This is a genomic window from Segetibacter koreensis DSM 18137 (genome assembly GCF_000374045.1).
Classification (GTDB): Bacteria; Bacteroidota; Bacteroidia; order Chitinophagales; family Chitinophagaceae; genus Segetibacter; species Segetibacter koreensis.
The window spans coordinates 230,686-288,356 of record NZ_KB893326.1; the positions used below are offsets into that span (position 1 = coordinate 230,686).

41 protein-coding genes (2 of these 41 only partly in view) are annotated in these 57,671 nt (G+C 37.9%); 16 read left to right on the forward strand and 25 right to left on the reverse strand.

All coding sequences use genetic code 11. From position 1 onward, the window contains the following. Positions 1 to 531 carry the 5' portion of a diacylglycerol/lipid kinase family protein gene (locus B154_RS0112370; protein WP_018614568.1) on the reverse strand. 339 nt of this gene lie to the left of the window's left edge, so the window shows 531 of its 870 coding nt (coding positions 1-531); the start codon lies at positions 529 to 531; its stop codon lies off the left edge, out of view. Positions 532 to 569: 38 nt separating this feature from the next. Between B154_RS0112370 and B154_RS0112375 the strand changes: the two genes are divergently transcribed. Continuing rightward, positions 570 to 1,682, forward strand: coding sequence for an App1 family protein phosphatidate phosphatase (locus B154_RS0112375; protein ID WP_018614569.1), 1,113 nt, complete (start codon positions 570 to 572; stop codon positions 1,680 to 1,682). Between the two features lie 283 nt (positions 1,683 to 1,965). Here B154_RS0112375 and B154_RS0112380 read toward each other — a convergent pair whose 3' ends face one another. From B154_RS0112380 to B154_RS28430, 5 genes are all read right to left on the reverse strand, one after another. Further along, on the reverse strand, positions 1,966 to 2,154 hold the full coding sequence (locus tag B154_RS0112380) for a CsbD family protein (RefSeq protein WP_018614570.1): 189 nt from the start codon (positions 2,152 to 2,154) through the stop codon (positions 1,966 to 1,968). A gap of 137 nt (positions 2,155 to 2,291) precedes the next feature. Further along, positions 2,292 to 3,929: an OstA-like protein gene (locus B154_RS28420; protein WP_018614571.1), complete on the reverse strand. Its 1,638-nt coding sequence runs from the start codon at positions 3,927 to 3,929 to the stop codon at positions 2,292 to 2,294. After that, positions 3,926 to 4,942 carry an MlaD family protein gene (locus B154_RS0112390; protein WP_018614572.1) on the reverse strand — a complete coding sequence of 339 codons (1,017 nt, stop codon included), beginning with the start codon at positions 4,940 to 4,942 and terminating at the stop codon, positions 3,926 to 3,928. The genes B154_RS28420 and B154_RS0112390 overlap by 4 nt, the downstream gene beginning before the upstream one ends. Positions 4,943 to 5,051: 109 nt before the next feature. Continuing rightward, positions 5,052 to 5,981 (reverse strand): N-acetylmuramoyl-L-alanine amidase family protein, encoded by a 930-nt coding sequence (locus B154_RS28425; RefSeq protein ID WP_018614573.1) that lies wholly within the window; start codon positions 5,979 to 5,981, stop codon positions 5,052 to 5,054. Positions 5,982 to 6,050: 69 nt separating this feature from the next. Beyond that, the gene (locus B154_RS28430) at positions 6,051 to 7,061 is read right to left on the reverse strand and encodes an N-acetylmuramoyl-L-alanine amidase family protein (protein ID WP_018614574.1); all 1,011 of its coding nucleotides are present in this window, start codon (positions 7,059 to 7,061) and stop codon (positions 6,051 to 6,053) included. Between the two features lie 91 nt (positions 7,062 to 7,152). Between B154_RS28430 and B154_RS0112405 the strand changes: the two genes are divergently transcribed. Continuing rightward, positions 7,153 to 9,882 carry a putative LPS assembly protein LptD gene (locus tag B154_RS0112405; RefSeq protein ID WP_018614575.1) on the forward strand — a complete coding sequence of 910 codons (2,730 nt, stop codon included), beginning with the start codon at positions 7,153 to 7,155 and terminating at the stop codon, positions 9,880 to 9,882. A 123-nt stretch (positions 9,883 to 10,005) separates the two neighbouring features. On the opposite strand, the gene B154_RS0112410 is transcribed toward B154_RS0112405, so the two are convergent. The 8 genes from B154_RS0112410 to B154_RS0112450 all read right to left on the reverse strand — a co-directional run bounded on the left by B154_RS0112410 (position 10,006) and on the right by B154_RS0112450 (position 17,799). Continuing rightward, positions 10,006 to 10,260, reverse strand: coding sequence for an acyl carrier protein (locus tag B154_RS0112410; protein ID WP_018614576.1), 255 nt, complete (start codon positions 10,258 to 10,260; stop codon positions 10,006 to 10,008). Next, the gene (locus tag B154_RS0112415) at positions 10,257 to 11,405 is read right to left on the reverse strand and encodes a dihydrolipoamide acetyltransferase family protein (RefSeq protein WP_018614577.1); all 1,149 of its coding nucleotides are present in this window, start codon (positions 11,403 to 11,405) and stop codon (positions 10,257 to 10,259) included. The genes B154_RS0112410 and B154_RS0112415 overlap by 4 nt, the downstream gene beginning before the upstream one ends. Further along, the gene (locus B154_RS0112420) at positions 11,398 to 12,393 is read right to left on the reverse strand and encodes an alpha-ketoacid dehydrogenase subunit beta (RefSeq protein ID WP_018614578.1); all 996 of its coding nucleotides are present in this window, start codon (positions 12,391 to 12,393) and stop codon (positions 11,398 to 11,400) included. Before B154_RS0112420 ends, B154_RS0112415 begins: the two co-directional genes overlap by 8 nt. A 76-nt stretch (positions 12,394 to 12,469) precedes the next feature. Beyond that, complete coding sequence (locus B154_RS0112425; RefSeq protein ID WP_018614579.1) at positions 12,470 to 12,946, reverse strand: hemerythrin domain-containing protein; 477 nt, start codon at positions 12,944 to 12,946, stop codon at positions 12,470 to 12,472. Positions 12,947 to 13,035: 89 nt separating this feature from the next. Next, entirely contained in the window at positions 13,036 to 14,040 is a 1,005-nt protein-coding gene (gene pdhA, locus B154_RS0112430; protein WP_018614580.1) for a pyruvate dehydrogenase (acetyl-transferring) E1 component subunit alpha, read from the reverse strand. Between the two features lie 9 nt (positions 14,041 to 14,049). Next, the gene (gene acsA / locus B154_RS0112435; protein ID WP_211217489.1) at positions 14,050 to 15,795 is read right to left on the reverse strand and encodes an acetate--CoA ligase; all 1,746 of its coding nucleotides are present in this window, start codon (positions 15,793 to 15,795) and stop codon (positions 14,050 to 14,052) included. Positions 15,796 to 16,113: 318 nt separating this feature from the next. Beyond that, positions 16,114 to 16,788: a phosphoribosyltransferase gene (locus tag B154_RS0112445; RefSeq protein ID WP_018614582.1), complete on the reverse strand. Its 675-nt coding sequence runs from the start codon at positions 16,786 to 16,788 to the stop codon at positions 16,114 to 16,116. 42 nt (positions 16,789 to 16,830) lie between these two features. Continuing rightward, the gene (locus tag B154_RS0112450) at positions 16,831 to 17,799 is read right to left on the reverse strand and encodes a CapA family protein (RefSeq protein ID WP_018614583.1); all 969 of its coding nucleotides are present in this window, start codon (positions 17,797 to 17,799) and stop codon (positions 16,831 to 16,833) included. A gap of 459 nt (positions 17,800 to 18,258) precedes the next feature. On the opposite strand from B154_RS0112450, the gene polX reads away from it, so the two are divergent. Beyond that, positions 18,259 to 20,052, forward strand: coding sequence for a DNA polymerase/3'-5' exonuclease PolX (gene polX, locus B154_RS0112455; RefSeq protein ID WP_018614584.1), 1,794 nt, complete (start codon positions 18,259 to 18,261; stop codon positions 20,050 to 20,052). A gap of 283 nt (positions 20,053 to 20,335) precedes the next feature. On the opposite strand, the gene B154_RS0112460 is transcribed toward polX, so the two are convergent. The 9 genes from B154_RS0112460 to B154_RS0112505 all read right to left on the reverse strand — a co-directional run bounded on the left by B154_RS0112460 (position 20,336) and on the right by B154_RS0112505 (position 35,261). Next, a complete protein-coding gene (locus B154_RS0112460; RefSeq protein WP_018614585.1) occupies positions 20,336 to 20,521 on the reverse strand; it encodes a hypothetical protein in 186 nt (61 codons plus the stop codon). Between the two features lie 430 nt (positions 20,522 to 20,951). Further along, entirely contained in the window at positions 20,952 to 21,503 is a 552-nt protein-coding gene (locus B154_RS0112465) for a DUF6691 family protein (protein ID WP_018614586.1), read from the reverse strand. A 46-nt stretch (positions 21,504 to 21,549) separates the two neighbouring features. Then, positions 21,550 to 22,113: a YeeE/YedE family protein gene (locus B154_RS0112470; RefSeq protein WP_018614587.1), complete on the reverse strand. Its 564-nt coding sequence runs from the start codon at positions 22,111 to 22,113 to the stop codon at positions 21,550 to 21,552. Between the two features lie 90 nt (positions 22,114 to 22,203). Continuing rightward, on the reverse strand, positions 22,204 to 23,901 hold the full coding sequence (locus B154_RS0112475) for a bifunctional metallophosphatase/5'-nucleotidase (protein ID WP_018614588.1): 1,698 nt from the start codon (positions 23,899 to 23,901) through the stop codon (positions 22,204 to 22,206). 234 nt (positions 23,902 to 24,135) lie between these two features. Continuing rightward, entirely contained in the window at positions 24,136 to 25,152 is a 1,017-nt protein-coding gene (locus B154_RS0112480; protein WP_018614589.1) for a c-type cytochrome, read from the reverse strand. 598 nt (positions 25,153 to 25,750) lie between these two features. After that, complete coding sequence (locus tag B154_RS28435; protein WP_018614590.1) at positions 25,751 to 26,206, reverse strand: BLUF domain-containing protein; 456 nt, start codon at positions 26,204 to 26,206, stop codon at positions 25,751 to 25,753. A gap of 283 nt (positions 26,207 to 26,489) precedes the next feature. Next, on the reverse strand, positions 26,490 to 33,329 hold the full coding sequence (locus tag B154_RS33070; RefSeq protein ID WP_018614591.1) for a DUF4082 domain-containing protein: 6,840 nt from the start codon (positions 33,327 to 33,329) through the stop codon (positions 26,490 to 26,492). 364 nt (positions 33,330 to 33,693) lie between these two features. Beyond that, on the reverse strand, positions 33,694 to 34,194 hold the full coding sequence (locus tag B154_RS0112500) for a hypothetical protein (protein WP_018614592.1): 501 nt from the start codon (positions 34,192 to 34,194) through the stop codon (positions 33,694 to 33,696). A 176-nt stretch (positions 34,195 to 34,370) separates the two neighbouring features. After that, the gene (locus tag B154_RS0112505; protein WP_018614593.1) at positions 34,371 to 35,261 is read right to left on the reverse strand and encodes a class I SAM-dependent methyltransferase; all 891 of its coding nucleotides are present in this window, start codon (positions 35,259 to 35,261) and stop codon (positions 34,371 to 34,373) included. Between the two features lie 1,141 nt (positions 35,262 to 36,402). Between B154_RS0112505 and B154_RS0112515 the strand changes: the two genes are divergently transcribed. From B154_RS0112515 to B154_RS0112545, 6 genes are all read left to right on the forward strand, one after another. Next, complete coding sequence (locus B154_RS0112515) at positions 36,403 to 37,764, forward strand: MBL fold metallo-hydrolase (protein ID WP_018614595.1); 1,362 nt, start codon at positions 36,403 to 36,405, stop codon at positions 37,762 to 37,764. Positions 37,765 to 37,868: 104 nt separating this feature from the next. After that, positions 37,869 to 38,327, forward strand: a complete 459-nt coding sequence (locus tag B154_RS0112520) for a DsrE family protein (RefSeq protein ID WP_018614596.1) — start codon at positions 37,869 to 37,871, stop codon at positions 38,325 to 38,327. A 349-nt stretch (positions 38,328 to 38,676) separates the two neighbouring features. Next, positions 38,677 to 39,252 carry a hypothetical protein gene (locus tag B154_RS0112525; RefSeq protein ID WP_026260150.1) on the forward strand — a complete coding sequence of 192 codons (576 nt, stop codon included), beginning with the start codon at positions 38,677 to 38,679 and terminating at the stop codon, positions 39,250 to 39,252. Positions 39,253 to 39,283: 31 nt separating this feature from the next. Continuing rightward, entirely contained in the window at positions 39,284 to 41,455 is a 2,172-nt protein-coding gene (locus tag B154_RS0112530; protein ID WP_026260151.1) for a cation:proton antiporter, read from the forward strand. Between the two features lie 217 nt (positions 41,456 to 41,672). Beyond that, complete coding sequence (locus B154_RS0112535; protein WP_018614600.1) at positions 41,673 to 42,071, forward strand: YidH family protein; 399 nt, start codon at positions 41,673 to 41,675, stop codon at positions 42,069 to 42,071. Between the two features lie 199 nt (positions 42,072 to 42,270). Further along, the gene (locus tag B154_RS0112545; RefSeq protein ID WP_018614602.1) at positions 42,271 to 43,116 is read left to right on the forward strand and encodes a sugar phosphate isomerase/epimerase family protein; all 846 of its coding nucleotides are present in this window, start codon (positions 42,271 to 42,273) and stop codon (positions 43,114 to 43,116) included. A gap of 437 nt (positions 43,117 to 43,553) precedes the next feature. Here the strand turns inward: B154_RS0112545 and B154_RS0112555 are convergent, their stop codons facing one another. Further along, a complete protein-coding gene (locus B154_RS0112555) occupies positions 43,554 to 46,637 on the reverse strand; it encodes an Ig-like domain-containing protein (protein ID WP_018614604.1) in 3,084 nt (1,027 codons plus the stop codon). 381 nt (positions 46,638 to 47,018) lie between these two features. On the opposite strand from B154_RS0112555, the gene B154_RS0112560 reads away from it, so the two are divergent. The 7 genes from B154_RS0112560 (at position 47,019) to B154_RS0112590 (ending at position 56,115) form a co-directional block, all read left to right on the forward strand. Beyond that, positions 47,019 to 49,328: a DUF7133 domain-containing protein gene (locus tag B154_RS0112560; RefSeq protein ID WP_018614605.1), complete on the forward strand. Its 2,310-nt coding sequence runs from the start codon at positions 47,019 to 47,021 to the stop codon at positions 49,326 to 49,328. A 95-nt stretch (positions 49,329 to 49,423) separates the two neighbouring features. Beyond that, a complete protein-coding gene (locus tag B154_RS0112565; RefSeq protein WP_018614606.1) occupies positions 49,424 to 50,605 on the forward strand; it encodes a Gfo/Idh/MocA family protein in 1,182 nt (393 codons plus the stop codon). A gap of 77 nt (positions 50,606 to 50,682) precedes the next feature. Beyond that, a complete protein-coding gene (locus B154_RS0112570; RefSeq protein ID WP_018614607.1) occupies positions 50,683 to 52,038 on the forward strand; it encodes an MFS transporter in 1,356 nt (451 codons plus the stop codon). A gap of 162 nt (positions 52,039 to 52,200) precedes the next feature. After that, positions 52,201 to 53,133 carry an RraA family protein gene (locus B154_RS0112575; protein ID WP_018614608.1) on the forward strand — a complete coding sequence of 311 codons (933 nt, stop codon included), beginning with the start codon at positions 52,201 to 52,203 and terminating at the stop codon, positions 53,131 to 53,133. Between the two features lie 78 nt (positions 53,134 to 53,211). Further along, positions 53,212 to 54,144 (forward strand): RraA family protein, encoded by a 933-nt coding sequence (locus B154_RS0112580; RefSeq protein ID WP_018614609.1) that lies wholly within the window; start codon positions 53,212 to 53,214, stop codon positions 54,142 to 54,144. A gap of 190 nt (positions 54,145 to 54,334) precedes the next feature. Then, complete coding sequence (locus B154_RS0112585) at positions 54,335 to 55,492, forward strand: Gfo/Idh/MocA family protein (protein WP_026260153.1); 1,158 nt, start codon at positions 54,335 to 54,337, stop codon at positions 55,490 to 55,492. A gap of 275 nt (positions 55,493 to 55,767) precedes the next feature. Continuing rightward, complete coding sequence (locus B154_RS0112590; RefSeq protein WP_157580683.1) at positions 55,768 to 56,115, forward strand: heavy metal-binding domain-containing protein; 348 nt, start codon at positions 55,768 to 55,770, stop codon at positions 56,113 to 56,115. Positions 56,116 to 56,468: 353 nt separating this feature from the next. Here B154_RS0112590 and B154_RS0112595 read toward each other — a convergent pair whose 3' ends face one another. Further along, on the reverse strand, positions 56,469 to 57,671 hold the 3' portion of the coding sequence (locus tag B154_RS0112595) for a DUF4091 domain-containing protein (protein WP_018614612.1). It continues 636 nt past the right edge of the window; only the last 1,203 of its 1,839 coding nucleotides appear in the window; the start codon falls outside the window, past its right edge — the gene reads right to left on this strand; it ends in the stop codon at positions 56,469 to 56,471.

A 57,671-nucleotide genomic window follows, 5' to 3' on the forward strand; every position in this document is an offset into this window, starting at 1 on the left:
CTTTATAATAACCCGGATATTTTGCTTCCTTAAAAGCACTTTCAACGCAACTTTGGCATAGCCCCACTTTCCCCGCATATTTCCTTCTTCAAAATATTTTATCAGCCGGGCATTTAAACCAATATCACTCAAATGCAGGCAAATTTCATTATTTATACATATAGCATCTATCTTTTTTACTTTGCCCTTTTCTACCGTATCCAGAGCTTCTTCAATGTTAAGTGAAATATTTAATTCACGAGCCATCCCATTTGCAGAACCAGCCGGTAAAATTGCCAGTTGCATATCTGTTCCTAATATCTTTTTTGCAACCATACTTACCGTGCCATCTCCTCCTACAGCTACTACTTTATGCGGTTTTTCCTGCTCAATACACTTATCTAATTCCTCCGCATCATTTTTGCCATTGAGTAAAAAGTATTTTACCTTGTGAGGAAGTTTTTCGTAATATTTTTTTATAGCATCTTCATATTCTGTTTTCTGTCTACCTCCTGACACGGGATTTATTACAAATAAGAGAGTAGATGGCATTGTTGATATCTTTATAATTTGAAAATGAATGTGATATTATGCAAAATGAGGAATTTAAAATTGGTTTCGGTAAAAAAGTTTCTTTTTATAAGAAATTAAAAAGAAAAGCTTTTCTTCTTTTCAGGCTTTGCAATGAACCTGTCGTAAAAGTTTATCATGGATATGGAACGGCATCCCTGATGATCATTTTTGGACATGTTTTTAGTTTAAGCCCTTTGCCGCGCAAAAAATACCGGCAAAACTTCTGGACAAACACTTTTGCTCTTTTGCGCTCTTTTATGGTCGTTCGTATTCCAGGCGCAAGGGTAAGAATGCAGTGGGGCAACAAAATTTACGAAGCAACTACTGCAAGCGATGGCTTTTTTAGATTTGAATGGCAGCCCGAAACTCCTTTATCTCCCGGCCTACATAAAGTTCTGATTCAATATTATACTAATGAAAATGATTTTATAAATATTCTTGCAACAGGTGAAGGTTCAGTTTATGTTCCACACAATAATCAATATGCTTTTGTTTCAGATATAGATGACACTTTTTTAATTTCACATTCTTCTAATTTAAGGAAGCGATTATATGTTTTGTTTACTAAAAATGCTCATAGCCGTAAGCCTTTTGAAGGTGTGGTAAATCACTACAGGCTGCTGGCTAATGCACATACTAATAACGGTAATCTCAATCCCTTTTTTTATGTATCGAGCAGTGAATGGAACTTGTATGACTTTATAAAGGAATTTACAAGAAAGAATGAGTTGCCGGAAGGCGTTTATCTTTTAAGCCAGATAAAGCGACTGGCAGAAGTCTGGAAAACCGGTGGCACGAAGCATGCGACAAAGTTTATGCGTATTGCACGTATACTCGAGGCTTATCCTAATCAAAAGTTCGTTTTATTTGGCGACGATTCTCAGCAAGACCCTACCATTTATGCAGGTATAGTTAAACACTTCCAGGGAAGGATAATAAGTGTGTACCTGCGGCATGTTTATGATAAAAATATCAGTAATGTAAAGGAACTAATTAAAAATATTGAAGAAGCAGGCGTACCGGTTTGTCATTTTGAACACAGCAGAGCAGCAATAGAACATTCTTATAAAATAGGATTGATCGAAAGAAGCCAGGAAATGGAAATGAAATCTTTAGGAATCGAGGTGTGAGATTGACAGGGTGTTAGAATACGAAATCGTTCTTTGAATTGTCTCATCCCGTTTACTATTGTAACTTTTTTTGACAAGGTAATGGGCTAGGATGTAAAAAAAAGTACTCTTTTTTACATTTTCGCTTTGACAAGCATTCAAGCATTTATGTTTATTGCTGCGTGTTACGTATTATCAGACAATTCAAAAATGCCCAGCAAGGTTCATAAAATGAAACCTGCAGGGCATTTTCGGTAATAAAGGAGTTCAAAGAATTATCATTAATTACTTTATACTAATGTTACTACCCTAATGACCTTAACCATTCGATCAATTCATCTTTGGTTTTACCCAATTTTTGTTGTAAACGGCCTAATAACTTGTCATCCTGCCCTTCTTCGTATTCCAGGTCATCGTCTGTAAGATCAGCATGAGATTCTTTGACCTTGCCTTTTATTTCATTCCATTTTCCTTTTAGTTCTAACTTATCCATGGTGTTTTATTTTTCAAAATATCTTAAAAAACTATGCCACCTGACCGGTAAATAAGCTCACATGACTTAAATCATTCTGCTAGCAAAAGATCGTAGGTAATACAGTTCTGCTTCTAATTATTTTTATGTTTGAATGCTTATTTTATAGCAGAAACTGTTGTTTGTTTACCAATAATATCAAATTTGTTTTTAGGTCTTTTTCCATCGTACCACTTAAACCCTCTAACCTGTAACTCGCCAGGATTTACCTGTTTAATAGGAGAAAGGGTCCCTTGTAGATTATTTCTAAAAACTACTTTGTATGGTTTTTTATCCTTGAATGTTACATCGATAACGTCTGAAGTTGACCGATTTACACCAATAAATCCTCCCTGTTCATCTGCTGTATAATAGATATTTTCAGCGCTTCCTTTAGCCCTGAAAGAATCTATGTTTCCATTTTTAAAATATCCATTTATTGTATTTCCTTTTACTTGGTTATAGAGTTCCTTTTCTGCCCGGTTTATTGCCAGTGCATTTTCAAAAACATAAAATCTCTTTGGCTTTTTATTTTCGGTATATAAATAAATAGTATCACCGGTTATCTGGTTTTCCTGGGCCCATACGATAGGGTTTTTAAATAACCGGAATACTGAATCCCGGAAGCTATAAAACATGCTGTCGCCCACTGCCTGCATGCTGTCTGAATATATTTTTACATTAAAGTAAGCCTCAAAAAAACGGTTGCTATTACTATCCGTGTTGCTCTTGATAGAAGTGTGGTAAAGGGTGTCTGTTATATCAGGTACTTTTCTCGATTTTTCAAGTTCGGTCAGCTTTCCTGAAAATAAAGTATCAGCGCCAATATATATACTATCCTTGTCTTGCTTAATAATCATGGAAGGTTTTTGGGTAGCAAGTACAGAACCGGTTTTATTATTAGACTTTACGTTGTTCGCAAAAATTGTATATGCACTTGCCGTATCCTTGCTTCTGTAAACAACACTTCCCTGCGCCTCTGCAAAACCTGTAGAATCATCATAAGCCATGTCATCAGCAACGAGGGTATAGTCTTTATCGTCAACCAAGGGTCTTTTCCCAAAAACGGCTTTTTTGTTTTTCATGTCGTAATACCCTTCCGATGTATTTACTACCCGTTTGCCACTTACAATTTTTGTTGGCACCGTAAACCTTGCTAATTGGGTAAAAGTGTTATAAAGCAGCGTATCGGTTGTAACCTTGTACTGTGGATCGTTTAAGAAAACATTCTTTTTAAACACCATGTCTCTTGTTTCGCCGTAATAGAATCCTTCTGTGCTTGTGAGAACCGTTTGCCCATCTACCACTTTGCCACCTTTTACGTAAGTACCCATTTTAGTTGCAGTATTGTAAACCAAATCATCTGTAGTTAAAACAGCTTTACTATCAGTTAATTTTACATTTTTTTTGAGATATGCTGTTTTTTCTTTTCCTAAATATTTCAGGTATTGAGAATAGGTGTGAACACTGTCCGCATCATTTATATGAATGTTGCCAAATGCTTCAATAGTGCTTGCTGTCTGGTTAAGAACAGCGCTATCACAAGAGAAGTAAGTCTGATCCTGTTTTATTTTTACGTTACCAACAAGTGAAACAAAATCACCTGTACCAATTTTTTGAAAATTATACCGGTCAGCAACAATGATTTCCAGTCTTTTACCTTTAGAAGTGTCTGTTACTGCCTGCCCGGCAGCATCAGTTGAAACAGCAAAAAAAAAGGAAACCAGCAGGGTTGTTAAATAAAAACTTTTTATCATTTCATTGTTACTACTGTCGAATCAGGCGCAGGTAATGGTGAAGTTAAATATTGCTTTTTGGCTTTGCCACCAAAAATCGAAATGCTAACATACCTTTTGGGATTTACGCGAATATCGTCCATGAGAATATTGAGACTACGTGTAGTATTTGCAAGATTGTCATATAGTTGATTATCGTTAAGCAAACGGCCTAAGGAACCCTCTTTACTGTCTATTTTCGCTACGGTAGTGTTTAATCTTTCAACGGTAGCTCTGAGTTGATTCACTGTGCCATCAATATCGGCCTGCGACAAATTTCTGGTAGATGTTTCAAGATTAGTCATAGTGGCCGTTATCTTATCATTATTTGCTGCAAGATTTTTTGTAAATGAATTTAAATTAGTCATTGACTTTGACAAAGTTCCTGTTTGTTCATTCATTAATGCTTGCAACGATGCGGAGGAAACAACAAGATTGGCAGAAATACGATTAAAGTTTGTCAATACTCCCTGTATGTTATTTTTAGCAGTAGGGTCAAACATACTGTTTAGGTTTTTCATAAGAGAGTCAAGAGTTTGAGCAGTAATTTTTACCTGGTCAACTACAGGCGTAAGTTTGGCCGTTACTGACCCTAGGAGGCCTAGGCTATCTATAGACAATATCGTATCATGATTTTTGAGGTAACTTCTTTTATCGCCCAAACTAATATCTACACTCGGCGTGCCTAATGGATTTTCTCTTATTGACGCAATTGAATTAACAGGAATATTAACCTCTTTGCTCATTTTTATTGAAACAATAATGTTATCGAGATTTTTATCAGCTTCCTCTAATTCATATACACTTCCTACCTGCAAACCGTTTATTAATACAGGGTTAGAAATCATAAGGCCTTTTGTCTGTTTTACCTTGGTGTAAATAAAACTGCCGGTTTTGAAAAGACTTTTGCCCTTTAAAAAATTAAATCCCAAAATTAAAAGTGTTATTGCAAGGGCGGTAAGTGCACCTACCTTAGTTTCATTCGTAATCTTCATAGAAATACTTTAAATAACCTTTTAGAGGTTTAATTGCCTATAATTGCAAAATTCATGCTAAGGCAAATGTAATGATTTAAAAGGCTAAAGCATTATTATGCAATTACTATCAGTTATTGCTTGTAACTGATGAAGATTGATTTTGAAGGGAATACTTATACCTTTTGATTGCCTGCACCACGCAACGTACAATTTCGTTCTGCCCATTATCGCTGTTTAAATAATCTTCTTCGGTCGGATTGCTGATAAAGCCTGTTTCAACAAGAATACTGGGCATTGCAACCGCCTGCAGTACCCATATGCCTACCTGCCTTTGCTGAGCCTGGCGGCTTATGCGGCCCACTTTTTTAAATTCATCTTCAACAGTCAATGCAAGATTTGCGCTTCTGTTAAAGTATTGTTGTGTCTTCAATGAGTAAAGAATCATGCGATCGGGCGAGTTTGGATCGAAGTCTTTTACAAAGTTTGCGGTGGCACTATCAAGATATAACGCTTCATTTTCGCCCATGGCTTTTTCTTTCATATCTGTTTTGTGTGCACCCCAAATGTAGGTCTCAGTTCCCTGCGCTACGTTGGGTGTGGTCCAGTAGCGGTATTTGGCAACTTTCCTGGTATGTTTTTTCTTTTTCCTACCTTTTCCGGTATAGTACACCTGGGTAGTGTGCCCTGTTACTTCTGAGTGTCTTACAGGTGCTGCACTGTTGCAATGAATACTAATAAATAAATCACCCTTATTTAAATTGGCAATATTTGCTTTTGTTACCGGTGACTGATAAATGTCCTGGGTGCGGGTAAACACCACTTCTATATCTGGTATTTCGTCCTCAACAAGTTTTCCGAGCTTTAGAGCTACCGCCAGAGATATGTCTTTTTCCTTTGAATACCGGCCTTCTGCCCCGCCATCATGCCCTCCGTGCCCTGCATCGATTATAACCTTTCTTAATCTTGCTTTTTGATAAAATGTATTAAATCCTAAAAGAAATGTACATTGAAAGCATAGCAACAATATTCCTAAAAAAATTACCAGGTTTCGCTTCATATTTATTGCACTTTTGCTTTGCTATTTATAATTAATTTATCTTAATATAAATAAAACAAACGCTTTTCTCTAATTTTTATTTTCGGTGGTATCTGCAAAATTATTTTGGGTTGAGTCTCCCGGAATTAAGTCAGAACCTGTCTCGATTAAATGTTTATATCTTAGTACAGCCCTCATTACTGCATAACTGACTTCATTCTGACCTTTTTCACTGTTAAGATAGTCTTCTTCATCAGGAGTGCATATAAAACCTGTTTCTACAAGTATGCTTGGCATATTTGTAGCTTGCAACACCCATATACCTTTGTTATTTCTTTGTTTAACACCATAGCTGTTACGTCCCTCTTTTTTAAATTCCTGTTCAACAAAATTTGCAATAGTAAGACTTTGATCAAAATATTTTTTTGTGCGCAGTGAAGCTAAAATTTTAGCATCGGGAGATTCTAAAAAATTGCTTGTAGAGTCATGCTCGCCAAACTGGTCATCATCATCTCTAGAACCTACTGACTGTTGTTTCTGGTCATATTTGTTTACTGCCCAGATATAAGTTTCTGTACCCCTTCTGTCACAGGGCAGTTTGTAGGATTTATAAATAGGCACTGACCTTGTCTTTTCTACTTTTCTTTTTTTTCTGCCTTTACCTACATGTACTGTATACGTTTCTTTTCTGTATCCTTCTATTTTTCTTTGATACCTGTCTTCGGTTGAATTTACATGAATGGCAATGAAAAGATCCCCATGGTTTTCATTTGCCATTTGTGCCCGGTAACGGTTAGCAAGATCCTTATCTGTAATACCGGCAGGAAGTTCGGGTCCTGTTCTTGTGTAAATAATGTTTGTTTCCGGTAAAAGTTTTTTTAACCGATCACCGAGATTCATGGCAATAGCAAGGGCGATATCAGATTCATTGCTGTAATTTCCGTGCGCACCCGCATCGGGCAACCCATGTCCTGCATCAATCACAATCGTTTTAAGTATGTCCCTTCTTGGGGGAGTATGGTTTGAATATGTTTTAAAAGAGAATAATGTTGAAAAAAATACAAAATGAAAAATTAATACACAAGCTCTTTTAATCATCATACTGGATCTTCTTTAGGCGTTTTACTGTTTCAATAGGTTTAATCTTCACACATCATTAATGCTTTAAAGCATTAAATTTGCCCAACTACTTATGAGCAAGCAATGTAAAGTTAGGTCAAAAAAAATTTTAGCTTTAGCGTTAATTGCTATTGTTTTCTTAATAACAATACAGGCAAGTGCAAAACATAAGTGGAGTAAACATTATTTTCAACCGACTCACACAATCGTAGATACACCTCCACCATCACGTGCTCCAAAAGAAATTGATACAAGTTTAAAAAAAAATCTTACTACTTCCAGAGACTCATCTGCTATTGATACGACCAAAAAAGATAGTCTTGTGCAGGTTATCGATACTTTTAAAGTAAAAATTTCTAAAGACACTCTTTCTGCTCCGGTTACTTATGCTGCTGAGGATAGCGGCGTTCTTATTATACCCACCAAACAATTTATTTTGTATGGAAAAGCTAATGCAAAATACACAGATGTAGAGGTAACGGCAGCTACCATTCATCTTGACCAGGATAAGCAACTGCTTTCAGCGTACGGCTCAACTGATACAACGGGTAATCCTTTAAATAAACCAAAGCTTGTGCAAGGCGATATGCAGAGCACAAGCGACTCCATTTTTTATAATACAAGGTCTCAGAAAGGGTTGACTAAAAGTACATATTTGCAACAGGGAGAAATGTATGTGTATGCTAATACCATAAAAAAAATAAACGATAATACTATTTATGCCTGGAGAGGGAGGTTTACAACCTGTAATCTTGATACACCGCATTTTGCATTCCGGACACGTAAAATGAAGATGATCAGTAATAAGATAGGTGTATCTGGTCCGGCTTTTCCCGAGTTTGAAGGTGTGCCGGTACCGATAGGCATACCTTTTGGCATTTATCCGCTAAACCGTGGCAGACATTCAGGTTTTTTGCCTCCGCAGTTTGCTTCAAACGACCAGTATGGGCTGGGGTTGGAGGGTCTGGGATTTTATAAAGTGCTTAGCGATAATTTTGATGTAACAGCAAGAGGTAACATTTATAGCTACGGAGGCTGGAATTTAAATCTTTCTTCACGCTACCTGAAAAGATACAAGTACAACGGAAGCTTGAACCTGGCTATTCAAAATACAAAAATTTTAAATAGTGGGGGGTATTCGAAAGAGGAATTTACAAAGAGCAAAACTTTCATGATAAACTGGAGTCATACAAGGGATAGCAAGGCCAGGCCGGGATCCACTTTATCTGCTAATGTAAATGCAGGAAGCACTAAGTTTAACAGGTATGTTTCTAATAACGCGATTCAGAATTTTCAAAACAGTTTAAGTTCGTCCATTGCTTACAGCAGGGACTGGAATGGCAAATACAACCTTACTATAAGTGCAAATCATAGCCAGAATAATAATTTAGGATTAATTAATCTTAATCTTCCGACGGCCAGTTTTAATGTGGTAACTATTTATCCTTTCCAGAAAAAAGAAGCAGTTGGTACACCAAAATGGTACGAGAAACTTGGCCTTGGCTATACTGGAAATTTTCAAAACCAAATCTCTTTTTATGACTCAGCCTTTAGTATTCGGCGGGTTTTAGACACTGCACAATATGGTGCAACACATGTTATTCCCATTACGTTATCATTGCCTCAAATGGGCGCTATTCAACTTGCACCAAGCGTGTCATACGAAGAGCGCTGGTACGGGCAAAAGATATTGCGTTCGTGGGATACAGGAAGAAGAAAAGTAGATACAAGCATATCGAGAGGTTTATATGCTGCAAGGCAAATGCAGTTTGGTATTTCAGCCAGTACCCGCATCTTTGGTACCTACCAGTTTGGTAAAACAAGAAAAATTCAGGCCATACGGCATGAAATACGGCCAAATATAAGTCTTAACTACCGGCCTGATATGCAGCGGAAATATTTTTATAACGTACAAACGGATACTGCAGGAACAATACGACGTTTTTCCCAGTTTGAAGGAGGTGTAATAGGAGCTTTTGGGGAAGGAAGGTTTGGCGGTATAGGGTTTGGCCTTGACAATACATTAGAGATGAAAGTACGAGACCCGAAAGACACATCTGAAGGTGGCACAAAAAAAGTACGGCTGCTTGATGGTTTTGGGTTTAATGGCTCTTACAATCTTGTTCCCGGACCCTTAGACAGTTTTCCGTTATCTAATATTAGTATGTATGTTCGAAGCACGTTATTTGAAAAAATAAACATAACAGCTAATGCTAATCTCGATCCTTACCAGACAGATGCAAGGGGAGTGCGTCATCCAAAGCTTTATATGGCTGGTGATAAATTTAGACTTGGTAGAATAACCAACGGAAGCATTGCTATTTCCACCTCTCTGCAAAGCAAAAGTAAAGATGGTAAAACGGATAAAGAACGACTTCCTCAAGATGATTATATGACCCCTGATGAGCAGCAGCGGCAATTGGAATATGTAAGAAGTAATCCCGCCGAGTATACCGATTTCAATATACCGTGGACGTTGCAATTATCCTACTCCTTAAGCTTCTCAAACCAGTTATCATATGATTATTCGAAATTGCAGACAAGGGTTTATTCAAACGTAAGTGTTAATGGTGATTTTAGTTTAACTCCCAGGTGGAAGATCGGTGGAAATTCTTACTTTGATTTTACTACCAAAAAGATACAAACACTGACCATGTTTATAACGCGTGAAATGCATTGTTGGCAGATGGCCATAAACATAACACCAGTAGGATTGTATCGGTCTTTCAATATTACTATCAATCCAAAGTCAGGAATCTTACGTGACTTGAAAATCAACAGGTCAAGGTTTTTTTACCAATAATTTTTTACCAGCTAATAATGCGGGTATTCCTTATACTTACTTAAATCACATCAAGAGGTCGTCAGATAGACCGCATGAAAGCTAGCGTTATTCATACTTTGACGATCCAGGTCGAAATAATATTTACACCTTTTTTGTTTTTTTTGAAATAATGTAATTTGTCATGTTTTTGACTGTATCAATTTTTCCATAGTCTTCTTCCGGTATATCCAGTTCCAGTTGTTCATCAATCGCTACTATAAATTGCAGGTAATCAAAAGAATCTATCTCCAAAGTGTGCCGTATGTCATCATCTGGCTGTAACTTTTCAGGCTCTGTATCTGGAGCAATTTTTTTTAAAAGCTGAAAAATAAGTTGCCTGATTTCTTGCTCTGTCATATTGCTTCCGGGTTTTGAAGAATGTTATTCAATTCTGTAAGGAAACGACTTCCTATATGTCCATCTGTAGCCCGGTGATCGGCCGCCAGTGTTACAGAAAGTACGGGTCGCACATCCAGCATACCATTTTCTGCCCATGGTTGCTCTGAAATATTTCCAAATCCTACAATTGCAACCTGGGGTGGGTAAATGACTCCAAAAACAGTTTCTACACTGCCTTCTCCGAGGTTGGTAACAGTAATGGTAGAATCGCTTAGTTCTGAACTGCGTAATTTCATAACCCTTGCTCTTGGAATAATATCAGACAAAGTCGCCATGATTTCATCCACGCTTTTTTTGGCACCATCATGTATTGCCGGTATCATCAAACCTCCTCCACGTAAAGAGATCACAAAACCAATATTAATATCTGCTTTTCGCTGCAAACCATTTTCCCAATATGCATTCAAATCAGGCACAATGGTAAGTGCCTTGGCAGTAGCTTTTAACAGAAGTGCAACTGGAAGTAAACGATTTTTTAAAGAACGTTGCTTATTAGCTTCAGAAAGCCAGTTAAGTGAATTTCGCATATCGATCTTAGTCTGAAGATAGTAATGAGGAATTTCTTTATTCGATTTGCTCATGGCTGCAGCTATCGCCATACGAATAGTTTCAGAAGATGCAGCGCGTTTTACTTCCTGTGGTTTTTCCTTTGCTGCGATTGCTTTTTCTACATCTTCTTTTGTAATAACGCCTTCCTCCCCCGTTCCTTTAATGTTGGTTAAATCAATACCCTGATCACTTGCTATCTTTTTTGCTAAAGGAGAAGCTTTTATTCTTGCAGGAGGAACAACTGCCACTTTTTCTGTCGCTTTGGCCTCAATTATCGGACTAATTTCAGGCTTCTCTTCTTTTACATTTCCTTGTTCTTTATCAGATAAAATAAGCGCCAGCACTGAGCCTACGGGTACTTTTTCACCTTCTTTGGTTACCAGTTTCTGTATAACGCCTTCATCAAAAACTTCAATATCAATCAAACCTTTTTGAGTGTCTACCACAGCAATTATATCACCTCTTTTTACTTTATCACCTGCCTTAACCAGCCATTCAGAAAGCGTTCCAGCCTCCATATCAGCGCCAAGGCTAGGCATAGTAAATTCAATCATGGTGCAACATTTTTATAACCTTCTTTACAATATCTTCTTTTTGCGGAACACATGCATCTTCCAAATGTTTTGGATAAGGAATTGGAACTTCTACACCTCCTAAGCGTTGCACAGGCGAATCCAATTCGTAAAAAGATTTTTCCATAATAAGAGCTGATATCTCAGAAGAAATACTAATTGAACGCCACGCGTCTTCTACTAATAAAGCATGATGAGTTTTAGAAACGGAAGTGAAAATGGTTGTTTCATCCAATGGACGTAACATACGAATATCAACCACTTCGGCATCAATACCTTTCGCTGCTAAATCTAAGGCTGCCTCCAATGATTTATATACAGCAGCTCCGTAGGTAATGATAGAAATATCTTTTCCTTCCTTTCTTATTTTGGCATGTACAAGATCTACCGTTTCAGGGTTTGTTGAAATTTCCGATTCGAGGTTGAGCATGGAAGTGTATTCAAAAATGATAACAGGATCAGACTCTTCAAGTGCAGCAAGCAATACTTGCCGGGCGTCTTCGTGTGTACCAACTGATACTATTTTTAATCCTGGAATATGTGCAAACAGAGGTTCCCAACTGTGAGAATGTTGAGCCGCCAACTGACGACCTATCCCTGAACTCATTCTAAGCACTAACGGAACATTTACCTGCCCGCCTGACATGTGATATAATGTTGCTGCATTATTTACGATCTGGTCCATAGCAAGCAGACCAAAGTTTACGGTCATTACTTCTACAACAGGCCGCATCCCTGCAATGGCTGCGCCAATGCCTGCACCCACAAAACCCGATTCCGATAAAGGCGTATCCATAATGCGTTCCGGTCCAAACTCTTGTAATAATCCCTTGCTCACTGCAAAAGCACCTCCATACCGGCCAACATCTTCACCCATTAGAAAAACCCGTTCATCTTTTTGCAACGCCTGCCGTATGGATTGTTTGAGCGCTTCCCTGTAGGTAAGCTGTATCGTATTGTTGTTATTCATTAAATTTTTATGCTTATGGATTTAACGCCGACAGAAGTATAGAAAATAACTCAATTTTTTGCTTTCCATTTTTCAATTAAGGATAATACTCTTCTTCATTTACTTCTTCCTGCAGCTTTAGCTTTAGATATTCTCCTATTAAAATAGATGTTGGATAAAAGACTTCTTCTTCGGTTTTCGCATGTTGTTGCAGTCTTTCTGCAAAGTCAATTACTTCGGGGTATAACTCTTCCGTGGCGGCTTTTATTAATTCTTCCAAAGCAGCAATTATTTGCTTGTGTTCTGCGAGCATTTTCGGCAGTTCCTGCTTTAACTTATTCGATTCGTCAATAACACCCCTCATTTCACTGGAAATATTTCCTTCGGACAACGGTAGCAACAACGCAAGCGGAGGTAGTGCATATTGTTCTTCTTTCACAAAATGAGGATGCAGTAAACGAGCAACTTTTTTTGCCGCCTCACCTGTTTTGCCGGGTAGATGTGTGGCTGCTTCAAGTGTCTTGTGCAGTTCGTTGTGTTCTTCTTTTATAGAATCTGGGATATTAAGTTTCATGTGATAAAATGGATTTGATTATAATTCATACTGTATATATTAATAACATTTTTTAATCAATAATTCAGATTGTGAATATTCATGAATGACTATTTTGTTTTCAGTTCGCTATAAACAAATTTTGTCAATTGATCAACCGGTTCCCACGTTCCCTCTTCTGCAAAGTCAACGGATTGCTGCACCAATTCTTCTACTTTGTTTTCTATTTGTGAAACGTCATCCCCGGAAATTAGTCCCTCGCTTAGTAATAGCTGTTGAAGTCTTGGGATTGGGTCTTCCCTTTTCCATTGTTCTACTTCTGATTTATCACGATACAATTCTGCATCGAACATAGAATGGGCACGAAAACGGTAAGTATTGCATACGAGGAAAAATGGCTTTCCGGTAGTTCGTACTTTTTCTACAGCTTTATGTGCTGCCTGTTCCACGGCCAGAACGTCCATCCCATTTACAGCGGCAGATTCAACACCGTAAGCTGATCCTTTCCTTTCCAACTCCTGCATAGAATGTGTAAACCGTATAGCCGTCCCCATTGCATATAAGTTATTCTCGCAAACTAACAGCAATGGCACTTGCCATAATGCAGCCAAATTCATAACCTCATGAAATTCGCCTTCTGCAGCTGCCCCTTCGCCAAAAAAACAACAGGTTATATTACCCTTTTTCTGCTTCTTCGAGGCCAGAGCCATGCCTAACGAAAGAGGTAAATGGCCTGCAACGATAGCATTGCCACCAAAAAAGTTAGCAGTTACATCGAACAAATGCATAGAACCACCACGGCCACGACTGCATCCTTCCTGTTTGCCATACATTTCAGCCATAATTTTTTTCGGGTCAATTCCCCTAGCAATCGCATGCCCATGTTCACGATAAGTGGATAAAACATACTCTTCTCTCGTTAGTGCTTGCATTACACCTACTGCAACCGCCTCTTCGCCTACATATAAATGCAGGAAACCACGAATCTTTCCTTTTGAATAAGCCTCTGCAGACTTTTCTTCAAATCGCCTTATGAGAAGCATTTGCTGCAAAAGATAAAGACCGTGTGTTCGGTCAACTGTTGCGTGGGTCTCTTGCGGAAGTACTGTTTCCATAATTCGTTTCTATGGTTGTTCGAGTGTTGAAAGATCTCCTTCAGGCAGTCCAAGTTCCCTTGCCTTTAATAACCGTCTCAGGATTTTACCGCTTCTTGTTTTTGGTAGTTCATTTACAAATGCAAGCTCTTTTGGCGCTACGGCGGGGCCTAATTTCTTACGTGCAAAACCGATAATGTCCATTTGTAAATTTTCGTCGGAAGTAATGCCCGGCTTTAGTACGATGAACGCTTTAACTAACTCACCTATAATAGGATCAGGCTTTCCTATTACTGCAGCTTCAGCCACCGACACATGATCCATTAATATACTTTCCACTTCAAAGGGACCAACCATGTGACCTGAAGTTTTAATAATATCATCGGCTCTGCCAACAAACCAGAAATATCCATCTGAATCTTTTTTGGCCAAATCTCCGGTGATGTACCATTCGCCCCGGAAACATTTCTTATAACGCTCTTCATCATGCAGGTACGTTCTGAACATAGAAGGCCACCCTTTTTTTAAAACCAGGTTACCCTGCTTTCCAGGTTCTTGAATGATACGAAAATCTTTATCCGTTACATCTGCTATTGCAGCTTCAACGCCTGGCAAAGGTTTGCCCATCGAGCCTGGTTTTACATCCATGGAAGGAAAATTTGCGATCATGATTCCTCCCGTTTCCGTTTGCCACCAGTTGTCGAGAATCGGCTTACCAAACATTTTTTCACCCCATAACACTGCTTCTGCATGTAATGGTTCTCCTACGCTAAGGATCACACGAAGATGCTCCAGATTATATTTTTCCATTGGATAAATATCCATACGCATTAGCCGTCGAATAGCAGTGGGTGCTGTGTACCAGATATTCACTTTCTGATCTTCAAGGATAGAATACCAACGAACAGCATCAAAATCTTCTTCATCTATAATACTGGTAACTCCATTTACCAGGGGAGCAATAATGCCATAGGAAGTGCCCGTCACCCACCCGGGATCTGCTGTGCACCAGAAAATATCGCCAAAATGAAAATCAAGTACATATTTGCCGGTTACATAATGAGTAAGAACAGCTTTATGCACATGCAACGCGCCTTTAGGCATTCCGGTTGTTCCGCTGGTAAAATGAAGAAGAGCAGGGTCTTCAGGGTTGGTATCTGGAATTATAAAATGTTCTGAGGCCGGTTCCATTAATCGTGGCAGTGATAAAACCTGCTCATTTATATGCTGGCTTGCATCTGTAAGCAACACATATTTCAATGAAGGCAGACGGTCAAGTATCAATTTCACTTTTTTTTCAAAAAATGAGGTAGTGGTAACCAATACTTTTGCCTCGCCTCGTGAAAGACGCTGAAAGATTGGCTCGGGACCAAATACAGAAAACAACGGGCAGAACACCGCTACTTTTTTCAAAGCGCCAAGTGCAACTATATATAATTCTGGTATACGACCTGCAAGAGTAAATACAGCTTCGCCTTTTGAAATATTAAGCGTGTTTAAAACGTTGGCAAAGCGGGAAGTTAACTTTTGCAGATTGCCATAAGTAATGTTCTTTATTGTTCTGTCTTTACTTATAAAGCGTAAAGCAACTGTGTCTGTCAGTGGACTTTGGGCATGCCTTTCAACTGCTTCATATGCGATATTTACACCCCCTTGTAATAGCCCGTCCAGGTTTTCCCTTTCTCTTTCCCAACTGAAAGATGTGTATAATGATTGGTAATCTGTTAAGTTGGGAGGCAAAGAGAACTGCATATTGTACTGCTTCAATTCCATCATTTATAGAATTAACTTAAAGTTACCTATGACGCTGGCTATAAATTATGACAGTAATCACAGCTTATCCTGATCATAATCAAGGCTTATTTTTAGATGTAGGAGGAGCAGTCAAAAAAGTATTTTGAAAGTGATGAGGAAAATATTTAGGAAAGCAATGTTGTAAAAGTGATTGTAACCTTTCACTAACGCGCTACTAAGCAGTATTGGTTAGAGATGAGGTAGCCTATATATTTAGATTAGAAGCTGTGTTCAGTTCCCAAACGATCGAGTAAAATTATAATCGTATTGATGGATGCAGGTAGCAAATAATTAAATTAACTATTTGGTGTTATAGTCAGGATGTATTTCCTTTTGGCCGTTATGCCTTTCTTTTTTCCATTTTTCCATGAATTCGAGTGCTTGTGCATCAGTTAGGTTATAAAAAGTATTATATGCCTGTGATACGGCATGATAAAAAGAAGGAGTCTCTAAAATAACAACTTCATCCACTTCTTTAAGCAATTCTTTTTTCTTTTCTATTCCTGCAACGGGTGCAGCTACTACAATCTTTCCTGCCTCTTGTTTCTTACACATATGAATGGCCGCATATAAAGTAGCGCCTGTAGCTATTCCGTCATCAACCAGAATTACGGTTTTATCTTTTAGCACAGGAAGAGGTTCTCCTTTTCTTAAAATTTCAATTCTTCTTTCAATTTCCTTTTTTTGTTGCTCTGCCAGTTCATTAATAGTATCCTGTGATAATTCCAGTTTAGCATATTTATTTAAATAAACTGTTCCATCTTCAGCAACAGCTCCAATAGCATATTCCGGGTTGGCGGGATGTCCGAGTTTTCGGGAAACTAAAAGAGAGAAATCTGCATTTAAATGCATAGCAACATAAAAAGCAGTTTCGGCTCCACCTCGTGGTATTCCTAATACAATAGCATCTGTGTTTCTATATTTTTCCAATGCTTTGGCTAGTTGCAGCGCTGCATCTTTTCTGTCTTTAAACATAACTTTTGGTTTTGAGTTAAAACATAATTTTCATAGTGTTTTTCACGTAAGCCTTATTTCTCCCTCATCGCTTACGATAGTTGAAAACTTTGCTGATAGCTGTTGAATGTGTTTTATGCTCCATGTATAATCTTTATTTATTGCTTTGTTTACCTGGTAATTGCTAATAGTTACCGGAATAAGTTTCAGACTAATTATTTTACTCTTATTTAGTTCAACCAAAAAAAAGAATGAAAGGTCATTTCGCAAGAGGGGATTCAACGCATAATCATCCACAAAATCACCTGTGTCATATAAAATCAATTTGTTCCGGTAAACTTCAATGGCTTGAAAAATGTGGGCACTATGGCCATGAATGATATCGGCTCCTTCCTCTACCAGTTGATGAGCAAAATCAACAAACGGAGCAGAAGGCTCTTCCCGCATATTCGGCCCCCAATGCAGACTTACAACTAACACGTCCACGTCTTTTCGTAACTGCTTTACCGAACTCAGCGCACGCCTTTTATCGTTTGAATTAGAAATATCAATATAGTTAATACCACTGTAGTTCGGTCTCGCCGCCCAGCTGCGCTCATTATCTGTGAAGCTTAATAAGCCGAGGCGAAAGTTGTTTTTAACAATAATTGCCGGTTGTGCAGCTTCTTCTTCGTTTAACCCCGCACCTGCATATTTAATTCCCGCTGCCTGTAATGTATGCATTGTTTCCACCATCCCTTTTTCTGAAAAGTCAAGAATGTGATTGTTGGCAAGACTAACAGCTGTAATTCTGGCTTCTGCAAGGGTTTTTACTTTATCCGGACTAGCTTTAAAATTAAAAACTTTGGGAACTTCCTGGTTACTATTAGTCAGTGCTGTTTCCAGGTTGACAATGTTGATGTCTGTCCTCCTAAGTATTTCCAGTACATTTCCCAAGGGATATAGATACCCTTTGCGAGAAATAACTTCGTTGACTCCTCTGCCAATCATTACATCTCCGGCAAGACCCAAATAAATATTTTTGTTACTCATTACTGTCAGTTTCCTTCTGTAAAAGCTTTTTCTTATTTCTTCTATTAATTTAAAAAACAAGATTAATAATGATTACCATTTAAAACAATGATGAGTTAAAGGCAATGATATGATAGTTGTCAGTCTTTGAAGTTCCCAGTCTTTGCACTGGCCCAATAAGATTTATAGCTTTATGCCCGGGCTTTACAAGATTCTACTTCGTCAATAATTCTCTGTTCAATCCTACTTTCTTTTGTATAGATGCAACGTCATCAATGTTAGGAATAGTAATGGTTTAGAAACAGCATTATCGATAAATTATGAAACGTTCCCGGTGTTTTAAATTCCAGTGTTCCCTTCACTAATCAGTATAGAATAATTAGGGTACATGTTTGGGTATTGAAATTCTCTGATAACAATCACTATCTGGTTTGATGATCCTCATTCAAAACAAAGAAAAAATTGTGTTGCTTTAATCACATGAAACAAATGCTGGAAGACAGAAGGTATAATCATGAGCTTGCTGATATTTTTCACCGCATGTCAGCTTGCTATAAATATTTAGGCCCTCAACAACGTTTCCGGGCTATAGCCTATGAAACTGCTTCACGAATTATTGATGGGTTAAAGGATGATTTAAGTATGTACCCTTGCGATGTAAAGTCATTGGATAAGTTGAGCGGTATAGGCGAAAGCATTGCAGAAAAGATAGTAGAATATTTGAAAACCGGGAAAATTACTGCTTATGAACAATTAAAAAACAAAGTTCCGGAAGGTCTTTTAGAAATGATGGATATAGCCGGATTTGGCCCCGCAACCGTAAAAATAATTTATGACAAATTTGGTCTTACAAATAAAGAAGAAGTTATTGATGCCATAGAAGCAGGTAAATTAAAAGGCGTAAGAGGATTTGGTTTAAAGAAGATTGAAAATTTAATGAGAGGGTGGAAGCTGTATAAGCAAGGGCAAGAAAGAATGTTGTTGTCAGAAGCACTGGAGGTTGGAAATGAGTTATTATCTAAAATCAGGAAAATAGAAGGTATAGATAAAGCAGAACTAGCGGGTAGCTTGCGCCGGAGAAAAGAAACGATTGGCGATGTTGATATTGTTGCCTGCGCTAAAAGAAAAGATTGGAAGAAGATCAGTAATAAAATTTTAAAATTAACTCAAGTGGGAAGGGTCTTGGCAAGCGGAGAAACCAAAGCAAGTTTTTTACTTAAGGATAGCCGCACACAGGTTGATATAAGATTGGTAAATGAAGATGAATATGGATCTGCACTAATGTATTTTACCGGATCGAAAGAGCACAATGTAAAGCTTAGGACATGGTCAAAAAGTAAGGGCTGGAAGTTGAGTGAGTATGGTGTGTTTGACGCAAAAACAGATAAAAGGCTTGCAGGGCGAACTGAAGAAGAAATTTACAAATGGTTTCATATGCAATATATTCCTCCTGAACTAAGAGAAGAAAAGGGAGAGATTGAATTATCAAGAGAATATAAATTACCAAAGCTGGTTGAATTGGATGATATCAGAGGCGATCTACACATGCACAGCAAATGGAGTGACGGAGCAGAAGAAATTGAAACGATTGCACAATTTATTTTAAAAGAGTTTACGCGTTATGAATATATTATTATTACAGATCATTCGCCGACTGAAAGAGTAGCAGGTGGCTTGCAACCGGAGGATTTCAAAAAACAGTTTTTGGAAATAGACAGAATAAATAAAAAACTTGGGAAAAACTTTATAAAAAAAGGAGTTGAAGTAGATATTCTTTTAGATGGCAGTTTGGATTTGAATGATGATGTACTTAAGCAGTTTGACTGGGTAATAGCGTCTATACATACCGGTTTTAACCGGGATAATACAGAAAGGTTAGTAAAGGCTTGTCAACATCCTTCTGTTAATTGTATTGGACATCCAAGTGGACGGTTGATTGGTAAGCGTGAACCATATTCCATCGACTTTAAAATACTATTTAAAAAATTAGCAGAAACAGGAACTGCTATTGAGATTAACTCGCAACCGGACCGTCTCGATCTGAAAGATGATTTTGTGAAAGAAGCCGTTGAGCACGGAGTTACCATAACAATAAGTACAGATGCACATATGCTTAGCCAATTTGCATTTATGGAACTTGGCGTATCAGTAGCAAGACGGGGGTGGTGCACTCAAAAACATATTTTAAATACTCAATCATGGCACTCAATTGAAACATTTAAGGAATACAAAGCTGGCTTTGCAGCCAAAGAGTCCAGCACCATTAATCATTAATTTTTCCGAAAGGTATGCGTAGTCTTTAGAACTAAAATTACGGTTTCTTATACGAGTACTGAAGTATGTATTTATTGAAAGGATTTTAAACGGCATGATTTAGCTGCTTCCTAAGTACGTAACACCAGCTTTTTACTGCAAGACTACAGGACAATTAAAAATGTTTCCAAAACTGCAAAAGTAAAATAACCGAAAGGTTGTCAATAATGATGGTTGAAGTCACAATTGTTTAGATTATCTCCGTTAATATTTCACTTCAAAAGATAGAAAAGGTATTAAAAATTTATTCCCCTTCACCAGGGGGTGGAATTTCAGAAGGTGGTTTTTCGAAAGGCTCTTCCTCTGGAATCTCTTCCGGCTCTTCTTCCGGAAATGCTGGATTTTCGGGAATGTGTTCAGGATGTATTTCAGGCTCTTGATCTGGAGATGGAATTTCGGCTGGTTCTTTCGGTTGTTTTTTTGTTGCCATAACAGCTTTTTTAAATATTATCTGGGAAAGAATTAAAGAGAAGGGGAGTAGAGCTCCATTTTTTAAACCTGTTTTTCTTATTTATTCTTTATTAAATAATTGTAGATTTTTCTCATTTTATTCAACTCCTTCCTATAGTCTAAAATAATAAGCTTATCAGAATAAATTATAAACGATTTTATTTAAATTTATTTTAAGTAAAATTGTTCATTCTGTTTGTTCCCTGCTACTTCCCCCTTCCCATAACGGATGACGATAAGATGTAAAGCAACCGTTTGCTTAGCTTTTGGCAAATGATGGTTGTCAGCAAAAGATGTGTTTCAAATCAATTAAATTGAGCTTTTAGCATTATTTCTTCATAACAGCTTTGGGTTTATGTTCTCTCTGAACCTTTTTAAAACAGTTAATTAAATAGTTAATTAAATATTGTTTAATGTGGCAGCCTGTCTCTAAAATATCCATAAGTCCATGTTCCGGCAATTGCGCTTACAACAACTACGGCAACCACAAACGCGCCTGTGCCGATCTGTGCAAACAATGGTCCGGGACAAGCCCCAGTTAATGCCCATCCTAAACCAAATGTGATACCGCCAATGATTTGTCCTTTGTTGAATTTTTTTGGATGAAACTCTATGGGTTCTCCGTATATTGTTTTCACCTTAAATTTTTTAATTAACCAAACTGATATCATACCCACCACCACAGCAGTCCCTATTACTCCATACATATGAAAACTTTGAAGTCGAAACATTTCCTGTATACGAAACCAGGAGATAACTTCAGCTTTTACGAATACTATCCCGAATATAATTCCTACTAAGGAATATTTCAAATTATACCACCAGGGATGTTGCTTTTGAGATTCATTTACGCAAATTGTATCTAATGAACGTACTTCAAAATCTGTATTTACAACATCCCCTCCTGTTTTTTTAAGAGTGGTGGTATCTTGGGGGATCTGTTTATTTAAAATATTTTCCATCAATTTTGTTTTTATGTTTTCCAAATGTTTATAACCGAAACGTTAATTATAATCTGAGAATAAAAGGCAAGAGAAGGTTAGCCATAATAAAACCGCCTATCATAAAGCTAATGGTAGCTATCAGAGAAGGAACTTGTAAATCACTAAGGCCCATAATAGCATGACCACTTGTACAGCCACCAGCATAGCGTGAACCGAAACCTACTAAAAAACCACCCAAAACCAGCATGATAAAACCTCTTATAGTAAACAGCGATTCAAAAGAAAATAGCTGGCGTGGCACCATGCTGCTATAATCATTAATACCATATGTGGATAGTTCTGCCGCAAGTTTTGGATTTACTTGTATGGGAGCAGGATTATTTAACAGGGTAACGGCTAAGAATGCTCCTACCAGTATACCTCCAATAAAGAAGAAGTTCCAGATTTCCTTTTTCCAATCGTACTTGAAAAACTTGATATCAGCTGGAAAACATGCAGCACAGGCATGCCTAAGATTGGCAGATATACCAAAATGTTTATTACCTAATATAAGTAATGCAGGAACTATCAGTCCTATTATCGCTCCTGCAACATACCACGGCCAAGGTTCTTTTAACAACTCTAACATAATAGTGTCTTTAATTGAAGTGCAAATTTCTTTTAATGGTACAAGTTTGCGTGTGACAATTGTCACACTTAGTTTCTAATTGCAGTGTTTTTAAACAAAATTATAATCCACTCCGAATACCTGCGTCAACATGGTTGAAGGTGCATCTAATATAATGGCGTTGCCTTCTGGTGTAGGTGTAACAGGAGAATTGGCGATCAGATATTCCTTCATTACTTCGTGTAAAGTAAAGGGTGTATTGGCAGCTTCTTTTACATTCGGAATACGGCAGAGTATGTTTTCAGCATCGCCCTCACGCTCACATGCACTCAATAAATACATCTTTTCTTCATCCAGTTTTTCACCATTTACAGTTACTGCTTTTACCCGGCTTCCCATTTCTTCAAAAGCTTTAAATTCAACCTTCATCCCTTTAAATTTCACTACCCATCCGCCTAAACGTTTTGACGCATCTTTTGCAAAAACGTTATTCAATTCTTTTTCTAACCAGTCTTTTATTTGTTTGCCCGATGCTTTTGCAGTTCTTACAGTCGAATCAACAGGTAGCATATCGAATATATATCCTTCTGTTATTGGAATGTTGCCCGTTTCATCAGGAGTGATGTTAGGTGGACAAAAACGAAATCCGTTTGACAAAACAATATCAGGCTTTACCTTCCACATTAAAGCCTCAGTGATCAATGTATCAATCGTGTTTTCAACCACGAAGTATCGGTATAGCGGGATTGTGCTATAGCCTATTATATTAGTAATGTTTTCTTTAAAAGGTTGCTCTTGCCTGGCAATAATTGACTGAATATTGGCAGAAGGTTTATATCGCTTTGTATCAACTTCATCAAGATTATATTGCTCATTTATAATTTTGCCATTTTCAACCAGCAGGTCAAGGCGACCTACAAAAGAACCAAAAGCGCCGGGTTCAACCACTTTGCTATATTTACACTGTATTGGCTTGCGGACTCTTTCATGGGTGTCCCCACCAAAAATGTAATTGATCCCTTCGCATGCGGCATTGTTTGCCAAAGCTATCTGTTGTGATAATCCTAAATGTGATAACAGAATTACGAAGTCGCATTGCTCCTGTTCCCTCAAAATTTTTGTGTAGTAACGCAGGTTTTCTTCAGGTTGAGTATAAATAATTCCTTGGCTGTAAGCAGGTGATTGACGAATGGGAACTAAAGGGTCAGTGTAACTGACAAACCCAATTTTTACACCTGCCGCGCTCCACGTGTAATAAGGAGGAAAAATCAGCTCGCCTTTTTTACCTTCGCCCAAATCGTGATACATGTTAGAGCAGATTTTAGGAGCTTGCAAACCGCCCATTAGTTTTAGCATGTTTTCTTTATAATATACCACCTCCCAGTTGCCGGGAATGTAAAGGTTATAGCCAAGGGCATTTAAGATAGGTTGTAAAGATTTCCCGGTAGTTTTTACACTCAACTCACTTCCCTGAAACATATCGCCAGTATCGATGATAAAAGTATTTGAATTCTTTTTGCGGGCTTTGTCGAAATAAGTTGCAAGATTTGCATACCCGCCAGTCTTACGAAAGACAGATGTATTATTCTCCCAAAACAATTCATCGTGAGGGTGTAGCTGGCAATGTACATCTGTTGTTTGCAGCAAAGTAACGACTTGTTGTCCTGCTTTTATTTCTGCGTTTAGTTCTCCCGTATTTTTCTCTTCGTCTTTTGCAGAAGAAAATGCTGAAAGAGGATTAACTGTAATTCCTAATCCTGCAAGCGTTGAGAACTTTAAAAAACTTCTTCTTGTGTTTTCGTTTTGCATGGATTGTATTTTTTGGTTTTTCGTATTTTAATTTTTAATACTAGCATATATTGGATAGCACATTTTCATTTAGCCTGACATGAACGTATTGCAGAGTCTCAAAAACTGCATAAGGAAGAAAATAGAGCAATTTTCTTAACCTTTAATTTATTTGTTAAGTGCAATTTGTTGCTGTACAAGAGTGCGACGCAACGGAAGCATTATCTAAGACAAGAAGCATGATACATAACAAAACTATTTTGACTTCTGCTCGATTTTTTTCATTTCTGCACGCTTTGCGGCAATTGGTTTGAAAGGTCCGTACTTGTGTTGTTCTTCGGTAAAATCATCAGCAAAAGGTCCAAACGGATAGTCAATAGGTTTTCCGGAAATATTTGGCCAATCGTTTTTTAGGTTAGCTTTAGGACGAGGTTGTGAATTGACAAAAGCTGCTACATCCCACGCTTCTTCATCAGTTAATACAGTAGCCTGGTGCGAGGCCTGATTAAATGGCATATTATCTTTTACATATCCTGCAAATCTTGATATTCGATATAAGCCTGCTCCATTATTATAACTGTGTTCACCCCATAAAGGCGGAAAAACAAAGCCGGTATCACTTACATTCTTCAATCCTTCTCCTTTGCCTCCATGGCAACTCTGGCACTTTTGATTGTAAACAATTTGTCCTTTTGAAGGACTTGCTGCCCGTTCTAAATAAATGAGATCCGTAATGCCTGTTCCTTTAGGTTTTACTCCCTTTTTTACATCTTTTCCCAACCATTGCATATACGCAATAATAGATTTCATTTCATAACCTGTTGTGTCAATCGCCTTACCATTTAAACTTCGTTCGAAACAATCATTCACGCGTTTGGGAATATCTTCTATTGTACCACTGCGTTCTCTAAACTTTGGATAGGTCGAAGCGACTGCTCCATAATTGTTGGCCCATGGTCTTGTGCCTGCATCGAGGTGACAGTTCTGGCAATTCATTCCATTGCTAATTGCATTTATAGAACCATGAGGGCCAAAGTATTTTGAGGTATTTGCAATAAGTTGTCGTCCATAACTTACCATTTTACGTTGTTCTTCAGTTAAATTATTATCAGAATTTAAAACAGGGGCTACCCAATAACCAGGACTTGGTTTTTGGGTAATAATTTTATTTGAAGGCTTGTTGTTATTAGTTAGCATAGCTTTTCCAATAACAATAGCAACAACAAGAAAAACCAGGTAAATCGGCCACACTTTCTTCAAATTCTTTTTCATATCCAATGCTTCTTTTTAATCATTTAAATACTTTTTTGAAGTAGTATAAACATTAAATAAAATTCGCTTTAAGTTTTATCGTTCATGGTGACTATTGTCACATACGTATTTTCAGAATAATAAAATAAAAAATTTAACAAAAACAGTTGTCGCGTTATAACCTTCTATTCTTAATTTTTTTTTTCATTTGATCTCTGCGTAATTCTATTCTAAAACCTTTTGAAATATTAATCAAAAATGGAGGAATATTGAAATAATTATTTAATTATAATTAGGTTTCAAAGGCGAAAATCATTTTTGTACCTCAAATTTAATGATTACATGACTAAGGTAAGGTCTGCAATGTGTTATTTAAGAATTAGGCGCATGCATGTTATCGCCCATACCACAACCGATAGTAAGTATTGCAGAACAATTAGTACTTAAGCAAGCGGATTTCGGATGGCTACGATCAGCGAATGAAGGTTCAAACATTTACGGCGGTACTTTGCTTACAGAATATTAATAAGCTTGTTTGATTTGGGAATAGAGGAAAAGATAAAATTAAAACGACTTCTTTTTATATTAGTAAGAATTAATTCGCGCATTTAATTAGTTGTCATTGGTTTTTTAAATCATGTGCGACAATTTCGGATCTGAAATTAACGCTCATATAAGAATTTACCATGGTATTTATTTTCCGGTTACTGTCTTTTAAGTGGGAGAGGAGGAGGGAAGAGTCTAACTTAAAAAATCCGGCTAATTTTTTCCATTCCGCATCTGTAACTGTTTTAAATCCCATTGACCAATCCGGGAAATTTCGTTGATCAGTTAAACCTGTAACCATTTTAATAATATTATGATGACGGGTGTCGCGTTCTATTGTATCATAAAGAGTTTGCACAGTTTCTTTATTGCCTTCCAATATTTGAAGAATACTTCCCTCATGGTACAGTAGAAGGCCGGTTACATTTTTACTTGTATTATTTAACCTGCTTTTTAATAAAATATCAGAAAGATCAGATTTGGTGTATAATCGTTTAGCGGAACTTAAGTATATAAGGTAAGAAATCACGGTTCAAATTTTCTTAATAACGCTTTTTCAATAAACCTTATTGCAAGGTTTATTTGTACAATTTTAAGAGCCCGAAGATTATTTCAAAATCTTCTTTTATGTCAACAACTTTTTAAACTTATTAACTCTTATTTCAACCCATTTTCTTCTTGCAGTTTGTTTAACACCTGCAATGTTTTCAAAAACTTTCTAACTCTTTTAATCCGGGAGAATTTTTGTAGATAATGAAAAAGGCTGCCTTTTTGGGACAGCCTTTAAAGGTAAACCGAGATTTAGTATCGAATTAGGGAGATATTTTTTCGACTTTTACTGTTACTTTTTCATCGCCTTGTATTGCCTGAATATAGTAAGAACCTGGACGATATTTATGACCAATTGTCAATGAGTTACCAGCTTTTACTCCTCCTTTGGTTTCTACTACTTTTCCCACAGCATCAATGACCCTTACCTGAATTAAGCCTTTATATGCACCTGCAGTAAGTAGCGTAAAGTATGAAGCTGTTGGATTAGGCATCACTTTTACAGTTAGCTTTTGGTCTGCCTGTTGAGCAGCAATTGTAGATTTTGCCGCAGTTGTCGGCTTAAACAATACATCTACCCAGTAGTTTGTACTGTTATATGACGATGTAGGAAATCCTGTGGTACCGTATTTATAAACACCGTTAGCTCCACTCACTCCTGCCTGTAAAGCAGTGAGCGAGCCGTTGGTAACTCCCTTAGAGGTAAAGAAGCCTTCGGTTGAGGCATATCTTCCGGAACTGGAAAAATAAGATGCTACATAAGTAGTATTGGCAGAAATAGTTACAGGGGTTGTAAATCGCACCTCCTGCCAACCACTGGCTGTTTCATTAACAAATGTGGCGGAAGCCAGTTTAGTACCGGTAGAAGTCCAAAGATTGCCGGTATGAGTTCCTGTATTATTTATGCCTTTATAAAAACGAATGCCGGTAATGGTACCAGTTTGTGAAGCACGAAACTTGACTCCTACTTCAATTGTTCTTCCGTCATAGTCATTCGGACTTACAGGAGAACCGGTGTTTCCCCAAACACTTTGCTCTGTAGCAACAGGGCAACCTTCGTCTATAGTACCATTGCAGTTATCATCAATGCCATTGCCACAAATTTCTGCTGCTGCAGGATTAACGCTGGACAGGTTATCATTGCAATCTGTATTGTTCGACACATATCCTACCGGAGCTGTATTTGCGGTTATACTGATGCTAGGATTACCGTAACCGTCATTATCCGCATCTTTATAGAATAAAGTGCAACCTTCGTCTATTCTGCCATCACAGTTATCATCTATTCCGTTACCACAAACCTCAGTTGCGCCAGGATTAATATTCGCAATGTTGTCATTGCAATCTCCGCCGCGAGCTACATAACCCGCAGGAGGGGTACAAGCACTAATAGTAACGGCAGAATTACCATACCCGTCTGCATCATTATCCTGGTAAAAAGTTTGTGATGCGGATTGTAATTGGCTTTGAGTAACAGTAGCCGTACTGATACTGCCGGTATTATTACAACCATTGGCATCTGTAATACTGGTTAAGTTGAAAGTATAGGAAGAAGAAGGTGTAAATAGTACATCTACCCAATAATTGCCACTATTATAGGTTGAAGTAGGAAAGCCTCCGCCGTAAATAAACACACCATTAGGACCATCTACTCCTGCGGCCAAAGCTGTCAGCGAACCATTGGTGACACTAGTACCGAAGAAGTTGGCAGTTAAGGCATAACCACCAGAATTTGATAAATAGGAGGCTACATAAGTTGTATTGGCAGAAATAGCGACTGGGGTAGCAAAGTGTACTTCCTGCCATCCGCTGGCGCTCTCAGCAGTAAAGGTAGCCGAGGCAAGTTTGGTGCCGGTAGAAGTCCAAAGATTGCCTGTATGCGTACCTGTATTATTGGTGCCTTTGTAAAAACGAATACCTGTAATGTTACCACTTTGTGAAGCCCTGAATTTTACCCCTACTTCTATTGCCTGTCCGTCATTTAAATTTGCATTTTGGGGCGTGCCGCTGGTACCCCAAATGCTTTGCTCAGTTGATACAGTAGCAAAGTTTTGCCCTACAATCACGTTTGAATAGGTTTGATTGTTAACTACGACAATGTAAGGTGGTACACCGGTCGCATTAGTCAATTTCAATGCAATAGATTTTCCCTGGCAGTCAGCTGGTGCCGCATTTAAAATAGCGGTTGGTTTTGTGCAAGCAGTTCCATTATAATTTGCCACATAATTTGCTGTAGTTGCAGGGAAAAAAGCATATTGAATACCTTTGACAGTTTCGGTTCGATAGCTTACAGCCGCACCATTAGCTGTAATGGTTGTTAATCTTGAGGTTTTTATTTCCATAGGGAGCATGGCCTCAAGGTTATCAGTGCCGCTTGCAGCTGTTACGGAGAAACTCAGAGCATTGTTATTCCATGTAAGAGAACTAAATTTCGAAGCATTTCGTCCATCCAGCCATGTTAGCATTTGTTTAGCAGAAACTACAGGTATATTATGGTTGGCTGCAGAATTAATAATGGCATCCGAACCGGTGGAAGCAACATTGTCAGTATGCATGTTGGCGCAGAATACTCCATAATATCCCTCAGCTCCGGTAGCTTTATTCAGCAATGAATCAACAAATTCCGGATAGACCTGTTCAGATTCATCTGTCATTTGTGTAGTTAACTGATAGTTATCAATGATAGCACCATTAATATCAGCGAAACGCATTGGCATACCTGACCCTGTAAACATTCCTGACCTGTTTTGTAGCCATTCACCGGGCCAATAGTAATAAGTGGCATTCAGTCTTATTTTATTATTCAATTCCACCTTCGGTTCTGATGCCCAATCGCTCCAGACCAGGCAATGTACACGATGCGTGGTAGGTGCTGCAATACTGGGTAATTGATTGGTAAATTGTTGTAGTTGATTAGTATAGAAATTCGGTAATGAAGTTGCTGTCCAATCAGCACAATTGGTATTAAGGTGCAGGCTAATATCAAAGCTATCTGTCTGATAACTTTTTGCCTGTGCGTCAGTGATAGGTGTGCCCGGATATATATAAGAACTGCTTCTTATCGCTGTCCAGTTCTTTACCGCATCCGCAGTATTAGATATACTTAAAGCTTTATACTGATCAAACCTTCCTGCGGTGCCTCCATTTCCATGATCATCACCTGTCATCACAATAGTTGCTTTCAGACCTTTTGGTAAGAACCAAAAGCGTGGAAGTGGCTTTTTATCTTCATTTCCTTTTATAATGATATTAGTAAGGAGATGTTGTTGCTCATCGGCCTGCGGAATAGCAACTTTATTAAGATCCACCCAATCTGGCTGGGGATCAAAAGAAGCATTGCCAAAATAAAGATCGTTTGAACGTTTTACTATATCAACTCCTCCCAGTTGACCGTCCCGTTCCTGGCCTGCCCATGCCGGGTTTCCTTGTCGCGTATACACTATAGAGCGGGCAAGATCGTAAGCAAATGCGACGGCTTGTCCGCCATTGGTACCTACATCTCGTATTGTTACAGCTGGATTGGTGGTTGCGGCTGTTGCAGACGAATAAAGAGTAGCCAGAGATGTTGCCCCGTTTAACGTATAAAGATTAGCCGGGCCGTGAAATTGAATAGTTTGTGCAACAATACCCCTGCCTTGCTCAGTACTGGTATTTACCAGCAAATACTTATCAGTCAGCGTACCAGAAACAGGAGTTATTCCTAAAAGCGTTGCTAACTGAGCATCAGGGCGCATGGCAATCAGTGTTCCTCCTGCATTTACCCAATTGGTTAACATGGTGACATTTGCAGCAGACAACGCCATCTCACCAAGAATAACAACGTCATAATTGTTGAGATCGGTAGCTGTTACCTGCGAAATATCTTTAGCTATAAATTCATTTAGTCCTTGGGCCTTAAGAATTTCAGTGAAATACCGACTAAATGGATTAGATGAAGTACTGATAATCAGGACAGGGCCACCCGGGCCATCAGTAGAAACATTACAACCTTCATCTACTGCTCCGTTACAATTGTTATCCTTGCCATCACATACTTCGGCTGCACCAGGATAAATGGATGCATCATTATCATTGCAATCTGTATTGTTAGAGACATATCCAACAGGAGGTGTGGTACCGGTTGTTGTAACGCTGGCGTTACCATATAAATCGCCATCAGCGTCTCTATAGTAAGTTGTTGTAGTAGTGCAGCCTTCATCAATTCTGCCATCGCAGTTATCATCTATGTTATTACCACAAATTTCAGTTGCTCCGGGATGAATAGAGGCAACGCTGTCTTTGCAGTCTCCTCCCTGCGCTACATACCCGGCGGGAGCCGTACAGCCACTCACTGTAACAGCTGAGTTGCCGTAACCATCCTTATCATAATCCTCATAAAATGTAATTGAACCTGATTGTAACTGGCTTTGAGTAACTGTAGCACTGCTTATATTACCTGTATTGTTGCAACCATTTGCATCAGTAATACTGGTTAAATTAAATGTATAGGAGCCTCCCGGTTTAAACAATACATCTACCCAGTAGTTGGAGCTACTATAGGATTGAGATGGAAAACCACTTGTACCCAATTTGTATACTCCATTAGATCCATCCACTCCTGCCTGTAACGCAGTAAGTGAACCACTGGTTACACTACTGGTAGCAAAAAAGTTATCTGTTGAAGCATATACTCCTGATGTGGAAAAGTAAGAGGCTACATAAGTAGTATTAGCAGTTATGGTAACCGGAGTAGTGAAGCGTACCTCCTGCCACCCGCTGGCTGTTTCACTGCTGAAGGTTGCAGAGGCAAGCTTGGTGCCGGCAGAACTCCAAAGATTTCCTGTATGCGTACCTGTATTACCTGATCCTTTATAAAACCGTATCCCGGTAATTGTTCCGCTTTGTGATGCTCTGAATTTTACCCCTATTTCAATACTTTGTCCGTCATTATCGTTAGGATTTTGAGGAGTTCCGCTGGCACCCCATATGCTTTGCTCGGTAGAAACTGTGGCAAAGTTTTGTCCGATAGTTACATTAGAATAGTTTTGATTGTTAACCACAATGCTGTAAGGAGCTACACCCGTAGCTGCACTTAGTTTTAGGGCAATAGAATTTCCCTGGCAATTAGCAGGTGCTGCAGCTAAAGTAGCCGTAGGAGGCGTGCAGTTGCTTGCATTTGTACTTACCTGGATAGTATTGGAAGAAGTGGTGGTTTTCTCCAGGTTTCCCATATCATCCACTGCACGACTTTTAATCGTATACGTTCCATTTGCAGTAGGCGTCCATGAGTAGCTCCAGTTTGTTGTGCCATTTGCTGCAACCCAGGTTGTACCTCCATCTAAAGAAATTTCAACAGCTGCAACTACACCTGCAGTCTCTGTTGCTGTGCCTGATATTGTTACTGCAACATTTGGACTAATGGTAGCGCCATTTTTAGGAGAAGAGATGACAGTAACAGGCGCTTGCAAATCGCTTGTTGCAGTGGCGGCAACTAAACCAGTCTGCAACGACCCTGGCTGTGCCCCCATGTCAGCAAACAGATTAACGGTAGCCTGCTGCATACGTACATCTGGTGTAGAGGTGCCACGGTCATGAGTACCATCGAGGCCCCATGACCATTGCATCGTACCTGCTCCAAATACCAAAGCACCGCTATTGGCACGATATAGTGACAGTTTATGCGTGATTCCATTTATTGCTGTTTGTGACATCACAACCCTTCCTGCAGGATAGCTTCCATTGTTTTGCTCGTAATCAATTTCATAACCTAATGAACCATTTGCCAGAGTTGCGGTTTGACCGGCAGCTAATGTTGCAATAGAGGTATTTCGCCAGAATCTGTATCCTTTGTATGTAGCAGGAACGGTGATTGCCCCAGATATTTCATTCCAGCTTATTTGCCCGGTCAATGCATTTTCCGGTCTGCATCCATCGGCTGATGCAAAGCTGCATCCATCCCTCCATAAACCTGTCCATACATTAGACATTGGGTCACACTTCCCGCCACATACATTTTCTCCCAAAGTGCCCTCCTTATAACAAACAAGTGTTCTATAAGATGTATTTGATCCATCGGTACTTGGCTCCCAGCGTGTTTTCCAATAGACTTCATTACCATCAAAAAATGCAAGATGTATTCCAGCATCTCGAGCTGCTTCCACATAAGAACGCTGTTGCCCAGACCAATATTCATCGTGTCCAACTGCCAGAAATACTTTATGTTTTGTTATAAGATCCCCATGCCTGTCAGCATCTACATCTGTAGTATAGGTCATGTCATAACCATTTCGTTCCATCCAGCGCACCATCGGGTATTCCGCGTTAAACAACCAGTCTTCAGCGACGCCCCCGCCACCACCTCCATTGCGGGTATAAAACGGCCTGTTGTAGCTTACTTTCGCGGCATGACCATTTGGAAAAGTAGTGTTACCTACATACAAACTGTTTCCTCCATACGCATTATAAGCCTGCCACGTGGCATCAGCAGTTTTGAAATAAATATAAGATGTGCTCGCGTCATCACGAACTATAAAAACAATGTGACTGGCACCTCCATTATCAGTTCGGGTTAATTTTGCTATATAGATACCTGATACCACTGTTGTTGGTACGTCCCAATGCGCAGACTCCGCCCAATTGCCGCAATCTATTAACCCTGTCGTTGTATTTACTAAATCAGCTGGTTGAGTCTGTGGTAAAGCGGCGGTAATAATTCCTGTGCCCACCTTTCGTGCTCCGTTGCCCTGGTAATAACCTAAACGGTAAATATTGATTGTATATGCACTTGCATTTGTCTTTATTTTAAAACGAACAGTTTGGCCTTTATTTACACTGATGTCTGTTGCAAAACCTTGAATGCTTAGATCACCCGCTCCGCTTATATCCCATTCAGAGGCAGGATTTCCGGTAAGTTTATTTTCTGTTACAATTGCATTTTGTGCAGTGACAGAAATTGTACTTAATAGTAGCACCAGTAAAGGCAAAAATGACAGATACTTCAATGGCAGAGAAAACTGTAACTTTTTTTTTGACTTTACGAAGGATAAATAGCACAGTTTTCTTAGGTCAGTTCTACTGCAATTACCCACAAGCCGGCGGCTAGCCTTTTGTATAATTTGTTGCATTTTAATGGTTTTTAACTGGAATAATCTTGCTTATATAGAATAATGATAAAAAGGTATGTGAAGGTTACATTGAATAAGCGCTGGCACACTCTGAACTGTGCAGGTCTTTTACAGATTGATTAAACAGCCTCGGCAATGCAGATGAAAGTTGTTGCATATCCAAGCACACAAGACAAAAGGGGGGCTTTGTGAAGAATAATAAAAGTCTTTTATTAAAATAGGGGGATATATATTAACCTATAGCTAGATCTATACATATTGATACAAACAATTGCATATCGGGCAAAAGCATTTTGCAATTGTTGCAGTTACTGAAATAAATAAGTTGCTGGTTAGGTGGATAAAAGAGTAACTAGAATACTCATTATCTTCCAACCATTTTTGCAATCTTAGCAACAGGGATGGTATTGGCCAAAGCTATTAAATCATCTCTCGTATAACCAGTAGACCTTACTTTGAGAAGCGTAGCAGTCAAAGGTATTAATACCTCATAATTTATGCTACTATTTTCTCCGATTATAGTTTGAACAAGAGCTTTAAAACCATCTATTGCAATTACTTTATATTGATCTGGCTTATTAGGGGGATTGTCTAAAAAAGCATTAACACTAATTAATGAAGGGGAATTATTAATAGCTTCTACAACTACGTTTTGCTTATAGTCGCCGTAATCTCTATGAACAATAACTCCTAAAAAGCCTTTGACATCTTTTACTTTATCTTTCTCTTTCTTAGCATTTTTATCCTTCATTTTAGCCGGGAATAATTTTAATATTTCCTGGCCGGTCTTCTCATTAAATTTTTTCTGTGCGTGAAGAGTAGTAACTGCAAAAAAAATAACAGAAAAAATAAGTAATTTTTTCATAATTGTAGAAATTTAGGTAAACAGTAATGTTTGATATTGAATCATAGTTTATAACAAGTGATAGTAATAAAACCCTTCTCTGATAAAACCCAAAAGGCCGAATACGAGATTTTAAAATAAAAGATGATTAATATAAGTTAGGAAATGGTTTAGATCATCCATTTGAGCTTTCGCCTTTAATTTTGCCGAACATAATTGGCCGCTTTTTTGGCTACACACATAAGAGTTAAAGCACTATCATCTGCATTTGGGTTTCTTCCTGATAAAATGTTGCCTAATCTGTACTTAAAGTCAGCTTTGCCTTTCTTGCCTTGTAAAACTTCTGCTCCTACGGTATGATTATGAGGGAAAATGCTAACCTTAAAACCCGAAGGTTCCAGAATCGATCTGAACATTTTCCGGGTTACTCCATGTCCCGGCTTGTGGTGAATTTCACATGCCAATCCCCAATGTTGCTGATCATTTGTTTTATGAAATCCCCGGCCGACTATTTTATACCAAACTAAACGCCCGTTCCACAGCAGTTTAGCAACTCCTTTATAATTCCACGCGCTTAATTGAGGGTCATGATCAGTTATCAACATTCCTCCCGGTTTTACCAAACGGGCAGCTTCTTTCAGCACGGCTTCCATATCTTCACAGTGATGAAGAGCCGCATTGAGGGTGACTATATCTGCAAATCCTGATTTAAAAGGAAGATTTGTTGCATCTGCCAGCACGGGCAAGTAACCTAAATCTTTTGCCATTTCCAGAGATTTTGGTGCAACNTCTATACCAATCAAGAGCTTTGGCTTTCCTTTTAAGGAAGCAAAAATATTTCCTGGTCCGCATCCAATGTCTACAACNACCTTATCATTCCANTCTCCTATGGCNGCTTTCCAGCGGTTTATAAATTCATCACTTCTATGGCAGTATGTNANATATTCTTCTGCCCACTCAGGTTGATTAAAATAATAAGCATTTGCTTTTAATCCTTCCGAAGGTTGATTGATAGGGATTTGCAGGTAAGTTTCTGTTTCTTCGATTACCGCATCCGGTTGCAAAAAAGTTTTGATTTGTGAAAGCATAAATGGTGTTTACAGGTTAGCGAATAGGTGACTTTAATCCAGGTATTTATATTGAAATTTTATAGGATGCAAAGGAGAGCAGTCTGTTGAGATTGATTTCTTAAAACCTAGCCAATACTTAAATCCAATAGTGATCAATTTGAATTAAAAGAACAGAAAAGTGGAGGAATTACATGTAGTCAACTTAGCTACTCATGCTATTTATATTTTCCAGGGAGGACCGTTCTTTTAGCTATTTGGCAAGATGATATGTGAGTTTGAGTGTTTCTTCATCGTAGGAGTACAACTCGTTTTATCTGCACTTCAAATGATATGGGCAATTACGATTTTGTTATTGACCACTTCTTAATTTTCCTGGTTTATTTTCTATTCTTTTTATCGCTTAATGTTTGTTTCTACTTACCTGATTGATTATAGTTACTAATAGGACTTTTATCTATGTCGTAACTAATAACATTTATATTAATTAAAGCTTCGCCTCTTCAAGTCACACCTTGAATGGCTTCATTTTTTTATGGAATTGGTTGATGATAGAATACTCTTCTTTTTTCTAAAGTGCATCGTTATTTACCTGTCTATTTAATAAAGTTTAGTTAGTACCTTAAGACAGAAACAAAGTAACCTGTTTTCATAAGAATCAACTAAAGACGAATCCGTAGGATATGTGGAGCGGAAATAATTATCCAAATAATATCTGACATTTATAAACTTTCAATACTTTATAAATGCCTTGATAGGCAATGCATGCGCAATTATTATTCAACTATAAATCAATAAAACCAATGTCGATATATATGAATTTTCTAATACTCTTCTAGCCCTCCAAACATAATATTTTATTTTTAAAATTCAAACTCTTTTAAAAATTTTTTTGCCGAAATCTTTTGAACAATATTTACTTTCCTCCAAAAAAGGAAATAACCAGGTCATTCTTTCACGCCAGAGTGTTTAAAGCTAAAAGTGGAAATTTTGCACGGGTGACTAAAGTTACTATTGATAAAGTAAAACCTTTGTTATTTGGAGCTTACTTTTAACGAACCGAAGGCCAAACTCGCGACCTATGAGGGCTAGAACTTATGTGACATCGGTCACCAGAATATTTCTTTTATGTGAGAAACTTTGTAAAATAAATTGAAAATGTATGGAGATAAAACAATGGGAAGATAAAAACCTTGCTCAATTTAGTTATGGTATATTTAGCAATTGTGAAAAGAAAATAATATTAATAGACCCTGCGCGTAATCCCCGGCAGTACCTCGATTATGCTAAGGAAATGGAGGCGGAAATTACAGGAATCATAGAAACGCATCCACATGCTGATTTTGTCAGCAGCCATTTAGAACTGCATCAAATAACAGGAGCTACTATCTATGCAAGCCGGCTGGTTAACCCGGCATATCCGCATCAAACCTTTGATGAAGGCCAATTTATACAACTGGGTAAAATAAAACTATTGGCCTTTAATACTCCCGGTCATTCTCCTGATAGCATTTCGATTTTGTTAGAACACGATGGCAAACAAAAAGCAGTTTTTACCGGTGATACACTTTTCATAGGGGACTGTGGCAGACCTGACTTAAGAGAAGATGGTGGTGATGCAAAAACGGTAGCAAATAAACTGGCAAGACAAATGTATCACAGCTTGCGAAACAAGTTGATCGTATTGCAAGATGATGCTATCGTTTATCCCACTCATGGCGCAGGTACACTTTGTGGCAAGGCTTTGAGTGAAGCCAGCAGCAGTACAATTGGTGAAGAGAAGAAAACGAACTGGAGTTTACAGCAACAAACCGAGGAAGAATTTGTAAGCAAACTGCTCAATGAACAACCCTTTGTACCGGCTTATTTTCCTTTTGATATAGAGTTAAATAAAAAAGGTGCATTACCGTTTAAGGAAAGCATAGAAAAAGTAAAAGCCGGTGCTGCAATAAACGCGGAAAAACTAAAGCAAATAAATAAACAAAATCTATGGATGATAGATGTTCGCGATCAAAGTGCTTATAAAGAAGGACATTTACCAGGATCTATAAATTTAATGGAAGGTGAAAAATTTGATACCTGGCTGGGCAGTATCATACAACCACATGAACGTTTTTATCTTGTTGCAAAAGATACTGATCAATTGCAGGACGTGATTGAGAGAGCCGCAGCAATAGGTTACGAAAGTCAAATAGTGGAAGCATTTGTATTGGAGGCAGCAAGTGAAACAAGCGATGCAATTAACATCAGCAAATTTAAAGGGCATGAAGATGCATATACCATCATTGATGTTAGAAATACAAATGAGGTAAAAGAGCAAAAAGTATTTGAAAAGAGTATTAATATTCCATTGGCAGACTTGAGGGATAAAATAAGTGAAATACCTACAAACAAACCGGTTGTAGTACATTGTGCAAGTGGTTACAGAAGCGCAGCCGGAAGTTCACTGATCGAATCGAAATTAGATGGCAGAGTAAATGTTTTTGATTTAGGCGAGGCGGTTAAAGAATATATCAAAGAATAAATAATTGATTAAGTTATTACAGATCGTCACTACTAATTTTATACATTTAAGCTAATTATAAATTTAAAAACTATAGAAATTAATATCTAACAATTAAATTAAGTATGAAAAAGATAATGGTTGTTTTAATGTTTACAGGTACGTTTTTAACTACCAAAACTTTTAGCCAGGCAAAAGTTGATCCGGCCAACTTTCATGGGGCAACAGCAAATTTAAAAGAGTACAAAGCCTTATATATCGTTAATAGTTCAGATGAAAAAAAGATAAAGGGCACGATCAGGAATATAAACAACGCATTGGCAGATCCCCGCCTTAAAGGAAAGCTCCAAGTTGAACTGGTTGCTTTTGGTGATGGTGTAGAAATGTTTAGAAAATCAAATCATTATGATACTTTACTTACAAACCTTCAAGAAAAAGGTGTGTTACTTGCACAATGTGAGAATACGATAAGAGAAAGAAAAATAAGCAAAGATGACTTGTTGTCTTTCATTTCGTACGTACCAAGTGGCAATGGCGAAATTATTATCCGGCAATACCAGGGGTGGGCTACTGTACATCCTTGAGTATTGACTAAGTTAATGCATCAAAAAAAAGAAATCGATATTTGGCTCTCATTACGCAATGCAACAAGAAGGATTAGTTTTTTAATTTCTTAAGATTTATTAAATTACTATAAAAACCCTTTTTAGATAGTTTCATCTTGCAGTAGAGCGATTGAAAGTTTTATAAAAAACAGTTGAAAGATTAGAAAGCGATTAGAAAAGTTTTTGGCCAGCGAGTACGATATTCTATTATGTACTTTTGATATGATGCTGGGCGCAGATACCTTGTTATTCTTACAGAATAATTATAGAAACATTTCACCTTTATTATTTGTATAATCATCGTCAATTGTGGAATAAATTCTTAAAAATGAAATTGATTTTCTTTTTATTGTTAATGCTTTCTTTTTTTACAGGTTGCGACATTAAAGAAAAGGAAAAAAGACTGCAGCAAAAAGAGCTTGAACTCAATCAGAAAGAACAGGAACTGTTAGTGAGAGAAAGGACTTTGCAGGCTAAGGAAGATGCATTGGCAGAAAGAGAAAATATATTGGATAGTTCAACTAATAAATTATTAGTTGACAGCTCTATTTTATTAAATACTCAGCTACCTGGAATCTGGAATGCGAAAATGAACTGCACAGAAACTACCTGTCCAGGTTCTGCTGTAGGCGATATTAAAACCGAACAATGGCAAATAGATTACCAGGATAATAAAGTTATAGTTCGAACAATAAGCGGAAATAAACAGGTAAGGGTCTATAGTGGTGCTTACGCCGGCAATACGCTTGAATTAACTTTACAGCAAAATGACTCCACTGCCCAGGCAACAAAAACGCTTGTTCGTTTACAGGAAACAGGAGAAAATGAAATGGAAGGACAACGGGAAATTATTCGCGGAGAGGAGTGCCGGATAGTATATGCTTTACAATTAAAAAAGCAGTAGATAATCATCTTTCATTTTTTTAATTAAGCTTATGGTATTATTAGCAGAGTTAGACTTTTCACTTCCTTTAAAAAATCCGGTCATCATATTTTCACTGGTGCTGTTTATTATTTTATTTGCACCCCTGCTTTTAAATAAATTAAAAATCCCCCACATAATCGGGCTTATAGTAGCAGGCATTATAATAGGGCCTTACGGTTTAAATTTATTATTAAGAGATAGTAGTATTGTACTGTTTGGTACAGTGGGGCTATTATACATTATGTTTACTGCAGGTTTAGAAATAGACCTTGAAGAGTTTAAAAAAAACCGGGTAAAGAGTCTTGTGTTTGGTCTGTATACATTTATCGTTCCACTGCTATTGGGTAGTATTGCTGCCTATTATGTATTGGGGTACAATATACCATCATCAATATTGCTTTCCAGCATGTTTGCTTCACATACCTTGTTAGCGTACCCGATTGCTAGCAGGTACGGTATTACACGTATCAGGTCCGTAACTCTGACTATTGGCGGAACTATTATTACCGATATTCTTGCATTACTAGTTTTGGCTGCTGTTGTTGGTATGTACCAGGGCGAAATAAGTCCTGCTTTCTGGATAAGATTGACTATTTCTTCCATCATTTTTGCAGCTGTTGTATTTTTTGTGTTCCCTATAATTGCAAGATGGTTTTTTAAAAAATTTGACGACAGTATCTCACAATACATATTTGTTCTTGCTACTGTTTTCCTGGGATCTTTCCTTGCAGAAGTAGCAGGTCTCGAGGCAATTATAGGCGCCTTTCTTTCAGGTCTTGCCATCAATAGGTTTATACCACACTCATCGCCTTTAATGAACCGTATTGATTTTGTTGGCAATGCCTTATTTATCCCTTTCTTTTTAATTGGAGTTGGAATGCTGGTTGACTTCAGCGTACTCTTTAAAGGAATTGGAGCCCTTAAAGTGGCAGGTCTAATGATAGTAATGGCGGTCGTTGCTAAATATCTTGCGGCATGGCTTACTCAAAAAACCTTTAGGTTATCTAAAGATGAAAGACAGATGATTTTTGGATTAAGTAATGCGAGGGTAGGAGCTACACTGGCGGTTGTACTGGTAGGATATAATGTAATTTTAGGGGAAACGGCCTCAGGCGATCCTATCCGCCTGCTCAACGATGACGTGCTAAATGGTACCATTTTAATGATATTAGTTACTTGCACCATCAGCTCCTTTACGGTTGAAAAAGCATCGCGCAGAATTGCTTTATCGGAAAATACCAAACAGGACTTGCCTGAAGATGAAGCAACAACAGAGAAAATACTTATTTCCCTGGCGTATCCTGAAACTGTTAGTGACCTGGTTGATTTAGCATTATTACTGAAACCGCATAAGAGTAAGACGCCGGTGTATGCTTTACATGTAGTAGATGAACAAGGTGCTCATGGAGGCGAACAATCTGCAGGTAAAAAAATGATGGAGAATGCCGTAAAACTTGCGGCAGCAACAGATAATACAATTGTACCAATAACCCGTTTTGACGTAAACATCAGTAATGGTATTATATATACAATTAAAGAACACAATATAACAGATGTAATAATTGGTTTGCACCGTGTGGCACACCATGGAGATAACTTTTTTGGTCCCTTAACAGAAAATATTCTTGAAGGTACCAGTCAAACCGTGTTTATTTATAAAGCAGCCCAGCCGCTAAACACACTTAAGCGTATTGTAGTTTTAGTAACACCTAATGCAGAGTATGAGCATGGCCTACAACAATGGTTTGAACGAATACAGACAGTTTCAAGAGAAACCGGATTACCTCTTTTTATTTACGCCACCCCATCGACAATAAGAGTATTAAGTGAAATTAACATGGCCGATAGTTCTCCTGTTTCTATTGTGTATGAGCAGTTTACAAATTGGGAGGATTTTCTGATATTTAGCCGCGAGGTCAGGCAGGATGATCTGTTTATTATAATTTCCTCTCGTAAAGGTTATCTGTCTTATAATGCTCATTTGGAGAAACTTCCTGTTTATTTAAGCAAATATTTTAAAGATAATAGTTACATTATTCTTTATCCGGCTCAACCTAAGGGAGTTTCAAATGCCGATCTAAAACCATTGGAACAAAATGTGGAGTTATTAAATAAGGCTGGCAAGTATGTAAAGAACATTTTTAAAAGTGGGGATAATGAATCGAAAAAAAGGAGTCAGTAAAATTTCGACTCTATTATTATTCGCGTTAACGCTGCCCCTAAAAATAGTACTATAAGAAAATTAAAGTGGTTTTAAATAATAAGTTCAGAACCAAAGCAATTAGTAAAAGATCCTTTATTTCAAATCCTGTGTTTTATAAATTAGTTGAAAGAATTATCCATAATATAAATAACAGAAATATTTTATTTAGCTGAAAATTTTTTATAAGATTAAGAGAATGGAAAACAAAATTGATAAAGACAATACCAAAAGGTTATCAGGACCTACTGATCATCTTGCTAATGAAAGGACTTTTCTTGCCTGGATACGAACAAGTATTGCATTAATGGGATTTGGATTTGTAATTGTGAAGTTTGCTCTATTTATTCGTCAGATTTCTATTGCATTAGGAGAAAAAGTAGTAATTCAGGGTAAAGGATATTCCGCAATGATCGGCGTATACATGGTAGCTCTCGGAGCTATTATGGCCCTGCTAGCTTACTTTCGTTATCGTAACATTGAAAAGCAACTTAACGATAATGTTTATTTCCCTTCCAAATGGCTTTCGACCTTAGTTACCCTTAGTATTGTTGTTGGCAGTATTTTATTAGTACTGTATCTGCTGCCAAATATCTAGTATTCATGTAAAAAATACCTTCTCTTTACCCATCGTTCTATATAAAAATTTGTTCACCTGAAAAAGAAACTTTTGAGGTAACAACTTTTTGCAATAGCAGCTTTCCAACTGCTTTTTTGTACTTTCCTTTTCCATTTGTATCATTGCGAAGGCGGTTGAAAGTTTATCTGCCATTACACTTTTAATTAAAAAATTTAAAATGAAAGCTCAATTAATTTTTACCAGGCTTATTGCAGGAAGCATCGGGTTATTTGTCTCGCTAAATGGGTTGGTTGCACAGGAAATAGGGTTGCAGTTATATAGCTTACGAAATGAGTTTAAAACTGATGTGCCTGGTACTCTTGCTAAAATAAAAGAATGGAAAATAAGTAAGATAGAAGGCGGAGGTACATACGGCCTGCCGATGGATGAATACAAGAAATTGTTGCAGCAAAACAATCTTCAGATGGTGAGCTATGGGGCCGGATTTGAAGAATTAGCTAAAGATCCACAAGCAGTTATTGATAATGCAAAAGCTTTTGGTTCAAAGTTTATAATGTGTGCCTGGGTTCCTCACAAGGAAGGTGAATTTACTTTAGACGATATAAAAAAAGCGATAGATGTTTTTAGTGCAGCCGGAAAACTGGCATATGAAAACGGAATTAAATTTTGTTATCATCCGCATGGTTATGAGTTCAGGCCCTATGAAAACGGAACATTGTTCGATTATTTGGTAAAGAATACTGACCCCCGGTATGTAAATTATGAAATGGATGTATTTTGGGTGAAGCAGCCTGGACAAGACCCCGTAGCTTTACTGAAGAAATATCCGAAACGTTTTTTGATGTTGCATTTGAAAGACAGGCAACCTGGAACTGAAGGAAACCAGAATGGACGCGCACCAGATGAATCAAATGTAGTTTTGGGTAAAGGTGATGTGGGTATAGCTGCAATAATGAAGGAAGCTAAAAAAATCGGGATTAAATACTTTTTTATAGAAGATGAGTCACCAAATGCCGCAGAACAAATACCTCAAAGTTTGCACTTCCTTTACAGCCTTAAATAAAAGTTGTTTTTAACGCCAGGCTTCTGACTCCTTTTAATTTACTTACTTGTTATGTCCTAAATGATTTTATTTTGACGTTATTCGTCATCTACATTGTTTATGACGAGAAATATTATTCCTGCTAACAGAAGTAATACGCTCTGGTCATAAACATTTATAGTTTTGAAGACGTATTAGACGCTAATTACAGAAAGGTTTTGTTGCGTAGCTGCAAGAAGAAAATAATAAAATCTGCTATATAACCTGCAATGAGGGCTAAACCTATAGTAATGACAGCTATTATTTTCACTATTTCTAATTATGTATTTGTAATATATAAACGTAAAACATTTATAAAAAGTATTTATGGTATAAAAAAAGCATTAAAATGAGATATTTATCTTTTTCAGGACCATGCCATTTTTTGCTTCTTATACTTAATCTCTGGTTGCCAGAGATTAATTCTTTATAAATTTCTTGCTTATTATAAAATTATCGCTGGTAATCTTTGCAATATACACACCTGTGCTTAGCGAAGTTACATCCATTTGAAGAGTTACGCCTGATAAAACCACAGGGATATTTTTAACAACAATTCCTGCTAAGTTGGTGACAGACAGATTTGCTTTCTGATAATTAACTTGTAATCCTTCCAATTTTATTTGTATTTTATTTACAGCAGGGTTAGGAAACACCTTTGCGTCTAATGCTGTACTTACATTATTGCTTGCAAGACTGAGGTTTAAGTTAAGAGCACGAACATTTCCTGCATTCGTTGTATCGTTATTTTCTGCGGGTTTAAGGCTTACAATAGGTGAAATCACTGTTACTATTACTACAGAAGATGTTGTTACAGCGCCGTTATTGTCTGTGGCTTTTGCGGTAATTGTGTAAATTCCTGCTGGTACATTGTTCCAGGTGTAGTTATAAGGACTTGTACTGTCAGTTGCCAACAACGTGTTACCATTATAAAACTCCACTTTAGTTACCGTACCATCGCTATCAGTTGCAGTAGCACTGATATTAACTGATGCAGATGAGTCTATGGTTGCATTAGCTAAAGGGCTTGTAATACTTACTATGGGAGCAGCATTTTGAACGCCACCATCTTTTATCAATACTGCTGATTGGTAAGGTTGTAGAACTATGCTGTTTGAAAATTTATTGTTTTTAACATCAATATACCTGCCGTTTAAACTAAACGTTTTACTTACCTGGCTGGCATTAAAGACAAATTTGATAGAATCGTCGGGATTTGTTATAGTTGCATCTGCTTCAAATAATTGCACATTGTCTATATAATAGGTACTCTGAGCATCAACGGACAGAACCAAAGCCCCGCTTGTTTCATTAACGCTGGGAGTAAATATCATATCGTTTTCAGTGCGCCCGGTACCTACAGCACGATACTGAGTTTTAGTTAAAGCAGCATAGTTAGAACTGGAAGAGCCTCTTAGAAATGCACCGATACTCATATTGCCGGTACCCTTAAGGCTATACTTTAAAATATATTTTTTCCCCGCGGAAAGAGTTCCCACACCCATAACAATTGAAGAAGTTTTTGCTGATGGAACAACTGCCAGATACCCGCCATCCAAAGCTGATGAATTTGCCCAGCTTACTGTGCAGCTATTGTGTCGATAGCACTTGCTTATATCGGTACTGCTGTTAAAGCCACCGCTTGGAAATTTATTTAAACCAATTAAGCTTTTAAGATTATAGGACGCTATCTGTTTCGGGCTTCCTTTTGAATGGATATCTTTATTAAATTCTCCTTTCCAGGCTTGCAGGGTAAGAAGGTTTACATCTTGGGAAGAAGTATAAACAAATGTGGTATTAGAAATAGACATTTGATCATCTATTGGCCTTGCATAATAGTTGCTGTCAAAGGTTCCTATTGCAGCTATTTCACTATTTCCACCTCTTGTAAGTATAGCAGAAACTACATCTTTTGCATTCTTTGAGAAAAAAATATTATTGTTAATTGTGTGATTGTATAACGGATTTCTAGAACCATCATACTTCATATGCAGCTGTCCATTTATATTATTAAAGCTGGTGTTATTTCTCAGCACGATATCATGTGTACTATTTAAAAAGATTCCGCGATTAGAATTTGCTATAGTGTTACCGGTAATTTCTACGCCATTAACACCACCGTCCATATAAATTCCATCTGCCGAAGAAAAATATGCATCCGTGCCTTGTTGAGCTCCAATGCCATTTAGGACAATATTGCCCGTTATTTTTCTTCCGTAAGTAGTGAAATTACCAGATGTGTAAATCCCTCCGCAATCATCTTTTATGAAATTAAATGTGTCAATATAGTTATTCTTAACAGTGGTATAATCCCCGCCCATTGTAATGCCATAAGCACCTGAATTTATAATCCTGTTATATTCCACAAGTCCGCTATTGCTAATTCTGATGCCCGCACCTACGCCCTGACCGCTTTGGCCCATGCCAGCTATATAATACGTGTTTCTAACAAAGTTGTTCCTAATAATCGCATACTTATTTGAGCCAGAGGCAGAGACTCCGTTATTAAAGGAGTTTAAAACGGAACAATTTTCTAATTTAAAATAGGAGTGAAGTGAGAGATTTACACCATCTATTCCTGATGAGGAAATATTGCAATTTGTTATACTTATATGGCTTCCATTATTGATGTCTACGCAATTTTCATTAGCTCCTTTTAAAGTTAAATTGTCAAAAACCAGGTAATTCTTACTGTCAGCGTAAACCAGGTTATTAATAGCAGTTGCTTTTACTGTATAAGAAGAAGGCGTATTTGTTCCAAAATACATACTGATTCTTTTCGTGGTTGGATTATAATACCATTCTCCTAATTGATCTAATGTTTTAATGCTGTTTTGAATAAAATAGCCGTAATCATTTTTAGGTTCCGATAGAGCTGAAAAGTATAAAGTACTTCCTGAATGAGATGTAATGAGGTATCTGTCCATGATCCAATGAAATGAACGTATAACCAATTCTGCCCCTGTCCAGTTTGGAGAAGAAGTTAATTCATTATCGGTAATTGAGGTTTTACCTGAATGGGATTCAAGAGTCAGGTAGCCTTTATTTGCGGCATTACTATTAGGATAACGTCCCATTCCTTGCTCTACGTCATTTAAAAGAACCATATTGACCCGAGATCCTAAAGAAGAGTTAGCACTGCAATCGTAGACGCCTTTATAAGTGGAATTGGCAGTCCAGCCGGATAGTGTAACTAAAGAAGTTATAACGGGCTTGTCTCCTGTGCCATAGGCTCCTATAAGAATAGGCGAACCGGAAGTACCTGATTTATTTACAATGATTGATCCATAAAAAGTTTCACCTCTTTTAAAAAGTACGGCATCACCCGGTTGAAGATTGCTGAAAAAAGAGTTAAGTTTATTTAGCGACTTCCAGGGCGTAGAAGAACTTTGAGCCTGAGTCGGCGTTCTGGAATCATCTCCGGATGAAGCTGAAAAATAATAAGTAGTTGCTTCTGCAGAATATAGAAAGAGAACAAATAATAATGTAAAAAAATGTTTCATGTAAATATTTTATCTATTTGTAATGTTTCGTACAGGATTAATGAATGGATGAACTCTGATTATAAGCGTTTTCATTTAAGATTTATTTTATTAAAAAACGAGTTACGACCTTTAAGGGCATCAAATTGTCTTTAATAAGTTAAGATTACTATTTCAGGTTAAAAGCCCCGGATGGGAAAAGAAAGGATAGTGGCAATACTTATTTAAAACTTAATTATCTTTCAACTTCAACAGTAGCCCGACGTGTAGCAGATGAAGCTTTTGCGTAAGCGAAAAATGTAGGAGGCGTGGGGCTGCTTTATAATTTTTTATAATAGTTGTAAGAAAAAAGCTTTTTTTTTTCTTAGATTATAATAGAATTAATAAACGTAGGTGCATTTAATGAAAAAAGTATTTTACTCAATTCCTGTTTTACTGCTGGTAGGTGCGTTAGCAGGAATAGCTATGAACGGTTGCAATAATACATCAGGGACCAAAGTGGTGTTTGATTCATTAACCTTGAAAAAAGGTCTGAACTCGCCCGTATTGTCTGCTGAAGAATCTATTAAAAAAATGCACATTGAAAAAGGCTTTGCTGTAAAGCTTGTTGCATCAGAGCCTCTGGTAACTGCCCCAGTAGCTTTAAACTTTGATGATAAAGGACGTATTTGGGTTGTAGAAATGGAAGACTATATGCCTGATACATTAGGTACTGGGGAAAACGAGCCTACGGGTAAGGTGGTAATTCTCAGCGATAAGAATGGCGATGGAATAATGGACGACCGAAAGGTTTTTTTAGACTCTCTGGTATTGCCCCGGGCTCTTTGCCTGGTAGAAAATGGACTTCTTGTAGCAGAACCTCCTAAACTTTGGTTTTATGAAATTCAAAATGACCGGCCTGTCAAAAAAACGCTTGTAGATGCGAAGTATGCAGAAGGAGGAAATGTAGAACATCAGCCAAACGGTTTATTTCGGGCTTTGGATAACTGGATCTATAGCGCAAAGTCCAGTAAACGATACCGGAAAAAAGGCAATCACTGGTTAATAGAAAATACACATTTTCGCGGGCAATGGGGCATAACGCAGGATGACCAGGGACGTTTGTTCTATAATACCAATTCAGAAAATTTATTAGGCGATTATTTTACTCCGGGACTTGGTGCCTACAACCAGCACCAACAGGCTGTAGAAGGATATATCAAAAAAATTGTTGAAGATAACCGGGTTTATCCGGTAAGGCCAACTCCTGGGGTTAATCGCGGGTATATGGAAGGAGTGCTTGATGATAGTCTTCGACTGGTAAACTTTACTGCTGCCTGTGGCCCTGTCATTTATAACAGCAGCCTGTTTGATAAAGCGTATTATGGAAATGCGTTTGTAGCAGAGCCATCTGCTAACCTTATTAAAAGAAATATTTTGCAGGAAGACGGGTATAAAGTGAAGGGCCGCGAAGCGTATGCCCAAAAAGAATTTTTGGCCAGTGAGGACGAACGGTTTAGACCTGTAAGTTTGTATAATAGCCCGGATGGTGCTTTATATATCGTAGATATGTATCGCGGCATTATTCAGCATAAGACTTATTTAACTCCGTATCTTAAAAATGAAATTAAAGAAAGAAGCTTAACAAAGCCTCTTTCGTGCGGCCGTATTTATAAAGTAGTTCCTGAAAATAGAAAAGAAAATGCAGTAAATATTTCCAATAATGTTGATCAGTTATTGTCTTTGTTGCAAAATCAAAACGGATGGTTGCGTAGTGAAGCACAGCAGCTATTGGTGGATGGAAAGTATTTGCAGGCTGCACCTGCGCTACGTAATTTTCTCAAAGAAACAAATCAGCCATTAACCGTTATCCATTCACTATGGACCATGGAAGGTTTAGGTGTTTTACAACCGCAAGACGTATTGCCCCTGCTTAAACAAACCAACTGGACTATACGAATGCAGGCATTAAGCGTCATCCCTTCTATTATAACCCGCACGAACTATCGGCAGTTCTTGCCTTTGTTAGAGGATATGGTTGCTGAAAGTGATAGCCTGGCTGCTCCCTATATTGCTTTTCTGGCCCACTTCATTCAGCCTTTCAATCGTGCTACTACACATCGGCTTTTGGTAAGGCTAACAAAAAAATACGGGTCCGACTTATTTGTTGCTGATGCTATTATAAGCAATCTGCAAAATAAGGAAGCTGCATGGTATAAAGAGATTCTTTCCATTAATCCTGATACCAGTATTGCTATTAATAAGAGATTAAAAAAAGTGATTGATGATATATCAAAGGCAAAGAACAATAGCAATACTAAAAATATTGCAAAAAAGTTTCCTAAAGGCGTTGCTTTATTTGGATCTGTTTGTCAAACCTGTCACGGAGTCGATGGTAACGGTGTACCATCACTGGCCCCGCCTTTAAATGGTTCTAACTGGGTCTTAGGCGATAAAAATAAATTAATTCCAATTGTATTATATGGTTTAACCGGGCCAGTGAAAGTAGCTGGAAAAGTATATAAATCTCCTGAGATTAATGGTGACATGCCTGGCATCGGTCAGAATAAGGAGTTCTCAGAGGATGACATTGCCCAGGTTTTAAGTTTTATTCGCAACGCCTGGAGCAACAAAGCAGAAAAGATAAGTGCCGGAGATATAACCAATACACGCAGCAAATTTAAAGACAGGCAAAAATCCTTTACAATGGAAGAATTGAATAAGCTGAAATAGTTGGTTTAAGTGGTACAACTCTGTGTCTGTAGAAGCCTGTGCTTCACAAGTGTTTACGGTAGTTTTCAAATCTATTTTTTTATTTAAAATAATGTATGGAAAAAAAAGAGTTACGGGCAGGAATAGTAGGATCAGGCTTTGCTGCAAAATTTCATTACGAGGCCCTTCAGCGTGTTTTTAGCGCAAAAGTTACTATTGCCGGTGCTTACTCGGTCTCTCGTAAAAACCTTTTAAGCTTTACAGAATCACGAAATTTGACTGCCTTCGACAGCATAGAAGATTTAATAGAAAGTTCTGATGTTATTCATGTTTGTACTCCGCCTGTTACACATGAATCAATTGTAGTTGCAGCATTAATACGTAATAAGCATGTTGTGGTCGAAAAACCGTTTACCGGATATTTTGGAGATGACAGTGAAACATTTAACGGCGATACGTTTTCAAAAGAAAAGGGGCTAAAACATTCAATGGAAAGTGTAAGAAGAATGCTGAATGCCGAAAAGGAGAGTGAGGGCCGGATTATGTACGCCGAAAACTGGGTTTATGCACCTGCTATTCAAAAAGAAAGAGAACTATTGCAAAAAACAGGAGCTCAAATAATGTGGATGCACGGCGAGGAATCTCATTCAGGCTCACATTCCTTAACTTACGGACAATGGAAATTTTCGGGTGGTGGTTCTATGATAGGGAAGGGGTGCCATCCTCTGGCGGCAGCGATTTATCTAAAGCACGTTGAAGGGAGAAACAGGAGTGGAAATGCGATAAGACCAAAAACTATTTCTGCACGCACTCATGCTATTACCCGAATGCCCACTTTTAAAAATGAGGGACATTTAAAAACAACATATAAGGACACGGAAGATTTTGCTATGCTGCATATAGTCTTTGAAGACGGTACCATTGCTGATTTATTTGCGAGCGAGTTGGTGTTAGGTGGAGTTCATAACTGGATTGAAGTAAACACTACTAATCACAGAACTATTTGTAACATCAATCCTAATACATCTATGCAAGCTTATACGCCAGCAGAAAAATATTTTGAAGAAGTATATGTAGTTGAGAAAACAGAAACGAAACAAGGCTGGTCATCTATATCGCCTGATGAGGGGTGGTTTGCTGGTTACCAACATGAGATGGATGCATTTTACAAGTCTGCGGCTTTTGGCGATCCCGTTGAAAGTAACAGCAGTCTTGCTTCAGACGTAATAGCTACCATTTATGCCGGGTATGTTTCCGCAGAAAGAAAGGGGGCAGAGGTCGAAATCACCATACTATAAATTAAGTTGTAATCACTTTTATCGGGAATTGAGCTAATATTAATTCTCATATAATCACTCTTAACGCCGCTTCAGCTTTGAATAATCAAACTTCGTACATTCAGCACAAAGAAGATAGAACAGATATTCAGTCTAAAATAGGAAGATATCGTTGGACGATTTGTTCTTTAGTATTTTATGCCACCACTATCAATTACCTCGACAGACAGGTAATAAGCCTTCTGAAACCTACATTAGAAAAAGAATTTAACTGGACGGAAACGGATTACTCTAACATAGTAGTAGCCTTTCAGTTTGCATATGCTTTAGGTATGGTAGGTGCCGGAAGGATCATAGATAAGATAGGTACCAAATTAGGATATGCCATCACCTTATTACTTTGGAGTATTGCATCAGTTTTACATGCCTTTGCTACAGGTACGCTTAGCTTTGCTGTTTTTCGTGCATTTCTTGGTTTTAGCGAAGCCGGGAATTTTCCGGCAGCTTTTAAAACCGTTGCCGAATGGTTTCCTAAAAAAGAGCGGGCTTTTGCAGGAGGCATTTTTAATTCGGGCACCAATGTAGGTGCAATCCTTGCACCACTTGTAGTTCCTTACTTAGCCATTCACTACAGCTGGAAAGTTGCTTTTATAGCAACCGGAGCTGTAGGCTTTATCTGGTTGATCTTTTGGTTTAGATGGTACGACATCCCCTCAAAACAAAAGAGACTTTCTCAAGCTGAGTTTGATTATATTCATAGTGACGTAGAAGTGCCGTGTGCCGGTGGAGTGGAAGAGGAAAAGCGAAAAACTTCGTGGGTTAAATTACTTGGTTACAGGCAAACATGGGCCTTTATAGTTGGTAAATTTTTGACCGATGGTATTTGGTGGTTTTTTTTATTTTGGCTGCCTGCTTTTCTCAATTCGCAATATCACCTTGTTGGCATGCAGGTTAGTCTGCCTATTGCTTTTGTGTATACCCTCGCAGGTGTCGCCAGTATTTTTGGCGGCTGGCTGCCTATGTGGTTTGTACAGGCAAAACGTTGGGATATTGTTCGTGCAAGAAAAACGTCTATGCTTATATATGCCTTTTTCCCATTATTGGTTATGTTTTCACAAGCCGCTGGCAGCTTTGGAATGTGGTATGCCGTAATTATAATTGGTATTGCAGCGTCTGCTCACCAGGCATGGTCTGCCAATCTTTTTACAACCGTCTCAGATATGTTTCCCAAAAGTTCAGTAGCTTCTGTTATCGGTATAGGTGGTATGACGGGTAGTTTAGGGGGTATGGCTGTTGCTACAACTGCAGGATTCTTATTTGATTATTATAAAGGCTTAGGTCACATTGATACGGGTTATTATATATTGTTTTTATATTGCGGACTAGGATATCTTCTTGCCTGGTTCATCATGTTTAAAATATTGGTGCCAAAAATGAAACCCATTCAATTATAATCAGAGAAGGCCAAAAAAGAAGTTTTATTAAAAGAACACCTTCCCTAAGGCACGTTTCCAATTACAATTTGTTCAGCAGGGTGACGTAGAGGTTTCCTTTTAATATACCAAACAACAAAATGATTTTATAAAATAGTAAAACCACAAAATCACACTTTAATTATGAGTAAAAGACCTGCATTTCTTATAGCGTTTATCTTATCTGCCGTTTTTGGACGTGCTCAACATGTGGGCTCGACACCTGATTATGTAAAGGCATTAACGAGCAAATGGGAAGGCGAACGCTTTGCGGATGGACGGCCCAAAGTGCCTGATGCAATTCTTGATCGTTTGCAAAATTGTACGCTAGAACAGATCTGGGGTTATTTAGGTGATAAAGGATATCGAAACCAGGTTGAAAAAAACTGGATAATTCTGAAACCTGGCGAAACAATGGTTGGGCGAGTTGTAACCGCTCAGTTTATGCCTGCACGACCTGACCTTGATACTTTTGTACGAGCACAAGGCAAAGCTGAGGGTCGTTCTCAGCACGGGGGAATAAATATCTGGCCTATTGATATATTAACAAAGGGTGATATTTATGTCGCAGATGGTTATGGCAAAATTAAAGATGGTACTTTGATCGGTTCAAGCCTGGGCAATGCCATTTATGGTAAAACCGGTAAAGGGGTGATATTTTATGGTTCCATCAGAGACATGCAGGAACTAAAGGATACCAAAGGCTTTAACGCCTGGATAAAAGGCAATGATCCATCTTACATTAAAGATATGACGCCAACATCAATCAATGCTCCTATTCGAATAGGTGAAGTGACGGTTTTCCCCGGTGATGTTGTCTTTGCCAATGAATATGGGGTCGTTTTTATCCCCGCTTACTTAATTGAGGGACTTGTAACTGCTTCTGAAATGACAGGTTTGAGGGACGAATTTGAAAGAGAAATGCTTCAATCCGGAAAATATCTGTCAGGCGAGGTACATGGTGACTGGGCCGATAAAATTAAAGATGAATTCCGTGCATGGTTTAAGAAATATCCTAAAAAAACAGCCATCACATCAAAAGATATAGAGGCTTATTTAAAAAAAGAAGGGCATTAGTTCAACAAACAGTCGCGCGTGCTTGAGCGTAACCGCCTGCTTGAAAAAACAAATATTGTTTAAATTATAATTGTAATAATGAAGTATAAAATTGCTATCCTGTTATCTGTTTTCTTTAGTATTTCTATTAAAAACGTTTTGCTTGCTCAAACTATTTCAAAAGAAGAGATGATTTTTCTCACATCTGAGTGGAAGGGAGAGCGCTTTGCTGATGGTCGCCCCAAGATTCCTGACAACTTGTTAGAAAGGGCAAAAAATATAAACATAGATGATGCCTGGACTGTTTTGAAAAATGAAGGTTATACAAACCAGTTTGAGGGTAACTGGAAAATGGTAAAGAATGACGTACCAGTTATAGGACGTGCTGTTACGGCTATGTTTATGCCCAGCCGTCCTGATGTTGAAAAGAATATTAAGGAACGCGGAACAACAAAGCAGGGCCGAAAAGGGAATACAAATGCATGGCCGATAGAAACCCTTACAAAGGGAGATGTATATGTGGCAGATGGTTTTGGGAAAATTGGCGGCGGAACGCTTATGGGATCCACCCTGGCTAATTCAATCTTTAGTAAATCTGGCAATGGAGTTGTTTTTAACGGTGCGTCAAGAGACTTGCAGGAGATTCAGAATATTAAAGGTTTCAATGCATTTGTTCGTGATTTTCATCCTTCGTTTTTAGAAGAAATGGTGTTAATGGGTTTAAATACGCCTATACGTATAGGCGGCGTGATGGTGTTGCCGGGAGACCTTGTTATCGGACAGGGAGAAGGTGTTTTGTTTGTTCCGGCTCACTTAGCAGAACAGGTGATTAGTACTGCCGAATTTGTTATTCGTAAAGATCAGTTTGGATTTGAAATGGTGAAATCAGGAAAGTATACAACAGGCCAGATAGATAGCCAATGGACAGATGAAATTAAAACAGCTTTTTTAAAATGGCTTGAACAACATCCGGAGCTAGGCAAAATGACCAGGGCAGAACTAGATAAAGTTATGAGCAAAAGAACGTGGTAATGTAATATCACAGGTGGATTGTGTAACCTTCAGATTTGGCAGATGAAGCGTATTTACAACAAATTGGCACCAGTGTTTGCTCCGGCTGCTGCTTCGAATTAAATTGATACTGATGAAATAGAGTCACCTTTTGTGCAATTTGGCAAACCTGGTAACTAGACTACAGAATAATTCATAATTAAATTTAAAAGTGAAGAAACTAAATATCGGGATAATAGGTACTAAGTTTATGGGTAAGGCCCATAGCAACGCATGGAAAAAAGCACCGGAGTTTTTCGAAATGTCAACAAGACCTGTCTTGAATGTTGCATGTGGAAGGCATGAAACTTCCCTGAAAGAATTTGCTGACAAATGGGGGTGGGAAGAAACCGAAACAGATTGGAAAAAAATGGTTAAAAGGCCCGATATCGATATTATAGATATTGCAGTACCACAAAATCTACACTATGAAATAGCACTTGCAGCAGCGAAAGAAGGAAAGCATATTTTTTGCGAAAAGCCAATGTGCATGAATCTGACACAGGCAAAAGAAATGCTTAAGGCTTGTGAAGAAAACAAGGTTACTCATTATTTAAACCATAATTACAGAAGAAATCCTGCTGTTGCTCTTGCAAAACAGATGATTGATGAAGGATTATTGGGCAATTTATTTCATTGGAGGGGAGCTTACCAGCAAGACTGGATTGTTAACGCTGATTTTCCGCTTACATGGCAATTGAAAAAAGAAATTGCGCAGGCAGGCCCACAGTGGGATCTTAATTCTCATAGTGTTGATCTGGCTCATTACCTTGTAGGTGATATACAAACCGTTTCTTGTTTAACTGCTAATTTTATAAAAGAAAGGCCTTTAGCTGAAGAAGCAACCTCAGGTAATTTAAAAGCTGAAGCGAAAGGTACGGGCAAAGGTGCGGTAACCGTAGAAGATGCAGCCCTTATGATGGTGAGATTCAAAAGCGGAGCAATAGGTTCTTTTGAGGCTACCCGCTTCGCAACCGGCAGAAGAAACCATAACACTTTTGAAATTTACGGTAGTAGAGGTAGTTTGCTGTTTGACCAGGAACGAATGAACGAACTTCAATTTTATTCGCACGATGATCCTGAAGGACGGCAAGGTTTCAAAACAATTCTTGCTACTGATCCTTCACATCCTTTTATGAAAAACTGGTGGCCTTCGGGTCATAATATTGGTTACGAACATTCTTTTGTTCATGCAGTTGTAGACTTTATAAAAGCAATTGAAGAAGGAAAAACAATTGCGCCAAACTTTGAAGATGGAGTAAAAATAATTAAGGTACTTGAGGCAGGAATTAAATCTGCAGAAACAGGACAAATGGTGGTACTTGAGTAAAGGACAGAAATAAAAAGGGATAAGTTTTGCCCTTCTATAATAATATAAAGCATTTGTTGGAAAATTCTAGAGCGTGTGGGTAAGTATGTATGGCGATACTTCACTCGTTTGAAGTAGGTTAGAGGTGCTAATGATAAAAATCATAAAAGCAATAAATGAAGCCATTTAGCTTTACAGAAGAATGAAAAGGTTTAACCTGCTTTTTCCAGACCGATAATTATTTATATTGATAAAATGAAAAAAGTCGCCTTTAAGCGCTGAACTGAATGAAAAATATGAAAAAGTTAGTCATTTTTATGCTGCTGATAGTATGCGGCACGGTGGTTTTTGCCCAAAACAACAAAGACGCGAAAGACAAAAAAGAGCAAACAAAAAGCGCGGAGAAAATGTATTCTTGTCCAATGCATCCTGAAGTTACAAGCTTAACCGCCGGCAAGTGCCCCAAGTGTAACATGAGTTTGACCCTGTCAAAGAAAGAGCAAATGAAAATGGAGGTTATGAAATTATACGCTTGTCCTATGCATCCTAATGTTGTAAGTGACAAAGCGGGTAAATGTTCTGAGTGCGGGATGACCCTCGAAGAAAAGAAGAGTTACAACACTAATAATAAAGGAAAGATGTAGTACTCTTTGGATGCACTAATTGTTACTGTCACCGGGTCAACAAATTATTAATTAAAAGGTTAGTTCGAAGATTTGCATCGTCCCCTTGACAGTTCTTGCGAACGAAGGCAAAAAGTATTTGCAGTGAATGCTGGTACTACTTCTGACTGTAAGATATTCTGAAAAATAAGTTGTACGAAAAAATGGATCTTGATATAGTTTTACAGGTTGTATTTATACAGATGTAAAATTACTGCAAGAATTTTACATCCTTATTCCTGATCCGATGTTTCTGATAATGCGCGACGTAAATAAGTCGTATAGTTGATTCATAACAGTAGTCGGATTTGCAAAATAATCCACGCGGTCCAATACTATTTTCTGACCGTCGAGACACTACTGGCCAACCTGTTACTTATTTCTTCAATCATTGATCTTCCTTTGTCAACATCGGCTTTTATTTTGTCACTTAAGAAATCTTTTTCTGCAAGAAATGTCTTTAAATGTTCATCAAGTTTCTTCATCAAATTACGTACACTTTCATCACTTGATCTCGCTGCTTTTTCTCTTATTATCCGTATTTTTTCAAAGTCAACAATTCCTTCTCTTAATTTTTCAAAACGTATACAGCTTGTGCCGCCCGGATACATTATGTAGCAATCTCCTGAAGGCCACGACACATGTCTTGCATCTCTCATCGGGTCTGCCGGCCATGCATCATAAGCCCAACGTAAGAATCCGTTGTAATTATGCGCAGTCGTGTACCAGCCAAGCCACCGGCCTTCTATAGGCGGAGAAAAAACGAAATTGTTAGGCACCGGAGGATTGCAACAGTTATAATAGGTGGTTGTAAAACCCTTTGAAGCCCTTCGGTTTACGGCTTCCAAATCTGATTCTTTACCATAAAGGAAACAATAATCATCTAACAGGTTTTCCAGTTCTTTATGCCAATCACCCGCATAGGTTATCTTCCATTTTGGTGAATTTCCCTTCACAACTTTTATCGCCGACAATGTTTCATCAAGTGGATTTTCATTAATTCCTATATATGCTTTTTCAAACCATCCTTTTTGTTCGAGGTGTTTTTTTAATTCAGTAAGAAAAATCTGCCAGAAAGACTTGAAGTCTTTTGAATCGGGCGGCCACGAAACATACACAACATTTCCTGTTTTTTCATCCGTATAATTAAATCTGTAACCTCCCGGCACAGGAGTGTAAACCGTTATTGCTTTATCAATGCCAACGCTCATAGCGAGTTGCACATATTTATCAAAAATATTATAGTCAAATTTCCATGATCCATCTATTCTTTTTAACCAGTTTATCATGCCACCTTCATTCATGTAAGAATTATCGGACCATGGCGAATTAATTGCATAAGTCGTTATGTATTTTCCTCCCGCATCTGCGTACAATTTCAGGTGTTTTTTTAGAAGTAGCATGTGCTCATCCGACCACGGCTTTAAATGATTTTCCCACGCAACGACCCATGGGTTTTGCCATAAATCAAGACGATGTTTCCATTCGTGCGGCATAGGTAATAACTGGTTTTGAACTGCCACTTTTAAGTGAAGTGT

Coding starts and splice junctions, on each gene's coding strand:
- B154_RS0112375 (WP_018614569.1), top strand. CDS start 570: ATGCAAAATGAGGAATTTAAAATTGGTTTCGGTAAAAAAGTTTCTTTT.
- B154_RS0112380 (WP_018614570.1), bottom strand. CDS start 2,154: ATGGATAAGTTAGAACTAAAAGGAAAATGGAATGAAATAAAAGGCAAG.
- B154_RS28420 (WP_018614571.1), bottom strand. CDS start 3,929: ATGATAAAAAGTTTTTATTTAACAACCCTGCTGGTTTCCTTTTTTTTT.
- B154_RS0112390 (WP_018614572.1), bottom strand. CDS start 4,942: ATGAAGATTACGAATGAAACTAAGGTAGGTGCACTTACCGCCCTTGCA.
- B154_RS28425 (WP_018614573.1), bottom strand. CDS start 5,981: ATGAAGCGAAACCTGGTAATTTTTTTAGGAATATTGTTGCTATGCTTT.
- B154_RS28430 (WP_018614574.1), bottom strand. CDS start 7,061: ATGATGATTAAAAGAGCTTGTGTATTAATTTTTCATTTTGTATTTTTT.
- B154_RS0112405 (WP_018614575.1), top strand. CDS start 7,153: ATGAGCAAGCAATGTAAAGTTAGGTCAAAAAAAATTTTAGCTTTAGCG.
- B154_RS0112410 (WP_018614576.1), bottom strand. CDS start 10,260: ATGACAGAGCAAGAAATCAGGCAACTTATTTTTCAGCTTTTAAAAAAA.
- B154_RS0112415 (WP_018614577.1), bottom strand. CDS start 11,405: ATGATTGAATTTACTATGCCTAGCCTTGGCGCTGATATGGAGGCTGGA.
- B154_RS0112420 (WP_018614578.1), bottom strand. CDS start 12,393: ATGAATAACAACAATACGATACAGCTTACCTACAGGGAAGCGCTCAAA.
- B154_RS0112425 (WP_018614579.1), bottom strand. CDS start 12,946: ATGAAACTTAATATCCCAGATTCTATAAAAGAAGAACACAACGAACTG.
- pdhA (WP_018614580.1), bottom strand. CDS start 14,040: ATGGAAACAGTACTTCCGCAAGAGACCCACGCAACAGTTGACCGAACA.
- acsA (WP_211217489.1), bottom strand. CDS start 15,795: ATGATGGAATTGAAGCAGTACAATATGCAGTTCTCTTTGCCTCCCAAC.
- B154_RS0112445 (WP_018614582.1), bottom strand. CDS start 16,788: ATGTTTAAAGACAGAAAAGATGCAGCGCTGCAACTAGCCAAAGCATTG.
- B154_RS0112450 (WP_018614583.1), bottom strand. CDS start 17,799: ATGAGTAACAAAAATATTTATTTGGGTCTTGCCGGAGATGTAATGATT.
- polX (WP_018614584.1), top strand. CDS start 18,259: ATGAAACAAATGCTGGAAGACAGAAGGTATAATCATGAGCTTGCTGAT.
- B154_RS0112460 (WP_018614585.1), bottom strand. CDS start 20,521: ATGGCAACAAAAAAACAACCGAAAGAACCAGCCGAAATTCCATCTCCA.
- B154_RS0112465 (WP_018614586.1), bottom strand. CDS start 21,503: ATGGAAAATATTTTAAATAAACAGATCCCCCAAGATACCACCACTCTT.
- B154_RS0112470 (WP_018614587.1), bottom strand. CDS start 22,113: ATGTTAGAGTTGTTAAAAGAACCTTGGCCGTGGTATGTTGCAGGAGCG.
- B154_RS0112475 (WP_018614588.1), bottom strand. CDS start 23,901: ATGCAAAACGAAAACACAAGAAGAAGTTTTTTAAAGTTCTCAACGCTT.
- B154_RS0112480 (WP_018614589.1), bottom strand. CDS start 25,152: ATGAAAAAGAATTTGAAGAAAGTGTGGCCGATTTACCTGGTTTTTCTT.
- B154_RS33070 (WP_018614591.1), bottom strand. CDS start 33,329: ATGCAACAAATTATACAAAAGGCTAGCCGCCGGCTTGTGGGTAATTGC.
- B154_RS0112500 (WP_018614592.1), bottom strand. CDS start 34,194: ATGAAAAAATTACTTATTTTTTCTGTTATTTTTTTTGCAGTTACTACT.
- B154_RS0112515 (WP_018614595.1), top strand. CDS start 36,403: ATGGAGATAAAACAATGGGAAGATAAAAACCTTGCTCAATTTAGTTAT.
- B154_RS0112520 (WP_018614596.1), top strand. CDS start 37,869: ATGAAAAAGATAATGGTTGTTTTAATGTTTACAGGTACGTTTTTAACT.
- B154_RS0112525 (WP_026260150.1), top strand. CDS start 38,677: ATGAAATTGATTTTCTTTTTATTGTTAATGCTTTCTTTTTTTACAGGT.
- B154_RS0112530 (WP_026260151.1), top strand. CDS start 39,284: ATGGTATTATTAGCAGAGTTAGACTTTTCACTTCCTTTAAAAAATCCG.
- B154_RS0112535 (WP_018614600.1), top strand. CDS start 41,673: ATGGAAAACAAAATTGATAAAGACAATACCAAAAGGTTATCAGGACCT.
- B154_RS0112545 (WP_018614602.1), top strand. CDS start 42,271: ATGAAAGCTCAATTAATTTTTACCAGGCTTATTGCAGGAAGCATCGGG.
- B154_RS0112555 (WP_018614604.1), bottom strand. CDS start 46,637: ATGAAACATTTTTTTACATTATTATTTGTTCTCTTTCTATATTCTGCA.
- B154_RS0112560 (WP_018614605.1), top strand. CDS start 47,019: ATGAAAAAAGTATTTTACTCAATTCCTGTTTTACTGCTGGTAGGTGCG.
- B154_RS0112565 (WP_018614606.1), top strand. CDS start 49,424: ATGGAAAAAAAAGAGTTACGGGCAGGAATAGTAGGATCAGGCTTTGCT.
- B154_RS0112575 (WP_018614608.1), top strand. CDS start 52,201: ATGAGTAAAAGACCTGCATTTCTTATAGCGTTTATCTTATCTGCCGTT.
- B154_RS0112580 (WP_018614609.1), top strand. CDS start 53,212: ATGAAGTATAAAATTGCTATCCTGTTATCTGTTTTCTTTAGTATTTCT.
- B154_RS0112590 (WP_157580683.1), top strand. CDS start 55,768: ATGAAAAAGTTAGTCATTTTTATGCTGCTGATAGTATGCGGCACGGTG.